This is a genomic window from Pseudomonas sp. PS02302 (genome assembly GCF_029959585.1).
Lineage (GTDB): Bacteria > Pseudomonadota > Gammaproteobacteria > Pseudomonadales > Pseudomonadaceae > Chryseomonas > Chryseomonas aestiva.
Genome location: NZ_JASCON010000003.1, coordinates 1 through 56,035, shown reverse-complemented (window position 1 = coordinate 56,035; position 56,035 = coordinate 1). Strand labels below are relative to the sequence as shown.

The 56,035-nt window shown below is 58.8% G+C and carries 54 protein-coding genes and 5 pseudogenes (1 of these 59 cut by a window edge); 31 read left to right on the top strand and 28 right to left on the bottom strand.

Annotated elements, in window-relative coordinates:
- Positions 1 to 2,928, top strand: partial view of a conjugal transfer protein TraG N-terminal domain-containing protein gene (locus QMX82_RS01945; RefSeq protein ID WP_064306987.1) — the 3' portion only. It extends 111 nt beyond the left edge of the window; the window shows 2,928 of its 3,039 coding nt (coding positions 112–3,039); its start codon lies off the left edge, out of view; the stop codon is at positions 2,926 to 2,928.
- 25 nt (positions 2,929 to 2,953) lie between these two features.
- Here the strand turns inward: QMX82_RS01945 and QMX82_RS01940 are convergent, their stop codons facing one another.
- The 3 genes from QMX82_RS01940 to QMX82_RS01930 all read right to left on the bottom strand — a co-directional run bounded on the left by QMX82_RS01940 (position 2,954) and on the right by QMX82_RS01930 (position 4,613).
- Positions 2,954 to 3,709: a hypothetical protein gene (locus QMX82_RS01940; protein ID WP_064306986.1), complete on the bottom strand. Its 756-nt coding sequence runs from the start codon at positions 3,707 to 3,709 to the stop codon at positions 2,954 to 2,956.
- 114 nt (positions 3,710 to 3,823) lie between these two features.
- On the bottom strand, positions 3,824 to 4,120 hold the full coding sequence (locus QMX82_RS01935) for a hypothetical protein (RefSeq protein ID WP_064306985.1): 297 nt from the start codon (positions 4,118 to 4,120) through the stop codon (positions 3,824 to 3,826).
- A gap of 343 nt (positions 4,121 to 4,463) precedes the next feature.
- Positions 4,464 to 4,613: a hypothetical protein gene (locus QMX82_RS01930; RefSeq protein WP_156522271.1), complete on the bottom strand. Its 150-nt coding sequence runs from the start codon at positions 4,611 to 4,613 to the stop codon at positions 4,464 to 4,466.
- Between the two features lie 473 nt (positions 4,614 to 5,086).
- Between QMX82_RS01930 and QMX82_RS01925 the strand changes: the two genes are divergently transcribed.
- Positions 5,087 to 5,350, top strand: coding sequence for a hypothetical protein (locus QMX82_RS01925; protein WP_064306983.1), 264 nt, complete (start codon positions 5,087 to 5,089; stop codon positions 5,348 to 5,350).
- Between the two features lie 9 nt (positions 5,351 to 5,359).
- Here QMX82_RS01925 and QMX82_RS01920 read toward each other — a convergent pair whose 3' ends face one another.
- The 3 genes and pseudogenes from QMX82_RS01920 to QMX82_RS25870 form a co-directional block, all read right to left on the bottom strand.
- On the bottom strand, positions 5,360 to 6,334 hold the full coding sequence (locus QMX82_RS01920) for a DNA replication terminus site-binding protein (RefSeq protein WP_064306982.1): 975 nt from the start codon (positions 6,332 to 6,334) through the stop codon (positions 5,360 to 5,362).
- Between the two features lie 365 nt (positions 6,335 to 6,699).
- A complete protein-coding gene (locus tag QMX82_RS25880; RefSeq protein ID WP_442969367.1) occupies positions 6,700 to 7,413 on the bottom strand; it encodes a methyl-accepting chemotaxis protein in 714 nt (237 codons plus the stop codon).
- 156 nt (positions 7,414 to 7,569) lie between these two features.
- Positions 7,570 to 7,743, bottom strand: a pseudogene (locus QMX82_RS25870) (HAMP domain-containing protein); the annotation flags it as partial.
- 1,053 nt (positions 7,744 to 8,796) lie between these two features.
- Between QMX82_RS25870 and QMX82_RS01910 the strand changes: the two are divergent.
- The 4 genes from QMX82_RS01910 (at position 8,797) to QMX82_RS01895 (ending at position 10,725) form a co-directional block, all read left to right on the top strand.
- Positions 8,797 to 9,027, top strand: a complete 231-nt coding sequence (locus QMX82_RS01910) for a hypothetical protein (RefSeq protein WP_064307025.1) — start codon at positions 8,797 to 8,799, stop codon at positions 9,025 to 9,027.
- Between the two features lie 27 nt (positions 9,028 to 9,054).
- On the top strand, positions 9,055 to 9,603 hold the full coding sequence (locus QMX82_RS01905) for a PBECR2 nuclease fold domain-containing protein (RefSeq protein WP_082900361.1): 549 nt from the start codon (positions 9,055 to 9,057) through the stop codon (positions 9,601 to 9,603).
- Positions 9,604 to 10,129: 526 nt separating this feature from the next.
- Positions 10,130 to 10,384, top strand: a complete 255-nt coding sequence (locus QMX82_RS01900) for a type II toxin-antitoxin system Phd/YefM family antitoxin (protein ID WP_064307026.1) — start codon at positions 10,130 to 10,132, stop codon at positions 10,382 to 10,384.
- Positions 10,381 to 10,725 carry a hypothetical protein gene (locus QMX82_RS01895; RefSeq protein WP_064307027.1) on the top strand — a complete coding sequence of 115 codons (345 nt, stop codon included), beginning with the start codon at positions 10,381 to 10,383 and terminating at the stop codon, positions 10,723 to 10,725. Before QMX82_RS01900 ends, QMX82_RS01895 begins: the two co-directional genes overlap by 4 nt.
- Before the next feature lie 274 nt (positions 10,726 to 10,999).
- On the opposite strand, the gene QMX82_RS01890 is transcribed toward QMX82_RS01895, so the two are convergent.
- The 3 genes from QMX82_RS01890 to QMX82_RS01880 all read right to left on the bottom strand — a co-directional run bounded on the left by QMX82_RS01890 (position 11,000) and on the right by QMX82_RS01880 (position 13,127).
- Positions 11,000 to 11,293, bottom strand: coding sequence for a hypothetical protein (locus QMX82_RS01890; protein WP_156522275.1), 294 nt, complete (start codon positions 11,291 to 11,293; stop codon positions 11,000 to 11,002).
- A 362-nt stretch (positions 11,294 to 11,655) separates the two neighbouring features.
- Positions 11,656 to 12,138 (bottom strand): hypothetical protein, encoded by a 483-nt coding sequence (locus tag QMX82_RS01885; RefSeq protein WP_064307029.1) that lies wholly within the window; start codon positions 12,136 to 12,138, stop codon positions 11,656 to 11,658.
- Positions 12,135 to 13,127 carry a DNA-binding protein gene (locus QMX82_RS01880; RefSeq protein WP_064307030.1) on the bottom strand — a complete coding sequence of 331 codons (993 nt, stop codon included), beginning with the start codon at positions 13,125 to 13,127 and terminating at the stop codon, positions 12,135 to 12,137. The genes QMX82_RS01885 and QMX82_RS01880 overlap by 4 nt, the downstream gene beginning before the upstream one ends.
- A gap of 382 nt (positions 13,128 to 13,509) precedes the next feature.
- On the opposite strand from QMX82_RS01880, the gene QMX82_RS01875 reads away from it, so the two are divergent.
- The gene (locus QMX82_RS01875) at positions 13,510 to 14,742 is read left to right on the top strand and encodes a tyrosine-type recombinase/integrase (RefSeq protein WP_064307047.1); all 1,233 of its coding nucleotides are present in this window, start codon (positions 13,510 to 13,512) and stop codon (positions 14,740 to 14,742) included.
- 274 nt (positions 14,743 to 15,016) lie between these two features.
- Here QMX82_RS01875 and QMX82_RS01870 read toward each other — a convergent pair whose 3' ends face one another.
- Genes QMX82_RS01870 through QMX82_RS01860 form a run of 3 tightly spaced genes read right to left on the bottom strand, consistent with a single transcriptional unit; the run spans position 15,017 to position 16,706 of the window.
- Complete coding sequence (locus QMX82_RS01870; protein ID WP_064307031.1) at positions 15,017 to 15,799, bottom strand: FlhC family transcriptional regulator; 783 nt, start codon at positions 15,797 to 15,799, stop codon at positions 15,017 to 15,019.
- Positions 15,800 to 15,837: 38 nt separating this feature from the next.
- Entirely contained in the window at positions 15,838 to 16,329 is a 492-nt protein-coding gene (locus QMX82_RS01865) for a hypothetical protein (RefSeq protein WP_064307032.1), read from the bottom strand.
- Positions 16,326 to 16,706 carry a lytic transglycosylase domain-containing protein gene (locus QMX82_RS01860; RefSeq protein WP_231893023.1) on the bottom strand — a complete coding sequence of 127 codons (381 nt, stop codon included), beginning with the start codon at positions 16,704 to 16,706 and terminating at the stop codon, positions 16,326 to 16,328. Before QMX82_RS01860 ends, QMX82_RS01865 begins: the two co-directional genes overlap by 4 nt.
- A gap of 600 nt (positions 16,707 to 17,306) precedes the next feature.
- On the opposite strand from QMX82_RS01860, the gene QMX82_RS01855 reads away from it, so the two are divergent.
- Positions 17,307 to 18,002 (top strand): LexA family transcriptional regulator, encoded by a 696-nt coding sequence (locus QMX82_RS01855; protein ID WP_064307033.1) that lies wholly within the window; start codon positions 17,307 to 17,309, stop codon positions 18,000 to 18,002.
- 578 nt (positions 18,003 to 18,580) lie between these two features.
- On the opposite strand, the gene QMX82_RS01850 is transcribed toward QMX82_RS01855, so the two are convergent.
- Positions 18,581 to 19,588 carry a ParM/StbA family protein gene (locus QMX82_RS01850; RefSeq protein ID WP_064307035.1) on the bottom strand — a complete coding sequence of 336 codons (1,008 nt, stop codon included), beginning with the start codon at positions 19,586 to 19,588 and terminating at the stop codon, positions 18,581 to 18,583.
- A 1,264-nt stretch (positions 19,589 to 20,852) separates the two neighbouring features.
- On the opposite strand from QMX82_RS01850, the gene mobI reads away from it, so the two are divergent.
- The 6 genes from mobI to QMX82_RS01820 all read left to right on the top strand — a co-directional run bounded on the left by mobI (position 20,853) and on the right by QMX82_RS01820 (position 27,965).
- Positions 20,853 to 21,326: a conjugative transfer protein MobI(A/C) gene (mobI, locus tag QMX82_RS01845; RefSeq protein ID WP_064307036.1), complete on the top strand. Its 474-nt coding sequence runs from the start codon at positions 20,853 to 20,855 to the stop codon at positions 21,324 to 21,326.
- 57 nt (positions 21,327 to 21,383) lie between these two features.
- Complete coding sequence (locus QMX82_RS01840) at positions 21,384 to 21,707, top strand: hypothetical protein (protein WP_231893024.1); 324 nt, start codon at positions 21,384 to 21,386, stop codon at positions 21,705 to 21,707.
- Between the two features lie 675 nt (positions 21,708 to 22,382).
- The gene (locus QMX82_RS01835; protein WP_064307038.1) at positions 22,383 to 22,835 is read left to right on the top strand and encodes a hypothetical protein; all 453 of its coding nucleotides are present in this window, start codon (positions 22,383 to 22,385) and stop codon (positions 22,833 to 22,835) included.
- Entirely contained in the window at positions 22,828 to 23,460 is a 633-nt protein-coding gene (gene imuA, locus QMX82_RS01830) for a translesion DNA synthesis-associated protein ImuA (RefSeq protein WP_064307039.1), read from the top strand. Before QMX82_RS01835 ends, imuA begins: the two co-directional genes overlap by 8 nt.
- A gap of 12 nt (positions 23,461 to 23,472) precedes the next feature.
- Positions 23,473 to 24,888: a Y-family DNA polymerase gene (locus QMX82_RS01825; RefSeq protein WP_074584868.1), complete on the top strand. Its 1,416-nt coding sequence runs from the start codon at positions 23,473 to 23,475 to the stop codon at positions 24,886 to 24,888.
- On the top strand, positions 24,885 to 27,965 hold the full coding sequence (locus QMX82_RS01820) for an error-prone DNA polymerase (RefSeq protein ID WP_074584917.1): 3,081 nt from the start codon (positions 24,885 to 24,887) through the stop codon (positions 27,963 to 27,965). Before QMX82_RS01825 ends, QMX82_RS01820 begins: the two co-directional genes overlap by 4 nt.
- A gap of 443 nt (positions 27,966 to 28,408) precedes the next feature.
- Here the strand turns inward: QMX82_RS01820 and QMX82_RS01815 are convergent, their stop codons facing one another.
- Together QMX82_RS01815 and QMX82_RS01810 are read right to left on the bottom strand one after the other, a co-directional pair.
- Positions 28,409 to 28,636, bottom strand: a complete 228-nt coding sequence (locus tag QMX82_RS01815) for a hypothetical protein (RefSeq protein ID WP_143008550.1) — start codon at positions 28,634 to 28,636, stop codon at positions 28,409 to 28,411.
- Positions 28,637 to 28,736: 100 nt separating this feature from the next.
- Positions 28,737 to 28,982 carry a hypothetical protein gene (locus QMX82_RS01810; RefSeq protein ID WP_143008549.1) on the bottom strand — a complete coding sequence of 82 codons (246 nt, stop codon included), beginning with the start codon at positions 28,980 to 28,982 and terminating at the stop codon, positions 28,737 to 28,739.
- A gap of 1,404 nt (positions 28,983 to 30,386) precedes the next feature.
- Here QMX82_RS01810 and QMX82_RS01805 point away from each other — a divergent pair.
- The 5 genes from QMX82_RS01805 (at position 30,387) to QMX82_RS01785 (ending at position 33,374) form a co-directional block, all read left to right on the top strand.
- Positions 30,387 to 31,181, top strand: a complete 795-nt coding sequence (locus QMX82_RS01805) for a PAS domain-containing protein (RefSeq protein WP_331712177.1) — start codon at positions 30,387 to 30,389, stop codon at positions 31,179 to 31,181.
- 15 nt (positions 31,182 to 31,196) lie between these two features.
- Positions 31,197 to 32,090, top strand: a complete 894-nt coding sequence (locus QMX82_RS01800; protein ID WP_064309078.1) for an ATP-binding protein — start codon at positions 31,197 to 31,199, stop codon at positions 32,088 to 32,090.
- Positions 32,087 to 32,464: a response regulator gene (locus tag QMX82_RS01795; RefSeq protein WP_064309077.1), complete on the top strand. Its 378-nt coding sequence runs from the start codon at positions 32,087 to 32,089 to the stop codon at positions 32,462 to 32,464. The genes QMX82_RS01800 and QMX82_RS01795 overlap by 4 nt, the downstream gene beginning before the upstream one ends.
- Positions 32,465 to 32,643: 179 nt before the next feature.
- Positions 32,644 to 33,012 carry a response regulator gene (locus QMX82_RS01790; RefSeq protein WP_064309076.1) on the top strand — a complete coding sequence of 123 codons (369 nt, stop codon included), beginning with the start codon at positions 32,644 to 32,646 and terminating at the stop codon, positions 33,010 to 33,012.
- Positions 33,013 to 33,104: 92 nt separating this feature from the next.
- Positions 33,105 to 33,374, top strand: coding sequence for a hypothetical protein (locus QMX82_RS01785; protein WP_064309075.1), 270 nt, complete (start codon positions 33,105 to 33,107; stop codon positions 33,372 to 33,374).
- A gap of 455 nt (positions 33,375 to 33,829) precedes the next feature.
- Here QMX82_RS01785 and QMX82_RS01780 read toward each other — a convergent pair whose 3' ends face one another.
- Together QMX82_RS01780 and QMX82_RS01775 are read right to left on the bottom strand one after the other, a co-directional pair.
- Positions 33,830 to 35,698, bottom strand: a complete 1,869-nt coding sequence (locus tag QMX82_RS01780; protein ID WP_173150398.1) for a sensor domain-containing diguanylate cyclase — start codon at positions 35,696 to 35,698, stop codon at positions 33,830 to 33,832.
- A 722-nt stretch (positions 35,699 to 36,420) separates the two neighbouring features.
- A pseudogene (locus tag QMX82_RS01775) lies at positions 36,421 to 37,319 on the bottom strand (chemotaxis protein CheB).
- Between the two features lie 224 nt (positions 37,320 to 37,543).
- Between QMX82_RS01775 and QMX82_RS01770 the strand changes: the two are divergent.
- A complete protein-coding gene (locus QMX82_RS01770) occupies positions 37,544 to 38,113 on the top strand; it encodes a hypothetical protein (RefSeq protein WP_173150402.1) in 570 nt (189 codons plus the stop codon).
- A gap of 58 nt (positions 38,114 to 38,171) precedes the next feature.
- Here QMX82_RS01770 and QMX82_RS25865 read toward each other — a convergent pair.
- Together QMX82_RS25865 and QMX82_RS25860 are read right to left on the bottom strand one after the other, a co-directional pair.
- A pseudogene (locus QMX82_RS25865) lies at positions 38,172 to 38,564 on the bottom strand (methyl-accepting chemotaxis protein); the annotation flags it as partial.
- A 147-nt stretch (positions 38,565 to 38,711) separates the two neighbouring features.
- Positions 38,712 to 39,395, bottom strand: a pseudogene (locus QMX82_RS25860) (PAS domain-containing protein); the annotation flags it as partial.
- Between the two features lie 448 nt (positions 39,396 to 39,843).
- On the opposite strand from QMX82_RS25860, the gene QMX82_RS01760 reads away from it, so the two are divergent.
- From QMX82_RS01760 to QMX82_RS01745, 4 genes are all read left to right on the top strand, one after another.
- Positions 39,844 to 40,104: a hypothetical protein gene (locus QMX82_RS01760; RefSeq protein ID WP_143008548.1), complete on the top strand. Its 261-nt coding sequence runs from the start codon at positions 39,844 to 39,846 to the stop codon at positions 40,102 to 40,104.
- Positions 40,105 to 40,148: 44 nt separating this feature from the next.
- Positions 40,149 to 41,774, top strand: coding sequence for a methyl-accepting chemotaxis protein (locus QMX82_RS01755; RefSeq protein ID WP_074584860.1), 1,626 nt, complete (start codon positions 40,149 to 40,151; stop codon positions 41,772 to 41,774).
- Between the two features lie 85 nt (positions 41,775 to 41,859).
- Positions 41,860 to 43,086 carry an HD-GYP domain-containing protein gene (locus QMX82_RS01750; protein ID WP_074584859.1) on the top strand — a complete coding sequence of 409 codons (1,227 nt, stop codon included), beginning with the start codon at positions 41,860 to 41,862 and terminating at the stop codon, positions 43,084 to 43,086.
- A 213-nt stretch (positions 43,087 to 43,299) separates the two neighbouring features.
- Complete coding sequence (locus tag QMX82_RS01745; RefSeq protein WP_074584858.1) at positions 43,300 to 44,001, top strand: SOS response-associated peptidase; 702 nt, start codon at positions 43,300 to 43,302, stop codon at positions 43,999 to 44,001.
- Positions 44,002 to 44,899: 898 nt separating this feature from the next.
- Here the strand turns inward: QMX82_RS01745 and QMX82_RS01740 are convergent.
- Complete coding sequence (locus tag QMX82_RS01740; RefSeq protein ID WP_074584857.1) at positions 44,900 to 45,661, bottom strand: ATP-binding protein; 762 nt, start codon at positions 45,659 to 45,661, stop codon at positions 44,900 to 44,902.
- Here QMX82_RS01740 and QMX82_RS25855 point away from each other — a divergent pair.
- Both QMX82_RS25855 and QMX82_RS01735 read left to right on the top strand, forming a co-directional pair.
- A pseudogene (locus tag QMX82_RS25855) lies at positions 45,593 to 45,826 on the top strand (PAS domain-containing protein); the annotation flags it as partial. The gene QMX82_RS01740 and the pseudogene QMX82_RS25855 overlap by 69 nt on opposite strands.
- Positions 45,812 to 46,417 carry a methyl-accepting chemotaxis protein gene (locus QMX82_RS01735; protein ID WP_256326439.1) on the top strand — a complete coding sequence of 202 codons (606 nt, stop codon included), beginning with the start codon at positions 45,812 to 45,814 and terminating at the stop codon, positions 46,415 to 46,417. The pseudogene QMX82_RS25855 and the gene QMX82_RS01735, both read left to right, overlap by 15 nt.
- Positions 46,418 to 46,419: 2 nt before the next feature.
- On the opposite strand, the gene QMX82_RS01730 is transcribed toward QMX82_RS01735, so the two are convergent.
- A complete protein-coding gene (locus QMX82_RS01730; protein ID WP_169886981.1) occupies positions 46,420 to 46,572 on the bottom strand; it encodes a hypothetical protein in 153 nt (50 codons plus the stop codon).
- A gap of 129 nt (positions 46,573 to 46,701) precedes the next feature.
- Between QMX82_RS01730 and QMX82_RS01725 the strand changes: the two genes are divergently transcribed.
- The gene (locus QMX82_RS01725; RefSeq protein ID WP_081347983.1) at positions 46,702 to 47,160 is read left to right on the top strand and encodes a hypothetical protein; all 459 of its coding nucleotides are present in this window, start codon (positions 46,702 to 46,704) and stop codon (positions 47,158 to 47,160) included.
- A 62-nt stretch (positions 47,161 to 47,222) separates the two neighbouring features.
- On the opposite strand, the gene QMX82_RS01720 is transcribed toward QMX82_RS01725, so the two are convergent.
- From QMX82_RS01720 to QMX82_RS01705, 4 genes are all read right to left on the bottom strand, one after another.
- Positions 47,223 to 48,389: a hypothetical protein gene (locus QMX82_RS01720; protein WP_074584855.1), complete on the bottom strand. Its 1,167-nt coding sequence runs from the start codon at positions 48,387 to 48,389 to the stop codon at positions 47,223 to 47,225.
- A 141-nt stretch (positions 48,390 to 48,530) separates the two neighbouring features.
- Positions 48,531 to 48,995 (bottom strand): hypothetical protein, encoded by a 465-nt coding sequence (locus QMX82_RS01715; RefSeq protein WP_074584854.1) that lies wholly within the window; start codon positions 48,993 to 48,995, stop codon positions 48,531 to 48,533.
- 126 nt (positions 48,996 to 49,121) lie between these two features.
- Positions 49,122 to 49,388 carry a hypothetical protein gene (locus QMX82_RS01710; protein ID WP_074584853.1) on the bottom strand — a complete coding sequence of 89 codons (267 nt, stop codon included), beginning with the start codon at positions 49,386 to 49,388 and terminating at the stop codon, positions 49,122 to 49,124.
- 171 nt (positions 49,389 to 49,559) lie between these two features.
- A complete protein-coding gene (locus tag QMX82_RS01705; protein ID WP_074584852.1) occupies positions 49,560 to 50,042 on the bottom strand; it encodes a hypothetical protein in 483 nt (160 codons plus the stop codon).
- A gap of 121 nt (positions 50,043 to 50,163) precedes the next feature.
- Here QMX82_RS01705 and QMX82_RS01700 point away from each other — a divergent pair, with 121 nt between their 5' ends.
- Positions 50,164 to 50,799: a hypothetical protein gene (locus QMX82_RS01700; protein ID WP_074584851.1), complete on the top strand. Its 636-nt coding sequence runs from the start codon at positions 50,164 to 50,166 to the stop codon at positions 50,797 to 50,799.
- A gap of 209 nt (positions 50,800 to 51,008) precedes the next feature.
- Positions 51,009 to 51,701, top strand: coding sequence for a thermonuclease family protein (locus QMX82_RS01695; protein ID WP_242455213.1), 693 nt, complete (start codon positions 51,009 to 51,011; stop codon positions 51,699 to 51,701).
- 7 nt (positions 51,702 to 51,708) lie between these two features.
- On the opposite strand, the gene QMX82_RS01690 is transcribed toward QMX82_RS01695, so the two are convergent.
- A complete protein-coding gene (locus tag QMX82_RS01690) occupies positions 51,709 to 52,260 on the bottom strand; it encodes a hypothetical protein (RefSeq protein ID WP_074584849.1) in 552 nt (183 codons plus the stop codon).
- An 11-nt stretch (positions 52,261 to 52,271) separates the two neighbouring features.
- Positions 52,272 to 52,505 carry a hypothetical protein gene (locus tag QMX82_RS01685; protein ID WP_074584915.1) on the bottom strand — a complete coding sequence of 78 codons (234 nt, stop codon included), beginning with the start codon at positions 52,503 to 52,505 and terminating at the stop codon, positions 52,272 to 52,274.
- A 228-nt stretch (positions 52,506 to 52,733) separates the two neighbouring features.
- Here QMX82_RS01685 and QMX82_RS01680 point away from each other — a divergent pair, with 228 nt between their 5' ends.
- Positions 52,734 to 52,922, top strand: a complete 189-nt coding sequence (locus QMX82_RS01680; RefSeq protein ID WP_074584848.1) for a hypothetical protein — start codon at positions 52,734 to 52,736, stop codon at positions 52,920 to 52,922.
- Positions 52,923 to 52,990: 68 nt separating this feature from the next.
- Here the strand turns inward: QMX82_RS01680 and QMX82_RS01675 are convergent, their stop codons facing one another.
- A complete protein-coding gene (locus tag QMX82_RS01675) occupies positions 52,991 to 53,230 on the bottom strand; it encodes a hypothetical protein (protein WP_074584847.1) in 240 nt (79 codons plus the stop codon).
- A 1,354-nt stretch (positions 53,231 to 54,584) separates the two neighbouring features.
- Here QMX82_RS01675 and QMX82_RS01670 point away from each other — a divergent pair.
- Complete coding sequence (locus QMX82_RS01670; RefSeq protein WP_256326430.1) at positions 54,585 to 55,685, top strand: DUF1173 family protein; 1,101 nt, start codon at positions 54,585 to 54,587, stop codon at positions 55,683 to 55,685.
- Positions 55,686 to 56,035 lie beyond the last annotated feature (350 nt).

Sequence of the window (56,035 nt, the reverse complement as noted above, 5' to 3'; positions counted from 1 at the left end):
CTGTTGATCGGCGCCCTCTTCCTTGGCTTCCAAGCGGTATTCAAGAACCAGGCTATCCCTTTCCAGCAGGTGGGCGTGGCCCTGATCCTGTACATGGCACTCTACGGCCCCACCGGCCGGGCGGTCGTGGAAGACGTTTATGACGGCACAGTCGTGGTCGTCGACAACGTGCCGATCGGACCGCTGTTCGTAGGGTCCGTGGTGTCCAACATCGGCTACAAGCTGACCAGGGAGATGGAGCAGGCCTTCTCCACGCCGGCCATGACGACCTACGGGTTCGCCGACCCCCTCACGACCTTGATGAAGGTGCGCGGCGCTACCCGCAATGTCCTGGCGATGCCGTCTGTGATGGGCGACACCCGCGCCGGGGGAGACTTCGTACGGTCGTGGATGACCTATATCAAGGAGTGCACCCTGGTTGGGGTAGGCCGTAACGTGGCGGCCTACGGGGCCCTGATGCGAAGCAACAACCCTGTTGATTCCATGAGATTCGACAGTCAGGTTTATGGGACAGAAATCTTCGAGGGCAACACCGGCGTCGGTACCTACTACAACTGCTCGGAAGCGCACACACATCTCAAGGCGCTCAGCGCTTCAACGCAGAGCGGCATCATGGACGATGTGGCAAAGCTGGCGTTCCAGAAGCCTGGCAAGACGGTCACCGGTGACGATGTCACCACCCGGGTGGACGATGCACTTCGCGGCTTGAATCTCCAAGTGGCAGACGCCCGTGCCTTCACCATGGCATCCGTGCTGCTTCCGATCTTCGAGCGCGCGCCAGCACAGAAGGCCCTTGAGGACCAGCAAGGTGCCTACGCCATCATGCTCAGCCAGGCTCAGGCGCAACAAGCCACCCAGTGGGCTGCAGAAGGCTCGATGTTCACGCGCTATGTCCGGCCATTCCTGACGTTCTTCGAAGGCCTCATCTACGCCATCACCCCCATGATGGCGTTCCTCCTGGTGATGGGTACCTTCGGGATGAATCTCATCACCAAGTACATCACCATGCTGTGCTGGATGATGCTGTGGCAACCCATGTTGGCCATCGTCAACCTCTATACCAACTGGTACACCGGCACGGTGATGGAGGGGCTGCTCGCGACCACCAGCAGTGTCACGGACGGCAATGCCCTTTCGTTCGAGATGATGAAGCAGATGATGCCTGCCCTGGACAGCGCGATCGGCGTTGCCGGCTTGATGGCATCCTCGGTACCAGTGATCAGCATGTTCCTAGTCACCGGTAGCGCGGTCGCGTTTACCAGTATGGCTCAGCGTCTCGGGGGCTCCGATCAGATCAACGAGAAGATCGTATCGCCTGACGTTGTTACACCGTCCGCGGGCCTGCAAACGACCCCTCATGCCACGAGCGACTACGATAAAGGCCTAAGGATCAATGGCTCCGAAAATCAGCGTGGAACCATTGATATCTCGCAAGGCCTCTCCAACACCATGCAGAGCCAACGGGCCCAGGCAGAGCAGTCGTCTGAGACCTTCAACAAGCAACTGATGAGTTCTTTCGCAAAGCAGTTCGAATCGGCGAAAACAATCGGCGAGCAGGCCGAGGTCGGAAGAGCGATGCAGAGCGCTTTCGGCTTGAGCCGCAATGCGGAATTCAATAGCGGGTACCAAGCGGCTAAAAGTAGCGGGCTATCAAGCAACCAGATTGACGCAGCAGTTGCTGCAACTACACTTTCTGCTAACGGAGCGCTGAAAGCGCCGATGGGGGCTGTCGGATCTGCTTCCGTGGGAGTTGGCGGCAGCACTGCCTCGAGCATCCAAACAAGTGACACGCAAAAGTTAGAAAGTGCGGTGAGTAGTCTGAAGTCTTCGGGACTCAGTGAAACAACAAAAAATGCTATCGATAAAACCGAAGGCTACAAGGTAGCAGAGAACTTCCAAAATTCGGAACGCCTCGGGGTATCTCAATCGGATCAGGAAAGTCTGTCCCGCTCTGCACAAAAAGCTATTTCCGATAATAAGCAATACTCTGAAACTGCTGCATATCAGAAGAGCGTCGGCATGTCCGAAAATATGGGCGTTGACTCTTGGGCAGGTCGTGCGATTCGCGAAGGCAAGGCTGATTCCTTGGTCAATGAGGCAATGAATAAATATCCTCAGGACTTCAAGGAGCAGCACGCACTCAACGCAAGTATGCTTGATCCCGAGCGCCGCGATGTCGGCGCGGCGTTGATCACGCTAGGTAAACACAATGACCTTGGTGTACTGGCCCGGCCTCCATTGAATCACGACGAATACAGCAACATTCGCCAGCTACAGCCACGGGAGTTCTCGGACATTCAGCGCCCCAACACCGAGGGCGTAGAGCGCGACACCGCTAATGCGGGTCACCAGGTGTCCAGCGGTGACTTCGCGCAGCGTCACAGCGCTGGTTATGCGAATGCGTCAGGCCCAGCAGCCACGAAAGCGGTCGGCGATGCCTGGAAGAGCCACGACCGTACGATTGAAGGCTCGGGCCAAGCCTATGCTCAGCGCGCGATGCACGACGAGCGCGCCGCTGCGGAAGGCAGGCTTCGGGATAAGTCCAGAGACGTCGATAACCGCGGCGAGTCCCTTACCAACATCGCCGGCTCGGCTATTGACCGTGCACGTGATTGGGCAGGCCTCAAGCCTCAATTTGAAGCGTACAAGGCGAGTGCGGAGAACCTGGGGCTGCAGGGCGCTCAACAAGACGTCTATGCGAGTGCAAAGCTGGGGCATCTGGACAATGCCGAAGTGAAGCAAAAGTGGGACGGGTATGTAAAAGAAAAGGGGATGGACAAAGAGCTGGCGGCGGGCATGTACGAAAACATCGTTCAGGCTGCTCGGTCCAATAACGGCAATGGCGCGCTAGGCGACGTTATGACGTTAAATCGTGCGGATGATATCGTGGATGACGTGAACCTTCGAGGGTTACAAAAAGGCCACTAAATAAAGCCCGCGTAAGCGGGCTTTATTATTCACCCTCGATAATGTCTTTTATGTGAACGTCTCGCAGATAATTCTCACCCATACGATACGGGTTGTAGATGCCGTCCTGCATCTTTTCAAGCTCCTCTATTGCTGACATGTCGTTCGTCTTCCGGTCACTACTGATTGAGTTACCGTGAGCCATCGCGTGTACTAGAGGCACAAGAGAGATTAAAAACTGCAATCCGCAATACTGGGCTGTCTTCCCAGTGAAGATAGCAGCAGCCGCTCCGGCGACAGTGAAGATAAGGAAAGCTGTAAGGTAAACTGAGTTCTTGGCTCGCCCGGCTATCCAAGCACCGATTAGCATTGCGGAGATTATTGCAATCGCCGCGCAAGATACGAGATCGGCGATTTCAGTTCTATCATCGTGAAGGTATACGATCCCGGTTCCCGATGCTAAAACAGGAAGGATGATCTGCAAGAAAAAGCTCAGTTTGGTCTTGTTTAGATTGCGATTGATCCCATAGAAGACGTGCGAAAAACGTGAGCCGCGCGGTTGCTGTACATCCACTGCAAGTTTATCGACCAAGTTTACGACGCACGCAGTTTGACGCTGGCTAAAGCTGTCAGCCGAGATCAGGTCCTGTATCGACGACACGGTCCGAGTTAGCTCCAACGAGACCCCTTTAAATCTCGTTAAATTGATCGACGCAAGGTCGATGCTATCTGGTGGTAGACCTAGATAGCCTTCGAGCAGGGCTTCCGCCCTACGCACTTCCCCGGCAATGATCGGATGCATGATGCACCTCCTGATTCGATAGACCTATGGTATCGCAGGTCCCAAAAACGCAAGGCTCGCTAAGCCGCCGTTCGCGCCGCTGATGCGCCCTTCCCTCCGTGTTCTGGGCCGCCGCTAAGGCGAGCCAGGCTCTGCGCCAGGCGCGGCTGCTTGATCACGTGCGAGAGGGTGCGCCTCGAAATGGCCGATAGCCACCCGGGCCGCCTCAGCGAAGCTCGTGATGGACTGCGCCACCCAGAGGAGGTGTGGCTCGGCCTCGTCATCCAGATAATCGACGGACACCGCATAGGCGCCGCCCCAGGCCGTAGAGTCCTGGATCTGGATGCGAGTTGATCTCCCGCAGATCTGAAGCACGAACTCGGGGTCGCTAGCATCGGTCCCGGCTCGTTTCTTGAAGCTGTAGCTGGTCATGTGATCGTCCGCTGGATGGGGAAACTGTGTGCTTCAGCAGAACGTATCTGACGCGGTGGAAATGCAACCCCGGCCGCGACGCTAGTCCCCCGTGCGAGCGCCTGGCTTGCCCTGGGCCACATAGGCGATGGCGCCGAGCCGATAGGTCGAGGTCGTAAGGAGCGCAGGTCGGGCGCTGTCCTGTGGCCGCTGGCTACCGGTGGGCAGGTAGAGGTTGTGCTCTGCCCAGACCTCAGCGCGCGCCACGATCGACGTTGCGCAGGGCCAAGGCCTTGCCGGCGAGCACGAACAACCGCAGGTGGGCCTTGATGATGGCGTCCCACTTTTCGCCGCGCTCACCGAACTAGAGCGTGCAGCGTGGATGTGGCGCCACGGCCTGGTGCTTGATCCTCACCAGGTCGTCTGCCAGGTTCGCGATGGCGCGCAGGTCCTGGTGCTTGGGCGTCTGCTCGATGGGCATCCTCTGGTGCAGCGCCCGCCTGCAGCTGCTCACTCCCGGTGGCCACCTGTACCCTCCGGTTGCTGGTGGCTTGGCCAGGCCAGGTGAACGAGATCCGTTGTGGCGCTCCATCGAAGGCGTGGAAGGTGTGCAGCGACGGCGCCCAGGGCGCTCTCGCATGACTCGAGCTCGTCGATGATGCGCCGCTCGGGTGCCTTGATGATCAACACGTCTTGCAGCGCGCTCGCCTGCCGGCGGAAGTAGCCCGGCTGGCGCATGACGGGGTCGGCGGCATAGCCATCAGACACACGTAGCCAGGCACACCGCTGCTTCAGCTGCTTTGTTCGATCGTCGGCTGGACGATGCGGTCGATGGGCAGCCAGATCCTCAGGGAGGATACGCTTCGCTAGCGGAGCGCTCGAGGGTCAAGCGGCGCCTTCAGAAACGTTCGGATATTCGATGGAAGCCTGTCTGCAGCAGAGCTATGCGCTGTCTCTGGTGTGTGGGAGCCGCAATAGGATGCCAGTGTGCTGACGAATCAAGAGATCAAATGGGCCGCGCTGCTCGTAGTGGTCGTGAGCGTTGCGAGGGCGCTGTTGCGAAAGCGGTGGCCTGATCAGGTGCGACGATGGGAGCACCTGGTCGATCTGTCGATCTTGGTGGCGGTGATCTTTTTGATGATGGCAGCCCTTACCAATCTAGGCAGGGAGCCGGGCCGACCGATGCCTGCAGGGCCGACCAGGATTGCCTCCGTGACGCTGACGGATATCTCGCTCGAGAGCCACAGCTGACCGCAGGCGCTAGGCCGGTGACTCGTAGGTGATGCCGCCGAGCCGATACGTCGAAGGCGTCTTGAGCGGTACGCGATCACCCTCCGCCACTTCCATCCGCTGGCCACCGGTGGGCAGGTAGAGGTTGCGCTCAGCCCAGACCTCCGCCCGTGCCTTCACATCGCCGCGCTGGCGGCCGCGGGCCGCACGATCGAAGTCGCGCAGCGCCGAGACCTTCGGCTCGGCCTCGCCGGCGAGCATAAACACCGGCAGATTGGCCTTGATGATGGCGTCCCACTTCTCTCCGCGCTCCCCGAACCAGAGAGTGCAGCGCGGGTGCGGAGCGACGACCTTGTGCTTGATCAGCACCTGGTCGTCAGAGAGGTTCGCGATCGTGCGCAGATCCTGGTACTCGGGCGTTTGCTCGAGCGGTATCCCTTGCTGCTGCGCCCTACTCTCGGCCTCCGCCTGCAGCTGCTCACGCACGGTGGCCACCGGTATCCGCTGGTTGCTGGTGGTGTGGCCAGCCCAGGTGAACGAGATCCGCCGCGGTGCGCCGTCGAAGGCGTGGATGGTGCGCTGCAGCTGCTTGGTGGTGACGCCGGCGCCCAGGGCGCGCCGCAGGAGCCGCGGCCGCATCTCGGGTGTGTAGCCCAGGGCGAGCCGAAGCGCCTCGATCTCGTCGGTGACCACCTGCTTACTCGCATTGATGGCCAACACCTGCGGCAGCACGCTGGCCTGCAGGCGGAAGTAGCCCGGCAGGCGCATGACGGTGCCGGCGGCTTGGCCAACGTCGCGCTGGTGGCTGGCCAAGGCCGCGGTGGCCAACGCGATCGCCGCCTGGCCGTCGATCTCCTGGACCTCTAGGACGTCGGGCGTCTTCTGCTCGTTCAGCAGCGGCACCTGCCACACGCGACCGTCGACCACCAACCCTGGCCAGGTCGAATTGAAGCTGGTCAGCTGCTCGACGAGCACCTGGTGCGCACGCTGGATCCCTTCGTACATGGTGGTGCCCTCCTCACGGGCGACGTTCCCAACTAAAGAAATATACCACCCCTATACAACGCAAGCCCCTATCCAACCTTTTCCCTTCCCACCCCACGGCGACCCTGACCCCTTTCCTTCCTTCTCTCCTTCTCTTCTTTCCTTCCCTTCCCCTTTCATCGCGCGCGGGGCGCGGGCGGTCAGTAAGTGAAGCTAGGCAGAGGAGATGCAGGGGGGCTGGAATGAGAGGTTTGTATAGGGGTGGTATATTTCTATAGCTGGATATGGTTAAACGTATGGCGATGAAGCCGGTAGCGAGCAGCACCTATCAAGTTTTGCTCGCATAGCCCTATCTCGTTGAGATGGGCTATGCGAATGAAAAGCCATCAGTCTCGGAGGCGGCTCGCTAGCCGGGAGAGATCTTGCGACACAACGTGGAGGCTTTCACTGGCGCTCTGGGTACGCTGCAGGTCCTCTTCATTGTGCTGGGCGACGGTGACGATCTCCGCCAGGTTGCGGGCGATGTCCTCGGCCACCGAGGTCTGCTCCTCGGCCGCTGTGGCGATCTGCCGGTTCATGTCGCGAATGGCTTCCACGGCCAGGGTGATGCTGCGCAACCGCTCGCCCGAAGCCACCACTTGATCGCGTCCGGCACTGCTTTCTGCGGCGCCCGCACGCACCGCTTCGGCCGCTTCGTGGGCGGCGCCCTGCAGCGTCGCGATCAACTGATGGATCTCACTGATGGAGCTGGCCGTGCGCACCGCTAGGCTACGCACCTCGTCGGCCACCACGGCAAAGCCACGCCCAGCGTCCCCTGCCCGCGCGGCCTCGATGGCGGCATTGAGCGCCAGCAGGTTGGTCTGATCGGCGATGCCGCGAATGACCTCCAGCACACTGCCGATACGCTCGCTGTCGTGTTCCAGGCGGGCGATGACGGCGGCGGTGCGGGTGATCTCGGCATGCATCCGCTCAATGGTGGCGATGGTCTGGGTCATGCTCACCTCGCCTTCCTGGGCCGCACGATCCGCGTCGTTGGCCGCCGTGGCGGCGCTGCCGGAGTGGCGGGCCACCTCTTCCGCCGTGGCGCTCATCTCGTGCATGGCGGTGGCCACCTGATCGGTACGCGAAAACTGGTCGCGGATACCCTCGCCGCTGCGTTGGGCGATGGTGCCCAATTCCTGGGTAGTGGCGTCGAGCGCCCCGGTGCCCTGGCGCAGCTGGCTAGCCAGATCGACGAAAAAGTCGCGCAGGCGATTGGCGGCGCGGGCCAGCCGACCCACCTCGTCGCGCCGCGACTCGGCCAGGGGCTGCCCCAAGCGACCCTCGCTGAGCTGGACCAGTTGCTCGGTGACCCGCGCCAGCGGACCGACGATGCGGCGGTTGACCAGCCAGGCGCTGAGCAGGGCGATCAGAGCGGCGAAGGCGAGCATGGCGCCGACCGCCAACAGCACGGTGCGCCGCGCCTCGGCACTCAGGGCCTCGGCCTGGCTGTTGGCGCGCGCGTTCAACTCGGTGACCAGACCGGACAGCTGCTCGGTGGTGGCCCGGTCGATGCCCTTGACCGCGGCATCGCCCTGGGCCGCGGCATAGTCCGCTGCGACATAGGCCGCCAGGCCCCGTCGATAGGCTTCGCCCATCTCCCGGTGGCTCTGGGCGAGCTGCTCTAGGCGCTGGCGCAATTCGGGTTCATCGGTCCCCCGGCGCAACTGTTCCAGTGCGGTCTGGACCCGCGCCTCCTCTTCCTGGAATTGCTTCCAGTAGCGCTCACGTAGATCGGCGGCACCGCCACGCAGCAGCACGTTCTTCCACTCCTGCACCTGGGACTTGAAGGCCAGGTTGGTGGCGTCCACCAGCCGCGCCTCTTCCAGCGGACCGGTGAGGAGTCTTTGATAGCCATCCAGTTGGCGGGACAGCAGGCCGAAACCGGCCAGGGCAAGTGCCAGCAACAAGACCAGGCCGCCGCCGATGAGCAGCAGCAATTGAGCACGCAGGGAACGAGAGGGATTCATGGAAAGGGTCCGAGAGGATGGCGCGGGTGTTCACTTGACGACATATTTGTCGCAGTAACTCTTAAATTATTTGAAAGTCCGACGATTGCCATACCCCTTCAGCCGCACGGTCGTTTTGTGGCTACCGAAGGTGTAATCCGTCCGACGATAGCCTTGGTGTCTGCCTCAGCCTCCAGGTCGACAGGGATCTGCAGCTGCGCCAGGCCCTGCTGGCCAGCCCAGGCAGTGCACCGGCGCCGGCTGCAGCTGGTGATCGAGGTCGACCAGGATCTGCGGCCGCACCAGGCTCTTCCGGCCAGCCCAGGGCTACGCAGCGGTGCCGACAGCGCCTGCTGATCGAGGTACGCAAGCTATAGCACGCAAATTTTTTTCTGCTGGAAGCCATTTTTGCTATCAAAAACGTTAAAATGCAATCAATAGCGCTTACTCAGACCAGCATCTATAAGCAGTATTGCTATCAGAAGGCAACGAATCATGGCACTGACTATTCGTAACGTAACCGATGAGCAAATCGAAGCCTTTTCTGCTCTGACCGGAGAGAAAACAGCCTCGAAAGCAATCATCCAAGCTGCAAACTTAGGGGTTCGTAACACCGCCCGGCTAGAGATCGCCAATCAGAAGATCGCCGAACTAGAGGCCCTGATCAGACGCATCGCCGGCCCGTGTGAAGCTATTGTCGAGGCAATCAATGGGCCAGCCGAATGATGCCATCACTGGAGTTTGGAGCTGGCAATGTCGGCTGAAACGCCCCGGGTGATGATCCGTGAGGCTTCAGGCCAGCAGACTTGGAAGGAGCATGAGCTACCTGACCTTCGCTCCCTTACCCGCGAGCTTAGGGCCCTAGCTCCTGCGCTGGTAGCACCAGCAGCAACCGTTGACGATGCGGTTGAGTGCATAGCGGCCCAATTTGGGTTTACAGGGGGAGTTACCTTTGTGGATGTGACTACGCCTGTAGGTGCTGTGCGGATTCTACGGGACAGCCTTCCACACATCGTCGAGAAGCGCGCGGACGCTAGGGAGAGGTATGTTCGCTATGCCCTAGATACCCTCACCGGGCCGTTCGAGGTCTGGAAGGTGCTCTATACCAACGATGACTATCGGCTGGCCTTCATTGGGGCATATGAGGCCAAGAATCAGATGCTTGTGGTCGTGACTGTGAAAGATGGGCTGTTGCTCTGGAACTTCATGCATGGCGACGCCAGGTCGATGAACAAGCATCGTCATGGTGAGCTCTTGTTCCGCCGATATGAAATCGAGAGCAAAGAAAAAGGGCAGCTATGAGCTGCCCTAAGAGTGTTTGCCTGATATTTGCATCCTCAGACTAGGATGAAGAGGTCTCACCTGACGCTGATACCGCAACTATCAACGAGGTTCCTACGCCAGCTATAGCCGCTGCGGGGCAGCTGGTTTCGCGCTCTTGTGAATCATATTACGCATCAATGACCCCTTCGTCAAACAGTCGTGATGGACGCCTTTGATTGCAATCTGGTCCCTAGATTATGACAGTCAACGCGAGAATGCATCATTGTACTACGCGGTCTAGGCACCGGAGGCATCTGGTGATCGAGGTTGAACAGGGTCTGCAGCTGCACCAGGTCCAGTCGGTCAGCCTGCGCCGCGCGGCTGGTGATTGAGGTCGACCAGGATCCGCATCTGCCGGCCGGCGTGCGGCTGCGCAGCGGTGCCGGAAATGCCTCCAGCCCTGACACAAGAACGCATCGCCGAAAGGATAGGACCGTATTTGGTTTTAATTTGGTCCGACAAACGATAGAGTGGGCCGCATTGCAGTGAACATTGGGATCTATCAATGCGAGTCGAAACGATCAGCTACCTGAAAAAGAATGCGGCCGATCTTGAGCTCACTGAGCCAATGATTGTTACCCAGAATGGCAAGCCGGCCTATGTGATCGAGGCCTATGCGGATCGTGTCCGCCGCGATGAGTCCATCGCCCTGGTCAAGCTGCTGGCGTTGGGATCCAAGGAGTACGAAGCCGGCGAGCACATGTCATCCGAGCAGCTGAAAGAAGGCCTGCAGCAGCGGTTCGGGGGCGATAGCAAATGACCGCCAGGGCTTTCCAGGTCCGGTTCAGCGCTTCGGCAAGGACCGGTGCGCTCGACCAGGTGCACCACCTCGCGAAATCGGTTTCTCGCCCCGAAGCACTCGCCAAGATGACCAGCGTCGTCGACGAGGTCGCCACCGAGCTCCGGAAGTCACCACTCGCTCACCCGATTGCCGCCGCCGGTGCCGAGTTTGGCATCGCCAGGTATCGCGAGATCGCCAAGTCTGGCTATCGAGCGGGATACCTGATCGACGAGGCGCGGCGCGAAGCCGTAGTGCTCGCCATCTTTCGCGATGGCCAGGACATCCGAGAGCTGCTGTATCGACACCTGCTGATCAGCTGAGCCAAGCCGCGCATAGTAGGGGGAGGTCAGCCACCCACCGCGCCCGTACGGTGCGATCGCTTCGACGCATCGCCTCGGGCGACGAGACCCTAATGAACCCGCGCATGGTGACAGCGAAGTGCGCGATCTTCGTCATCGGTGGGCCAGACGGTGGCATTGGCCTCGGGTCATCCGGTCTGGGGTACTGGTGACCGGCGGAAGGCCGATGCTTAGGCGCGAGAGGCTGTCACACGTGTCAGCGCTAAGCAGCCCGGGGCCGCCCCGCCACGCCCATTCAGCCGGCGAAGAAGCACATCCAGACTATGGCGACCCCTGCACCGCCGATGGCGAGGCGGCTGATAACCCGGGCGGACGCAGTATCGGTCGCTCGCGCCTCAAGCGCACATAGGCCAAGCAGCTCAGCTACGACGAAGCCATACCAGCCAGGATGCACTTCAACAACTGGTGCAGGGTCGAGGCCACGTGTGAGCCAACCGAATGTGCAGATGAACAGGACCAACAGCAGCAGGCCGAGCCACGGCCAGTTTCGGACGACGTAGCTCTCTCGTTTCATAGGTATGGGTTTCAATAGACCGCTCCATAGTGCAGACCCCAGGCATGTCTACCGGAGACGGGGTGAACACCGCATGCTTTGACGACCATTGTCGCTGCCAGTAGCGCTCGGATTTGAGCAGTTCATGCCTGGAAAGGGCGGAAACTCCGCGTGGAACGTGCCGAAGGAGCGCTCGTTGATGAACACTGGTTCGGCTTAGCCCCAAAGCCACAGGAAAGCGCCAACAACTGCCGATCCAGCTGTCATGGCCAGGGTGAAGTTATGACGCTGGATGAGCATAACCAGCGCCCAGCGAAGCGTACGTTTCGACGCCTCGCATAAATCGCGGTTGAGCTACTCTTCCGCAGCAGATGCTAGGTGCAGCTCGAGCGCGTGGATTACTCGCGTCCTGGCGCTACCAGCAGTCGCCCCGCCGTGCCCCGCAACATCGCTAGGCATGTCGGTACGTCCAGATGAACTTGCTTGGCGAGCACACGGATGCCCAGGGCACCCAAATGAAAGACCTTGTCCGGGGTGATCGGCACGTTGATCGATTGGCGTTGCTGGAGCAGGCGCAGGTAGAGCACACCGCGCTCAGGCTGGTTAACCAGGGTCAGCCCTTTGTCGCCGGCGGCGCCATGATTGCGCGCTTCGAACGTCGCCGTGATTCCCAGGACGCAACACATAAACGCCGGCATTTCGCGAGGCGTAATCTGGAGCGTCAGCTTCTCGGACCAGTCGAATTTTTCGCTGGATCCCTTGCGCCCGGCACCGTCCACCGCGAGCACGGTTTCCTGCGCCTGATTCAGCACCACCTCGAACTTCAGCGCGGCAGATCCGCCGTAAACGTGGAAGCCCTCGAATTGGTCGGCCACCCTCATTCCCCGGAAGCAGGGCTAGTTGCCCGGGGCGCCTTACCGGTGCCCCTGGGAGCCGGCTTCGCAACCGCTTTGGCAAGCTGGCGCTCCAACGCTGCGATTCGGGCACTGCTATCTTTCTGGACGCGCTCTAAATAGCGCTCTGCGGCTTCCCGGCCGGCGTCGGCCCGGGCGAGCTTGTCACCCAGGGCGCGATTCTCCACTCGCAGCTCTGTGAGGATCTCAAGATCCTGGGCGCGCGTACGCTCCATTTCCTGGATCTGCCCCGCGGCGCTATCAGCCTCAGAGCGAGCGATGGCAAGCCGATTGCGCATTTCACGGAGCTCGACCTGGGTATCAGCAAGACGCTCTTCAGCTGCGGAAGCAGAACGCTGATGCTCTGCGCTCGCCGCTTCTGCGGAAGCCTTCTGGGCGAACGCCAGGCTCAACTCGGCCTGACTCTCGGCGAGCTGGTCCCGAGCTTGTTGCGCCTGCCCTTCTGCCTCGGCAAGCCGCTCGGCGAGACTGGCGTTCTCCTCGGCCATAGCACTGAGCTGGCTGTCCTTCAGCTGAAGCTCGTTGGCCAACCCGTCTATCTGCTGCTGACTGCGCTCCTGATCGGCCTCGAGGCCTTCCAGCACGCCGCTGGCATCGTCTTGCTCAGCCTCCAGGCGGGCGATCTCCTGCCGCGCCTGCTCGAGCTCCAGCACAACCTCTTTGCGCGCCGCAGCCGCTACCAGGTCAAGGGCACCGGCCAGAGCGTCCTGCATTGCCTTGGTCTGCTTGGCGACTGCGGTTTCGATAATCGCCGTGGCTTCCTCCGGCAGCGGCCTGGTCGGAATGGCCCCACCCGGTACCCCAGTGTGGTGTCGCTGCCAGACGCTGAGGAGCGTTTCGGGGCGGCCTCCGCCGAGGGTAGTCCGTAGCGCCCAGCCATTGACCTTGCGCCCACCTGCCAGCAGCTGCTCGCCGGCGGCGATGACCTCTGCGTCTGTAAATTTGCGTTCAGCCATGGCCGCCTCCGGGTAATGGAAAACAGCATAGTAAAGCCAAACACAGCTAACAAACAATTAGGTTAGGTATATCTGGTTAGTTCCTAACGTTAGCTAACGTCTGCGAGGGTTTGTCGCTTTTGAGCGTCGGTAGCCCGTGAGAGATGCGCGGATCAACACTGGTCAGGAGCTGAACCTGGAATCGCGGCCGCCTCAGCCGTGTGGGGCTCTTTGTGGGCTCTGACCAATAGAAACAAGACAAATCTCAGCTATGGCGCGGGCTCCGTAGATCTAGTACGGGGATATAACTTCCCCGTACTGTATGACTCAGTTTTTAGAGGTTCGGATAGTTGCATACGCAGGATTGGGTGATAGCCTTCGGCGATCGATGTGGAGAGTTACCGTGGGCCAGTTGCTACCGAAGCAGGTGAAAGAGCTATCCGAACCAGGCGTCTACCAGGACGGCCGCGGCCTCATCCTGCGTGTGGCCAAGACCGGGGCCAAACGCTGGATCTTCAGATTTTCCTTCCGAGGTCAGCGGTATGACGTAGGGCTGGGTGGCTATCCGGCGGTCTCGTTGAAGCAGGCCCGGCTTGAAGCGGACAGGCGCCGACTGAAGATCGCGGAGGGGGCGCCTGAGTTACCGGGCCGGCGATCGCCTGCGGCTCAATCGCCGGCCGCGGGACCCGACCTCTTCGAGACCCTGGCCGGGCAGTACATCACCACCCACGGTGCTTCGTGGAGCCATGACCACCATCGTCAATGGGTCAGCTCCATGGAACGCTATGTCTTCCCGGTACTCGGTCGCCGGCCGGTCGCCGAGATCGATACCGACCTGGTGCTGCAGGTGCTCCGCCCGATCTGGGACAAGATCGAGGTCACCGCCGCGCGCATCCGCAACCGCATCGAGTCGGTGCTCGATGCCGCCCAGGCACTGGGGTTTCGCGAAGGCGCCAATCCGGCTCGGTGGCGTGGCCACCTCGACAAGCTGCTGCCGCGCCACGATCGCAATGTCACGCACCATCCAGCGGCGCCGGCGGAAAGCTGTCCATCCGTGCTGCATCGCCTGGATTCCCTGGACGGTCCAGCCGCCCGTGCGGCGGAGCTGCTGATCCTCACATCACTGCGCAATGCCGAGGTTCGCGAGGCACGGTGGGCGGAGTTCGACTTCGACGCAAGACGCTGGACCATCCCGGCGGAACGCATGAAGCGAGACAAGGAGCATATCGTGCCCCTGACGAACCGGATGCTGGAGGTGCTAGAGCAGCAGAAGGGTCAGCACGATACCTGGGTGTTCCCCAACGCCCGCGGTAAGAAACCACTGCCGGGCAACGCGATAGGCCGGGCGCTGCGGAAGATCAAGCTTGAGGGAGCGGTCCCGCACGGCTTCCGCTCGACGTTTCGTACCTGGGCAGCGGAGACCACCTCACACCCGAGGGAAATCTGCGAGAAGGCGCTGGCCCACAGGATTGGCTCCAAGACTGAGGCTGCCTACAACCGAGGCCCCCTACTCGAAAAGCGGCGCGCACTGATGAGCGACTGGGAGACATTCTTGGCGATGCCGGAGTTGCCAGGCTCGGAGGACGTTGCATCAGGCGTCCTGCAGGACGCCTGCAGGACGCCTAGCGTGATCTAGGAAGGCGGTGCGATCCCGTAGCGTGGGAGCTGGGACGCCTGCAGGACGCCTGCAGGACGTCTAGCGTGTTCTAGGAAGGCGGAGCGATTCCGTAGCGTGGGATCTGGAACGCCTGCAGGACGCCGGCGAAAAGGCGCCTGATCAGCCACGCGCCGCGCAAGACGCCTATGGGATGCATTATCTCGGCGGTGATTGATCGCGCCTGTGTGACCTGGAAACAAAAAGCCGGCGAAGGCGCCGGCTTTTGGGGAGTTGTGGCTACCGCCAGCGTGCTTTATGCCAGGCGTCTTTCAGCCACACCTCTGTTGCTACGTGTCAGTGCCCTTACAAGGGCGCTCCCCGTCGAGTAGCGCTTGGCGATTGCCTGCCTTGCAGGCTCGCCGTAGGCGTTGAGACGCCGCGTGGCAAGAAACTCTACGTTAGACAAGCCCAGCTCCTTGACGACCTCATGATCCGCCAACCCCCAACCGGCCAGGTCCTGAACACGAGCTGCCAGTTCCAACAGCTCGGCGACCGGACGCTCGGTGAGTACTGCGTCATTCACATCGCAATGGAAGCGATCGCGCTCAGCGACCGCACTGCAGAACGGGCAGGACGACCGATGACCCATGGAGCTCGACACCAGGTAAGGAAGGCGGCACCGGCGTGAGGAGCAGATACGGACCACGACCTCTTTGGAGCGGTACTCACGTGCGATCACCCAAGCGCGATCGATATGAAGCGCCTCGGTCGAAGTCGCCAGCGCTACCTCGCCTGCGGACCGGTATCCGGTGTAAACGCGATAGGCGGCCATGACTGCCTGGACATCGACATCAACGAACGGATTTTTTGCGGCCCGAAGGTACGCACACATGAACAATGTTGCTTCAACGACCTGGCCGGAGTTCGACAGCAGGCAGGCGCCACTTGGGAGGGGGCCGCTAGCCCCTTTGTACTCGACCCCAATCTGCTTACGCAGACGATTGACCTGCTTGGAGGTGTGATCGGTATGCACGGTGATGATGCTGCAGCGAAAGCCTGCCTGCACCATCTGCTGGGTCAAGGTTGCGTTGTCCATGTCTGCGGATCTCAAAGGGTGTTATCGGATTCCCAGGTTCAATAGCTGGGATTCATGACGCGAAGCAGTAGCTGAAGGGTGTCGCTGCGCTCACCGGCGGACTCACGCACCAGGCCGTCTCGTGCGGTGAATTTCACACGGCCCAGGGCGGCAATTTGGTTGCGCTGGCTGAAGGAGCTTTCTTTGAGCCAGCCGGCGTCTTTCTCGGATAGTCCCCAGAAGATTCGGCTCTCCAGCTCCGAGGTACGCAGATCCTCGCGGATCTCGCTAAGCACATTGGTTACGAGGCTGACGCTGTAGCTGTTCAACATGGCGCGGGGGGCACTTCCACCATCGCCGTGTACCAGGCTGATCTTGAAGACCGAAGCGGGCAGGCAGGCCAGCCGCTCAATGTCGGCTTCAGCTGCGGTGAGCAGCCACTTTCCGTCCTCAGTGCTGATATCGAAGAAGCGGTAGAGGGCGCTGTCCTTCGACTCGATCCACTCTTGAGCCGTCTCCAGCAAGCAACCCACTGGCGTCGCGGTGATCATCCCTGCTCTCCTTCCTGCTTGAGCAAAACGAGACGTCTCCACACGCGGAGGACGTCCTCTCCATAAGCCCTGGCGACACTGACCAGCTCTGGATTAGGGGTGTGATAACGCCCAATCAACAGCGCTAGGTCACCCCCTTGCTTTTGAAAACCGCAGAAGACTTTCGTGGCGGTCCGCACGTTGGTGCGTAGATCGAGCAGGTCCGCCGGGTCGCTGACCTCGCCCCCATTCCACCGTAGGCTGATCTGCATCGCTCCCACAGCAATTGCCCGGGTTCTGGGCAACGCTTCTCGGAGCAGTTTTTCTGCTTCTGCGCGAGTTCCCGGATGAAATCCCTTGCCGTCGATATTGAGAGCATAGGGATTGGGGGTGACCATCCGGCCCGCGTATTTTTTCGATTCAACCAGCGCAATTGCGTAAAGAAGCTCAGGTGACGGCCGACACCCTTGAGTCGAAGGCCTATCCCAGACAGTGCCAGTCAGGTCGAAGGCAGCTACCTGGCCGGGGACTGCACTGACAGCACAAAGCAGTGCTGCTGCTAGCCTCCCGAAAATAGCTCCAATATTCGCCACACCAGCCACCCTGCAAACTGCACCTCTAATGTGTGCATATTTTGTGCTCTGGTTCTCACTGTTTCAATAGAGCCATCTATCAATCGCCTCCTTAGGGGGCTAACTGGCCCCATTTCCGGGACGAACGGCGTGTACGCTTAAGGAACTCCTAATATTCGGTGATTTGCTTCACACAATAAGCGTTTTTGTTCGTCACCAGATTGACGGATAGCGCGGAGAGCGATGCCGTTTACGTTGATGGCGTCGTAAATTCGACACCATTCTGTGAGCATTTTCCCGTTCAGCTTTTGTACAGGGAATGGTGTAAATAAAATGCGCGTAAATGGCCGATAATTGGACCGATGTTCAGCGCACCACCAAGCCACGCGGGCGACCGCAATCGCCTCGTACAAGGAAGGGACCACCATGCACTACACACCCGAAGCCACTTCGCACGAAGCGTTCGTCACACGGGTTAAGGACCTCATGGATGCTAGAGGTCTGTCCGTTCAAAAGCTGGCCCTTGCTTTGAACGAAAACGAAGGGACTACGAAAAACATGCTCTACCGAGGTACGAGCTGTAACAGGGAGCGCCTTGTAGCGCTTGCCGGCGCGTTGGGAAGCACCGTCGAATACCTGGCGACAGGTGTTGGCGAGCCTGGCCAGACTTTGGAATCGGTCACCCTTATAGTCAGGTCGCTGCGCGAGCTGGCCTATGAGAAAGGCCTGCTTGGAGAGAAGCCTGACTTCGCCTCCGAAGGGACATTCCTTCGCACGTTTCCGCTGCCGCTTCAGTTGCTTCAGCGGTATGGCATCAGCCCGGGCAACGCCAGGGCTGCAAGAGTCGACACTGACGCCATGGAGCCATACATCAAGCCAGACGAGATCGTGGTCGTCGATATCGCAGACACCACGTTGACGGAAGGGAATTTCATCCTGACCCATCATGGGTCCGTCATTGTGCGCAGTGTCAGCCCAGTGAGTGATTTGATGAGCTTCAACGTCGCTAACGTCCGCTATTCCAGTATGACGTTTTCTCCTGAGGATCTTGCCAGCGGTGAGGCCAGAGTGCCCAAGGTCGTAGGTCGGGTGAGGTTCAAGATCTCTACGACGTCGCTTTGAGTAGGGCCTGATCCCTCTCGTCGGTCGGATCGCCTGGCGCGTGAAGGAAATGCGAGAACCTGAATGCGTGGCCAGGTCGTATTCGTTCAAGTTCCCGCACTGATCTCTCAACCAACTGCCCCCTAACCGGTTAGGTCGACGTTAAAGCTAGGACGCCTTCGGGGGCGCGGTGACACACTCGAGAGTTCTTCACCACGCTGCTGAAGGTCTGGTAGTGCGCCTGCCTCTCCAGTCTCCACTACTACCGCGACGGGGATCCTGCCGACCTCTTGAGAAGGCAATGGCGGCTTCGGCAGATCGTCGGCAGGTAGATCGCCTGGCGCTTCGCCGGCTCGCAAAGGGCCGGCGTCCAGCTTAGGCGCTATCAACCCGGGGGATGGGCTGGCAAAGCCCTCTACCGACATACCACGCTCGGCCATGAGTCCTAGGCTCGCCAACTCCAACAGGCGCTTCACCCGTTGCCGGCCCGGGAGCCTCAGCAGCTCGGCTTGAAGCATTGGAGCCGTACCGTCCCGAAATTTGACGTTCAGTCTCAGCGCAAGATCGTCCGGCGCATCGCTCATCTCCTAGCTCCCTTATCAGTGATTGAGCCAATACCCGAAGGCGTTGGAGATAACCGGCTCACTCGCGGCGAGAATCTTCGACAAGGGGAAGATCTCCTTCGCCGCGGCGCTATAGCAGGTGCCGCCGCCGCCACCGATCAAAACGAAGTCGATCGCCTCGCCATCGAGGAAGCGCATCTGCTGCTTCATGTTCGATAGCGCCTTGGGCACAACAGTCATGACCGCCTGATCCACGAATGGCTGCAGGTCCACCTTGCTGCCATAGAGCTGGATGTATGGCTTGCCCCGCTGCAAGGCAATCTCGATTTTGTCGCGACCAGGGCCCGGTCCGCCAAACTCTTGGGCGATCAAGAGATTGATAGCCTCAAGCAGAGCGCTCATTGCCTCCATGGACGAATCGCTGGAATCTCGAACGATATCCCCGCGGCGGAAGACCACCCAATCAACCGAGAAGAACCCTGGGTCCAGGACTAGGATTACGCCCTCATCAAGGTCGTCCGGGCTTTCGTAGGTGCTGTAGATATAGTTGAGGGTCCCAACCGGCTGCGGCAACACAGTGACCTTCTGGACAGTGATCTCACGCTGCGGCGCCACCTGGTGAACGCCCGTCAGCTGTGCGGTCAGCCGCTCGACCAGCTGCGAATTGCGCATCTGGCTGACCGGAAGGCCGGTGATGAGGTGGTCGATCTCCGTTCGACCGTCCCGGCACGCATCGCTGATCGACGCGTTGAACAGCGCTCGGTAGCTCTTCGAGGCGGGATAGTCTGCATGCAATTCCCGCGTGACCCCGGCTCGGCCGGCGCTTAGAAACGCCGCCCAGGGTTCGCCATCGAGAGTGACATAGTGCTCCCCCTCCTTGAGTACCGCGTTGCCATTGAGGCTTCCTAACGGCGCTGCCTGGGCAGGGGAGATGAATTGGCGTGGCAAGGTCTCGTCGGCATAGCCTTCGACCCGCTTGACGTTGGAGTAACCGATATCGAGGCCCACTACGTACGGAGCGGCGTTCTGGGATTTCTTACTCATGCGTGCACTCGCTTGAAAGGGTTCGCAACGCGTCACGTCCCGCAATGGTCAGCCAGGCGTCCTGGAGGACGCCTGGCGCAAGCACGCCCATGCAACAGCGCTGCCGTTCGTGCTTGAGGCGTCCTACAGGACGCCTGGCAGGGCATTTGCCAATCCCTACCCGCCTCTCAGGCGTCCTGTAGGACGCCTGCCGGTCAATTCGGGAGCACCTTGCTTCGCCCTCCTCTCCGTAGGCGTCCTGCAGGACGCCTACGGAGCACGTCGACCATTGCGGTGGGCAACGAGGCGTCCTACAGGACGCCTAGGACAAGAGTGCCTATCGCCTCTCTCTTTCTCTCTCCAATTCACGCCCTCGAAGGGCGCGAATTCGCTGAAGCCATGCGGCCTGGGAGTGCTTGAATGGTGTCACCTAGTACTGGCAAGGCATCCGTATGAGTTGTTGTTCGGGAATCGACTTTAACGCCATGAAATCTGCCAATAATTATTGACAACACATACGGATGAATTGCCTTTTTTGTGGCTCCGCGGGAGACCTTCACTTATCCATAATTAATGACAATACAAACGGATGAAGTGGTTTCTTGACTCTCGCTTCACAAGCGATATTTCTGCCCTATAAAGCCCGCGCGTAAGGGGGACCCAATACCAAAAATCTTTCGTCACTGATTAACATTGTCAATAGTAATTACAACCTTGGCGATTCCGTTCAAAATCGGCTCCAGGGCGCCCTTTGGGAACAGAGATACCGGTCATTTTCCCATAATTATTGACAATCTGAACGGATGTATTGGTCTGCCGAGCCTTATTGACCATGCATACGGATGTGTTGGGTTGATCGTTTACGCCCGTTCCGAGACGGTTTTCCCAATAGTTAATGACAATACAAACGGATGTATTGAGTTTGGGGATAGACGCCATTGGCTAACAGATTTTCCATTATTAATGGCAATACAAACGGGTGAGTTGGCATCGTAGCACAGGGGTATCTGACAACGGTCTAGCGCGAAACTGGTCAAGTCACCCTTTCCGGTGACGATCATACCCAAGGTTCACCGCCTCATTTCCCAATATTTAATGACAATACAAACGGATATATGGTTTTTCTCGCCGGAGCGTCCCATTTAGGACAGGGAAATGCATATTTAATGACAACCTATACGCGTTTATTGGTTTCTATGGAAAACGTAGATTTTTGACCCTGTTTTCACCCTCGTTCGCTAATGACAACCCGAACGGTCTCCTTGTAAATAGATAGGATATGACAATGACCCCTGCAATCGACCCCCAAGTCAGCAACGGCCCAATTTCACGTCTTTATGGGCTGGCTTTGACTTCACTGGACGAGGCGCACGAAGCCCTACGCGAAGAAGCGCTGCGGCTGAGGGATGAGTACTTCGAGGATGCCAAGGCAAGAGCCGATGGGAAGATCATCTATCGACTGATCGACGTGCGTGGCAATGGCAAAGGATCTGTGTCCATCGTCTGGTGCAAAGTCTTTTTCATAAAAGGTAGCAATGGCGCGAAGAAGCATGCGCGTACCCCCATCGCCAAGGGGTTGGGCTACACCTATGCGGCCACCCCAGTCACCATCGGAATGGATGCGTGGTTCGTCGAGCTATTCCATCTGTATGAGCCCAAGCTGGCCATGATCAGAGAACAGCTCCTAAACCTCGGCAAGGTGCGAAAACTGCTGCTGATGCAGCAGCGCAAGGTGAACGCCAATCCGCCGGTTGCTTAGTTGCGTTTCCAGAAGTACCGGTACGGTGATCCTTTTCCAGACAGCAAGGACCGGTTTATGAAACGTCCACCAGAAATGGATCACCCCGTCATCGTCGATCGTGTCGACCTGGACATGTGGGCCGACCTCTACTTTCAAGCCTATTGCGGCCAGCCGAACGCGGTGGCGCTATCAGACTTTCTCAAGCAGCCCTACGCCTACCTGCACGAGGCCGGCCTCCTACAGGTAGATCAGCAAGAGCCGGAGTATCCAGTCTTGCTGCCGGTCCGCACGGGCATCGCCCGGCAGATCCAGGATGAGTGGGCAGCGGAGCAAGAGACGAAGCTGGCGCGCAGCTCGGCGAGGCGGCATCTCACACTCATACGCGGTTCGATGCGCTGACACCGTGGTCGCCAGGAGGGTAACTGGAAAGGGGCCGGCAGCTTGCTGCCGGTAGCGGGACCCCGGCGCCTGCCCATGTTAAAGGTTCAACTCTGCCGGGCTGTACGATCGACGACCGGCATCGGGTGTGAATTACCATCCAGTCAGCAGCCGCGAGTGCCATCCTCTCTCTCTCAGAGTTGGGGGAAGACAGATGGCGGTACGGTCCGTAGCGCAAACAACGGTGGGCACTGGCCTCGTGGCGGTGGCATTTGCCATTGTCTGCGAAGGTGCCCGATGGCTTCATGCAGCCAGAAATGGACTGCTGCCTGCTGACCTCCCTGCGCCGTTTGATTCGGACCCTGTGATCGCCCTTCTCACCGCAGCCAGTTCCATCGCGACGCTGCTACCTGGCTGCATACTCATTGCTCGCCACACCGGTTAGCTGAAACCAGGCACCGGCGTGCGATCACCTTCCTGCACGAAAGAATCTTTCGCTTCGTCTTCCCTGCCGTCTGTCGGTGTCAAGCTTGCTGGATCGTTCCTCCCTGATTACTGTCTATTTATACAGTAACTCTAAAGGAGGCCATTCCATGTCCATTTCTCCCCGTATCCCTCGTCTCTGTCACCGCTGTCCCGATCGCTCTGTTGAGTACCAGAAGGTCATGGCTTCAGGGATTGAGCAGGTGGGCCGCTATGGACATGCTTGGTGATGAGCAGGACAGCTTCGAACAGCAGCAGTCCCTGTTTCGCCCCACGGAGCTGACGTACTGCCGCAACCTCGTGGATCTGCTGACCGAGGAGCTCGATCAGGTACGTCAGTGCCTGGGGCAATCCCAGCGTGCTAATCGTATTTTAGTCGCTGAGCGGGACGTCCTGACGGCGGAGGTACAGCGGCACCGACTGCGCTACGTCCAGTTCGTACAGGAAGAGAATCAACGCCACGTGCCCCGGGGTGACCGGCTCATTCCGGACGACCGCAACGATCCCCTCTCGCGTGCCCAGCGTCATATCCTGGGGCTGGAGTCGATGAACTCCGTCCTGCATGCAGACCTCTTCAAACTGCGTGCGCAGCTGCAGTTCCTGCTCACCGAGCGCGGCAGCACGCCGACGGCACAGGTGGTGCAGACGGGGGTGCAGCATGGATAACGCGGCCACCAATGTCGTGGCGCTCGACTCTCTGCTCGACAGTCGCCGTGTGTGGCGCGGGCAAAGTCCGCATGTGGACGACGCCAGCACCCAGCCAACCGGGCACTCCGCGCTCGACGGCCAACTGCCCCTCGGCGGGTGGCCTGATGCTGCCCTGACCGAAATCCTGAGCGCCCGGCCGGGCCTGGGTGAGCTGACGCTCGTCTGGCCGACGCTGGCGCGCCTGACCGCCGCCGGCGAACGCGTGGTGCTGATCGCCCCTCCCTACTTGCTCTACCCACACGCCTGGCTACAGGCCGGCGTCGACCTTGGCCGGCTGAGCGTCATCCATGTCCAGGGCAAAGACGTGCTGTGGGCGGCAGAACAGTGCCTGCGCTCCGGCAGTTGCGGCGCGGTGCTCTGCTGGCCCAGCAAGGCGGATGATCGCGCGTTGCGCCGGCTGCAGGTGGCCGCCGAAACCGGGCAGACCCTCGCCTTTGCGTTCCGCCACCAGCGTGAGGCGGTCAATGCATCCCCCGCGGCGCTGCGCCTGGTGCTCGACGGCTCGCCTCAGCAGTTGCGAGTGCTCAAGTGCCGCGGCGGCAATCCCCCTGTCGCCGCGCTGGCGCATCGAGTGTGGCATTGAAGGACGACCGCAATGAAATGGGCCTGCATCTACTTCACCCAGTTCGCATTGGACGGTGTGCTGCGTAACTGTCCTGATCCGGACGAACCCCTGGTACTGCTCCACGGGCCTATCCAGCGCAGGATCATCAAGGCGGCGAACCCGGCGGCCTTGTCGCTTGGGCTCCGGCCTGAGATGACCTATACCGCGGCTCAAGCGATCTGCCCGCAGTTTGCGACGGTCGAGTACGACGAGGGGGCACTACGGCGCCAGCACGAGCTGCTCGCCGCCTGGGCCTATGGGTTCAGCTCTCAGGTCAGCTTGCACTTCGACGACGCCCTGGTGCTTGAGGTGCAGTCGAGCCTGCCGCTCTTCGGCCCGTGGCCCCGATTCGAAGCGCGCCTGCGCCAAGAGCTCACGGCGCTGGGGTTCAGCCACCGGATCACCCTGGCGCCCAACCCGGTCGCTGCCCGGGTGCTGGCCAACGCCGGCGACAGCCTCAACGTGCGGGAAGACGCCGGCCTGGCCAGCGCCATGCGCACGCTGCCAGTAGCGCTGCTTGGCTTCGAGCCTGAGATCGTCCAGGCCTTGAGCCGCATGGGGCTTCGGCAGCTCAGCCAGGTGCTGGCGCTGCCTCGGGCGCAGCTCGCCCGGCGCTTTCAACTGAGTCTGCTGAACCACCTCGATCAGATGCTGGGCAGCAAGGTCCTGCCCCTGGAGTTTTTCCTGCCGCCGACCACCTTCAGGCTGCGGATCGAGCTCAATTTCGAAGTCGAGTCGACCCAGGCCCTGCTGTTCCCGCTGCGTCGCCTGACCTCGGACCTGGCCACCTACCTGGCCGGCCGGGACATGGGCGCCCAGCGCTTCACCCTGCGCCTGGAGCATAGGGAGGCGCCGACCACGGAGGTGGTGGTTGGCTTACTCGCCCCGGAGCGTGATCCTGCGCTGCTGTTCGAATTTGCCCGGGGCCGCCTGGAGCCCACCCAGGTGGTGGAGCCGGTACTCGCGATTGGCCTGGTTGCCGACGAGTTGCCCTCCTTCGTCCCTCAGCACCGCGGCCTCTTCGATGAGCGTCCGCAACAGACGGTGAGCTGGGAGCAGCTGCGCGAGCGGCTGCGTTCACGCTTAGGCGACGACGCGGTCTATGCGGTAGGCGCCCAGGGCGATCACCGACCTGAGCGGGCCTGGCGGCGCGACACGCCTTCCCTAGCACTTCAGGCGCTGGGACCGAATCGGCGACCAGGTTGGTTGCTGCCGGCGCCGGAGCCCCTGGATATCGATCAGTCACGGGTCCTAAGCGGGCCAGAGCGGATCGAGAGCGGGTGGTGGGACGGTGAGGATGCCCGGCGGGATTACTACGTCCTCGAGCTCAGCGACGGACGCACGGCGTGGGCCTTCCAGTCGCCGGCCGAAGGGCCGGGCTGGTGGGTGCAGGGGTGGTTCGCGTGACACCCGGCTATGCCGAGCTCCACTGCCTGTCGAACTTCAGCTTCCAGCGCGGTGCCTCCAGCGTCGACCAGCTCTTCGAGCGGGCCAAGGCCATGGGCTATGAGGCGCTGGCCATCACTGACGAGTGCACTCTCGCCGGCATCGTGCGGGCCTGGCAGGCGTCGGAGAAGCACGACGTCCGCTTGATTGTGGGCGCTGAGTTCCAGGTCGCCCAGGGGCCAAAGCTGGTGCTGCTGGTGCAAGACCTGCAGGGCTACCAACAACTGTGCCGGCTGATCACCCTCGCCCGCCGGCGCGCAGACAAAGGCAGCTACCGGCTACTGCGCGAGGACCTCGACCAGGTCGCTGGCCTTGTCGCACTCTGGGTACCGGAGCGGGGCGCGGAGGCGGAGGCGGAGGCGGTGCGCTGGTTGCTGCAGGTGTTCCCCGGTCGGCTGTGGATCGCCGCCGAGCTCCACTTCGATCAGGACGACCAGGTGCGGCTGCGGCAGCTGCAGGGGCTGGGTGTGGCCTTGGGCGTAGCGCTGGTGGCCACCGGCGACGTGCACATGCACTGCCGCGGGCGGCGGGCCCTGCAGGACACGATTACCGCGATCCGCCATCACGTCCCGGTGGCCGAGGCTGGCCAACTACTTTTCCCGAATGGGGAGCGTCACCTGCGCACACGTGAGGCATTGGGGCGCTGCTACCCGCCAGAGCTGCTGGAGGAGACCCTCCGCATTGCCGAGCGCTGCACCTTCAGCCTGGCCGAGCTCCGCTACCAATACCCGAGCGAAGTGGTACCGGAGGGTCATACGGCCACCAGCTGGCTGCGGGTTCTCACTGAGGAAGGTTGCGCCTGGCGTTGGCCGGAGGGACTGTCGGATCGCCTGCGCGCTCAGATCCAGAAGGAGCTTCAGCTGATCGCCGACAAGGCATACGAGAGTTACTTTCTGACCGTGCACGACATTGTCCGCTTCGCACGGCAGCAGGGGATCCTCTGCCAAGGGCGCGGCTCGGCCGCTAACTCTGCAGTCTGTTTCGCCCTGGGCATCACTGAGCTGGACCCGACCCGGATCAACCTGCTGTTCGAGCGCTTCATCAGCCACGAGCGCGACGAGCCGCCGGACATCGATGTGGACTTCGAGCATGACCGCCGGGAAGAAGTCATCCAGTACATTTTCCGCCGCTACGGCCGGCAGCGCGCCGCGCTCACCGCGGTGGTATCCACCTATCACGCCGCTGGCGCCGTCCGGGACGTGGCCAAGGCCCTAGGCCTACCTCCGGACCAGATCACCGCGCTGGCGGACTGCTGCGGCCGCTGGACGGACAACCTGCCGCCACCCGAGCGATTGCGCGAATCGGGCTTCGACCCTGATAGTCCCCTGCTCCATCGGATCCTGGTGCTCACCGGCGAGCTGATCGGGTTCCCACGTCACCTCTCCCAGCACCCGGGCGGTTTCGTCATCGCCGATCAGACCCTGGATACGCTAGTGCCTGTGGAGAACGCTGCCATGGAAGGACGCACCGTCATCCAGTGGGACAAGGACGACCTAGATGCGATGGGCCTGCTCAAGGTCGACATCCTCGCCCTGGGCATGCTCAGCGCCCTGCGCCGGTGCTTCGACCTGGTCAAAAGCTATCGGGGTGAAGAACTGACCCTGGCCACCGTTCCCCAAGAGGACAAGCCGACCTACGCCATGATCAGCCGCGCCGATACGCTCGGGGTGTTCCAGATCGAGTCACGCGCGCAGATGGCCATGCTGCCGCGGCTGAAGCCGCAGACCTTTTACGACCTGGTGATCGAGGTGGCCATCGTCCGCCCAGGCCCCATCCAGGGTGGCATGGTCCACCCGTACCTGCGCCGGCGGACCGGCCAGGAGGAGATCAGCTACCCGCCGGAACTCGAGCGCGTCTTCGGCCGAACGCTGGGTGTCCCATTGTTCCAGGAGCAGGTGATGGAGCTCGCCATCCTTGCCGCCGACTACACCCCGGGCGAAGCCGATCAGCTGCGCCGCAGCATGGCGGCCTGGAAGCGACACGGGGGCCTTGAGCCGCACCGGGAGCAGCTCACCTCGCGCATGCTCGCCAACGGCTATACCGCGGAATACGCCGCGGATATTTTCCGGCAGATCGAGGGGTTCGGCAGCTACGGCTTTCCCGAGTCCCACGCGGCTAGCTTCGCCCTGCTCACCTACGCCAGCTGCTGGCTCAAATGCCATGAGCCGGCGGCCTTTGCCGCGGCGCTGATCAACTCCTACCCCATGGGCTTCTACAGTCCCGACCAGATCCTGCAAGACGCCCGACGACATCGCCTGCAGACTCTGCCGGTAGACGTGACTTGTAGCGACTGGGATTGCAGCCTTGAGGATGTCGCAGGTAGCTCACAGCCGGCCATCCGGATGGGGCTACGCATGGTACGAGGCTTGGCCGAGAAAGCCGGGCGCGCGGTTGAGCAGGCCCGCCGGCAGCGGCCGTTCAGCGATGTCACCGATCTATGCCTGCGCGCCGGCCTCGATGCCAAGGCCCGGGAGTGCCTGGCGGATGCAGGGGCGTTGAAGGGGCTGGCCGGACATCGCTTCCAGGCGCGCTGGGCAATGGCCGCGATTGAGCCGCAGCTACCCCTTTTCGCCGAGGGCGCTGTGGTTGAGGAGGAGATCCAGGAGCTGGTCGCGCCGACCGTGGGCGAGGACCTCTATTCGGACTATGCATCATTGGGTACCACCCTGGGTCCGCACCCGATCTCACTGCTCCGGCCAGCATTGTCAGGGCGGCGGTTGATGAGCTCGAAGGACCTGAAGGCGCGGCGCCATGGTCAGCCCGCGCGGATCGCCGGCTTGGTGGTCGGTCGGCAGCGCCCCGGCACCGCCAGTGGCGTGACCTTCGTAACGCTGGAGGACGAGTTTGGGATGGTCAACGTGGTGGTTTGGCGAACCCTGGCGGAGCGCCAACGGCGGGAGTTGGTGGCGTCTCAGCTGATGCGTGTAGATGGCACCATAGAGACGCGAGACGGAGTACTGCATGTAGTGGCGGGTAGGCTGGAAGATATCAGCGAGCTGTTACAGGGGCTGGATACGCGCAGCCGGGATTTTCACTGATCAGCCAACCCCAATTATCTTTAAGTCGAATACCTACTTATTTGCTGATCCGGTTGCCTCTTGATGATGCCAAGTTACCAAGCAACCTGCCGTCTAGGCCAACCGCTAAGGCCGTGCTAGTGCCCGCGCTAAGGCATCGATGCCCAATGCAGCGAAAGATGACTAAAAGGACGTAGCGCCAAGATGCAGGCTCAGACCTCGTCAGGGCCGGCTGCCCCACAAAGCCTGATGACCATACGTCCGCACACTCCTAAGCGCCTACTCTGACCCATACCCTTAGGGGACACCGTCCCCTGAGGCAGTTGCCTGCCAATGCGTTGGAGACAACCACGAAGAAGATCCAAACGCTCGATAGCACCTGCCTGATTCACGTTCAAGAAGACGCTGCAAGGCTAAAGATTGCGCAATTACCCTTAGCCCTATCCTTATTCAAAGAGAAGAATTCAACTCTCGGCCCAATCGAGTACCGCCTGATCATATGACATTAGCGCACCGTTATGCAGCCGATACTCCTCAGCTGCTCTCCGGCAATTAGCCTTCAACTGTTCGATAGTAATGCCATGCACCTCAGCAACATGATGGGCAATTTTTGCGCCTCCGCCATCACGTACCGCGAGATATTGCATATAATATGGGGGAGCATCTTCAAATCGATCTTTACTCTTCGCCATACTGCCCACTCCGCGACTGGCTTACAAAGAGATAACTTTAGCACCACAAAATATACGCATTCCCGAATGTTAATGTGCTCAACCTAAAACACGTCAATCTTTAATCGCTTCCTGCCGCTTGATTATCATCATCTTCTAGCTCTAGCAGAAAGCGAAATGCTTTACATACGGTAATTTGGTTTTGCTTATTTTCGGTGAGGCACAAACTAAGCATACTCCAAAGCTCTTGAGATTCTAATCGGTCTTTACACTCTTCAATTTGGCGCAGCAAACAGTCAATGTGATCTTGCTGCCTGGCGTAGCGCTCGAGAAGATCTAAGCCGTGCAGACGATTTTCCTGGTTCATCCTTGCCCCTCCTCTTTGAGGCAAATTTCAGCGGCGAGGCAGTAATGCGCGCCGGCTGTCGGCATAGATCAGAACGTTCCCCCAAAAACTATAGCTTAGCCTAGGCTCATAGCAGCGATAGGTTCGTAGGGAATCTGTCGATCTGAGGTAGATGCAATGAAGGGCTTAGGCAACGTACTAGAAGCACTTGATCCCCCGGTAAAGCATTTCGCAGAGTGGCGCACTGAAGGCTTGTTGCTGACTTTGCTTGACCCTGGTGTACCGGCCAAGGTCAGCCGTTTGATCTCAAAAAAACGTTAGCTGACGCGGGGACCCTCAATGTAATTATCCTCTATGCGGTCAATGAGCTTCGTCTAAAGGGATCGCACGTCCCGTTAGAGCCTGGCACATTGCTCATTCCTCAACCCTAGGCGCCAACTGCCACTTTTCAAAGGCAAGCTCGCATCTGTAGCACATCCAGGAGCTCTGAGAGGCAAAATGAAGGTTCCGTTTAGCCTTAAGACTTAATCCTTTTAGTTGATTTACGGTGAAGTTGACTAATACTTCGAGAATTTTGGCTTAATGCTTTAGGCCAAATTGAATCTTAGCGCCCCTAAAACGCTAGTGCTCTACTCCAGATATCCAGTATTAGCAACGCAAGGGCCCGTCTGCCAAGACTGACCAATGTGAACAAATGCGGATTGCTTCACAGCATTTGCACACGAACACTGTGCTCGATCTTAGCTGCAATTTTCCGCCGCAACGATTTTTTGGGCGTATTGTCAACTAAACTCCAGCCCTTCGCTTCGAGATTTCCTATGTCGAAAATCACCGCGTTCGTTGGGGGCGTGCTGTTCTGCATAGTGGTAGGCTCTATCGTAATAATTCTGGTTTCAGTCCTGCTTTTTGATTTTTGGTGATCTGGCGCACTAGATGGAAATAACCAACGGATCGAAGCGAACGTTGGTAGACCGTTACGCCTCTGTTAGAGCACTCTGAATTCCCGCTACGGATGACCCAAATGCAAGACGTTGTAAACCCCCTAATTAAGGCGCTTATCCCTTACACCTGCCACGCCGTATGCCGCAGTGCAGACCAGTCAGTTCTGCTAACTGTAGCGGATCCCGACCGGACGGCCAGCATCACGAAGGTCATACCCATTGCGAGCCTGCGCTGCAAAACAGCATTTTCAGCTATCGTTAAAGACCTACAGCGGGATATGGAATACGCCGTTGGAATGATGAGCCCAGAGTGCTTAGCAGACCTACGTATCCGAGGCGCACGCATCGTGCGCTTTGATACATAAAAATCGTCACTATTATCAGTAACCGACCACCTGCAGCTTAACCCCATTGGAAATTCTTACCAATTTAAGATGGGGTCGCCTTTCGATTAGTTAGTGATAAACACCATATTAATATCTAAATCTTACCTATATATCATTGGCGTTATCAACCGTACCGAAGTAGCCGGGCTCTTGGCCTTAGAGACAAGTTTGATCCGCTCGGCCAATCCCTGCACCGCATCTTCACCGTTGAAGACCGTGAAATGGGCGTGCCTGAGCGTGAGATAGGCCAGGCCATCAGTCAGGGCCGCGCGGACGATGATCGCTGGCACCTGCGCGCCGATGGCCAACAGTTCTGGGCCAGCGGCGTAGTGATGCCGATTTGGGAAAATGGCCAGTTCGCGGGCGTGATCAAGATCATCCGCGACCTCACCGAGCGGGTAGAAGCCGAAAGCCGGCGGCACCGCCAAACCGAACAACTGGCCGAGCAGTTCCAGCAGCTCGCGGAAACTATTCCTCAAATGGTCTGGATCTCGGACCTCGAAGGCAATGACCTTTACTTCAACCCGCGCTGGGAAGCCTTTTCTGGGCTGACCTCTGAGCAACTCAACCACCACGGCTGGAATCGTCTGATCGATGGCGCCACCCGCGCCCACGTCACGGGCGAGCGGGCTGACGCGCTGGCCCGTCGAGGTGACTGGGAAGCGACCTTTCAGATGCGTCACCGCGACGGTAGTTACCACTGGTGTCTATGCCGGGCCCTGCCGATCCGCGACGCCGAGGGCGAGATCATTCGCTGGTTTTCCTCCTGCACCGACGTCGACGCCATGCTTCTCCAATCCCAGGCTTTTGAGAAAGACGCGATTGACCAGCGCGCTGTGAACGTCCGCCAGGACGCAGCCATCGCCCAATCGAATCAGGATCTCAGCAACTAACGCCATGAACGCGGCATGGCGGAAGACAAGGTACGCCAGCTACAGAAGATGGAAGCAGTCGGCCAGCTCACGGGCGGGGTCGCCCACGACTTCAACAACATGCTCACCGTCATCATGAGCGGCCTGAACATGCTGATGGCCAAGCTGGCGCGCGGCGACCACAACATCCAGCGCTACGCCGACCTGGCCCTTGAAGGTACCAATCGCGCAGCCGAGCTCACCCATCGTCTGCTCGCCTTCTCCCGCCAGCAGCCGCTCGTGCCGGAGGTCATTAACCTCAACCGTCTGGTCAGCGGCCTGTCAGAATTGCTGCAGCGAACGCTAGGCGGCAGCTATCAGCTGGAAATCATCCGTCATGCCGGCCTCTGTTTCACCCAGGCGGACATCAGTAGCCTCGAACAGGCCGTGGTCAATCTCTGCGTCAATGCGCGGGATGCCATGGAGGAAGGCGGCGCCATCACCGTGGAGACCGGCAACGTCTACCTGGATGATCATTACGCGCTAGAGGAAGGCGTGCCGGCCGGCGAATACGTGATGGTAGCCGTCAGTGACACCGGCACCGGTATCGACGCCGAGACGCTCATGAGAGTATTCGAGCCCTACTTCACCACCAAGCCCGTCGGCCGCGGCACCGGCCGGGGGTTGTCCCAGGTCTACGGCTTCGTCGCCCAGTCCTATGGCCATCTCAAGATGTATAGCGAGGTCGGCTATGCAACGCCATCGTTCACAACGGCAGCCTGGACCGAGGCATGTTCTTGCTACCTAAGCCGTTCACACTGCGCAACCTCGCAATCAAGGTGCGCCAAGTGCTTGATACATAACCTTTCGTCTATTGGTAACAACTTAAGCCAAACGCATGGCTCAAACACGTATGATCCCCTGCTGCTCTTTAGACACGTACCCAAATGACCTATTCACACCCGCACATCCTCGTTGTTGAAGACGAGCCGCTGGTTCGCCAGCTGATCTGCGACATCCTTGCAGATCTGGGCGCGGTGGTTACCGAGTGTGATCGGGCCGACTCTGGATTCGAGTACCTGGAAAGCCATGCGTCGGAGGTGACGATGGTTATCTCTGACATCCTTATGCCGGGCCGCCTAGACGGCTATCAGCTGGCACACCTCGTGTTTCTGCGTTGGCCTGAGCTGCCAGTCTTGCTGACTTCAGGCTTTTCTGGCGCTCAAACTCACCAACTACCGGCCAACACTAGCTTCTTGGGCAAACCATGGTCTTACCAGCAGATCGAAGATGCGGTTAGGGCACGGCTCCCGGCCTGTTTCTAAATTCTCTTTGCTAAAGGTAATGACACCAAGCTAAGGGTCCCGCTGGGCACTGCAACCCAATACACGGCGAACGAAAAATTTCGCCTTGTCGCTGTGTATCGCTCTTTTGTCTGCCTACTTATCCACAACCCTAGGCAGGCCTGATAGAGTGGCCGCTCCTATCTGAAGGCCTATCCTAATTGATCAACCTGAACTCCTTCCGCGTTGCCGTGGTAGAAGATGATGCTTTGCTGTGCCAGATTTTAGAGGACGTGCTGCGGGAGCGCGGCGCTGAATGTAAGGCCTTTCCCAATGCCGATGACGCCTTGGTTGACATTCTCAACTCGGGCAAACCCGACCTCCTGATCACCGACCATTTGGTACCCGGCCAACTGACAGGTGCCGATCTTGCGCAGCTGCTGACCAGCCGCTGGCCTTCTCTTCCGATCATCATCACGACGGGCTACGGCTACGACATTCAGAAGGATCTACCGCCCAATGTTGTCTATCTGCAGAAGCCATGGCTCAGTGAGACCTTGGAAAACGCGATAGCTGACGTGCTCCGATAATGTGCGGGGAGCTACCGCCCAGCGCATCAAAGAGATGAACCGGTAGCGCCTGCGCTATCTTTAGCCGTTGAAGTCTCCACACGTCTAGCTTCATGCCTACCCTTCCCTTCCAGTTCGACCCTCTCGCCACCTACGACGTCTTGCCACATGAACCCGGCATTGCCGGTACCAGCCGGTTGATCGCCGGATATCTATTCGTCTCCCGCAACGGGATACTGGATACGGTGCGAGCAATGGGCGAGATGCGGGAGCAAGTCCTCTATCTGATCAATACAACCATCGCCATTGGCCATCTGCAGACCGATCAGTTGGTACTGGAGCGTACGGGCGCCATTTTCACGTTGTCACTTCGCAACGACTGACCATCGAAGGGTTAGCATCAAAGCGTGCCCTGCCCCCCCTAAGTGGCTGAACTGCTGGCGATAGAGTGTGGTGAAAAGCTCATTCAGCTTCCGCAAATCCTCACCTGGCAGCGCTGAGGCATCGCGCAGGGCCATCAGGTAGGACTCAAGCCGTTTGTGATGCAGGTCTAACGTCTGCAAGTTGTGCGCGCGCTCTAGATCAATAGCGTAGGACGTCAGTGAGAAGAAAATCGCAAGGTTAGGCAAAGGCGGAAGAGCTATAGGCATCTGTCAGAAGCATAGGTAGCGTGTCATCGATAAGGCCCATTCGATGTCCTTATGACTCTCGCCAGCTGTCATAAAACGAAGCCGCTCATCCGCTGGCAACGCCGCAGCGTCTCCAGCCCGACAAGCAGCTCCTCCAGATAGGAGTTTGATGCAAGGGGCGCCGATGGCTCTGGCGCTCGCTTTGCACCCTACCCGGGTGTAGTCGGGAAAATTCTGCCTTTTCCAGCACGCTTCGCCGTGTACATCCAGCTATCGGCTTCCCGTATCAGCTCGGTCGAACTCTTATCGGATTTCGGCGAATAAAGCGCAATCCCTATGCTGGCATGCACGCTGGCTGTACCTCCATGGAGCGCAACCGGTTCAGCGATGCTCGCTAGTAACTTGGACGCAACCGCTCTTGCGTCGACCAGCCCCTGCGGAACACCCTCCAGCACAACAGTAAATTCATCGCCTGCCAAACGTGCGACAACGTCGCAGGCGCGGGTACCGTCGCGCAAACGGTTCGCGATGATGCGTAACAGTTCGTCCCCCGCCTCGTGCCCGAGGGTGTCATTGACGTTTTTAAAACCATCCAAATCGATGAATACCAGCGCCAATGGCGATTGGTTGCGGTCTGCGCGCGTCAACGCCGACGGAAGCAGGTCGTCAAGCGCACGTCGATTTGGCAGGCCGGTGAGCGCATCGTGCCTGGCCTCATGTTCGCGCCGCGCCTCTAAAGCCTTGCGCTCCGAAATATCGTGTAGAAATGCGCTGAACTGTGTGTGCTCACCGATCTTTAGAGCGCGAATCCGAACCTCCACTACCAGCGCTGTTCCGTCTTTGCGTACCGCTGGCAACTCCAAGCGCTGGTTGAGCACTCTTGCCTCACTGGTCGAAAGATAGCGTGCCATTCCCTGACGATGCGCTTCTCGCATTTCCGCGGGTATGATTAGCTGGTGCAAGGTGTTCCCGATTGCCTCACTAGCTGCCCAGCTAAACGTCTCTTCCGCCACCTTGTTCCAAGCGGTTACTCGACCCACCTGATCCATGCCGATGTATGCGTCGTTGGCGTTCTCGATAACTGAGGCCAGCTCTGCCTCGCGGTCGCGCACCTGCTGCTCCGTGCGCTGCTGACGCTCAATCACTGCGTATAGTGCGCTATTAGCTTCCGATAGCTGCTGTGTACGGGCCCGCACCCGCACCTCTAACTCATGGTGAACAGTTGCTAGCGCCGCCTCTGCCGCTTTGTTCGCCTGGATGTCAGTGCTGACGACGATGTAGTACTCAAGCTCGCCTGCGGCAGTATTTTTTCGGCTGATACTCTCGCTGACCCAGATCGACTCGCCGTTTTTATGCAGATAACGCTTTTCCGCTTTGGACGTCGTGGCGTAGCACGCGCCTTGATCTGCTGTCGGCTCAGACGCAACGTCGTCCGGATGGGTCAGCTGATGCATGGTCATCTGGCGTAGCTCATCACGGCTATACCCCACCAGCTGGCACAGCGCGTCATTCGTACTCAGCCAAACGCCATCTTTGGCCAGCAGACCTATGCCAACCGAAGCGTGCTCGAAGACTGCACGAAAGCGCGCGTCGCTCGCCGTAAGCATCGCATCAGCGCGATCAAGCTCAGATCTTGCAAGTAGAACGGTCTCGCGCAGTTGAATTTCACGCGTGACTAAGCTCGCCAGGTCCTGCAGGACTATCAGCTCGGCCTCTGTAAGTATGCGGGGTTTGGAATCCATTGCACATAGCGTACCTAAGGCCAACCCGCCTGACGTGCGAATGGGTACGCCCGCATAGAAGCGAACGTGCGGGTGATTTCTCACCAAGGAGCTAAGGGCAAATCGCTCATCGCGCTCGGCATCAGGCACGACCAATGGAGCAGAGTCGATGATTGCGTGTGCGCAGAACGCCACGTCGCGATCGGTCTCGATCAGGTCCATGCCGACTCTGGATTTGAACCATTGCCGATGCTCATCGACGAGTGAGAACAGCGCGATTGGTGTCGAAAGGCTATGCGCAAGAAGGCGTGTGATACGGTCGAAAACCGGTTCCGGATCGGTATCCAGCAGCTTCATCGCTCGCAACAAGGCAAGCCGCTCATACTCATCTGGGGGGACATTTACGCCTGTGGATTCGACGGAGCAGTCTGTCACCAACAACCTCCCTAGTGAATTTTTAGAGTAGTCATACTATAAAGCAGCAACGACTGGCACGTTTAGCGCCTCGACCCTCAGCGGGCGTGAGGTAACGACCGCCTGCGGTCCGAGGGATGTGAATGGATTACTGGCTGGCTGCGACGCCTTACTGAGCACTACGCGTTGTCGCTAGCGCCAAGGCTATTCATGTATTTATCCGACTAGGTTGCCTGACTTCCAGGGGAAAGCGATGCCGATTTCTGCCAGTCAACGAGCCCGGCTCTCCGCGTCACTCGCACGCTACATTGCAGATTTGGAGGACGCCCGAGACGTATGCGAGCTGGAGCTACATTTTCATCGTGCAGGCGCTTACATCGCGGCGGTTCGAGACGTGGAAGGCGTCTGTGTAGAGCAAACCAACGGACTGCTAGTCGTTATCGATCTTATCTACCAACACGGGCTTTCCAGGCTTGAGGAAACTCCGATCCTTGACGTCCCGCAGAGCTAGCGCACCTTCTACTATCGCGCTAGTTAGCCTGCCGCCTGGTAGGGGAAGATTCGCGTCATGTATCAGAAAGGGCTGCGGTCTAGAGCCAAAAATAAGAGTCATCCAGGCGCCGCAGATGCGGGTTGAGGGGCGAACATCGGCTTTAAGAAAGGTACTAATTGGTTTGGTAAGGAAAGTGCAACTTCGTTATCAACGCTTGCAAGGCTGCCTTATGCTGCTCGACCCCTTTCATTGCAAGCTCATACTCCTCGACTGCTTGGCTTCGTCTGGCCGCCTCGCTGCTTCGCGCAAAGTTTTCAAGCAATAGCTGTTTTTCGTGCAATGCCCGAATCGCTACCCATAGGGCTTCTTCAATAGACTCGTCCTGCGCACTGAGCAAGGAAGCAGAGGTATAGGCATGTCCGGTATGACACCGGAAACGCAACGGACTGGATCCAAGCTTAAACAGCGTGCCTCCGCACTCTGGGCAGGTCATCCCCGAGACCTTGCCGATGCCATCGAGCGCGGCGCCGCCTCCTGCACTTGGGTCATAGGTCAGCTTGTTTTCCGTAACAAATGGCTCAGTAAGGCTACTTTTGTTAAGTGCGGAATCATCCGCTCGCCTATCCTGGAGTGCGTGCACGATGGCCTTACTCAACTCGCCCAGGGGCAGGCAGAAATCGACCGTCACATAACGAAGCGCACTCTCGGGCATCGACGGCGCGTCAGCTGTCACAGGATCCTGTACAAATGCGAGCCCACCATAGGCCTTGATCGCTTGCAATCCAACCACGCCGTCATCGAGCTCACCCGTCAAATCACCCCTGCAGCGCCTCGTCTGTAGCTGATGGCAGCAGACCGAAACATTGGATCGATAGCGGGGCAGGTGTAGTTTTCCTTAGCGCTTCGGACCAGCTGCATCGTTCCCGACTGTAGCAAAAGATGGTGATCTGGCGACGCAACATACACGTGGTTCTTATTTATCGGTTGGTCGGTCTCGGCGAACCTCACAGGAAGATGTGTATAGGATGCCAAACTTTCCGGTAGCGAGCTGACGTGATTGCCAATGTCCATGGTTGTAAAAACTGCGGCGTCAAAGGTCGCTTGGCAGCTGCCTAAGCACTTGGCTTAGCGCAGCCAGGATGCCTGTGGACGTGCCTATCAGCACGACCCGTTCAACTGGCGTTTATGTGGAATAGGGCTTACTGCAATAAAATGTAGCGTAATAACAGTTATTCCAAGAGGGCTAGCGTATTATAGAATAGAGTGTCAATAGCCCTTTTGCACGGACGACCATCGTGATCGAATCAGCTCTGTTAAGTATTAAAGTAGAGCTTGTAACTACCGATACAGAAACGCTTTTTTATCAGGCATTGGATCGCGATGAAACAAATGCGCTAGTAGAGTTCTTCCTTAAGATCAATATAGCTACCCTTCTCCCGCTGGTCGGCGATCCACGAAAAGCTTTAGCTACAAAAGATGGAATAGATAAGATTTTATGGGCTATAAGCAAGGGAATTGGTAGGGACATCTATAGCCCCACAGAGCTAGACAATTTAAAGATCTTAAAAGATACTGCTTATGCCACTCCCGACTCGGCAAATCATGATGAGTCTCCAGAAACTCTAGCTAGACTACTTGGCGAGGCTGGATTGACCTATCAAAAGGCTGCAATGTTGCTGGGCATTTCTGAACAATTGATGCAAGCCTATATGTTAGATACTACCTGCCCTGGCGCTCTGCCGGCACCTTACCCCGTACAATTTGCGCTTGAATGTTTAGCCAAAAAAAGATACGTTGAGAAGTTGAAGCTAGAGCTTAACGATTATGTTGCGGCGAGCACTTCTCGTGAGAACCTATCTCTATAGATGGATAAAAATAAGGCCCTAGAATTAGCGCCTTACATGCAAGTATTACCTAGTTAACTCACTGGAGTTGGTTGGCGAACTTGCCGACTGCGCCCACGACCTTTTGTGCACCGTCTTGAATTTCGATAATAACCTGCCCAGCTTGCCCCGCGAGTGAAAGTCCATGCTCTGCTTGCAGTTGACCTGCCTCAATCAATTTTACTGCATTTTCCGCAAGATTCTGATTTTGCTTTACGACGCTGACAATCTCTTCTGTAGCCTTTGTGGTACGCGAAGCCAGTTGCCTGACTTCATCAGCAACCACCGCAAAGCCACGGCCCTGTTCACCGGCGCGTGCGGCCTCGATGGCGGCATTCAGTGCTAAAAGATTAGTCTGCTCTGCAATACCGCTAATTGTCTTGACGATACTTCCTATTGCCTGCGACTGCTTATCCAACGCCTCGATTCCGACGACCGCGTCTCTCATCTGATGAGAAAGGCTGGTCATCACTTCGACCGTTTCCTGAGCAACTGATGCACCCAGTCGTGCTGTTTGATCAGTATGTAGCGAGGTCTCATAAGCAAGCCTTGCGGCTTCTGAAACGCATCGTTCGCGTTCCACCTGTTTTGTTATGACTGATGCGAATTTTACGATCTTGTAAAGATTTCCTTGGCCGTCAAATACTGGATTGTAGGAGGCCTCCAACCAAACTTCGCGACCACAGGCATCAATTCGCTTGAATCGGCCAGTAAAGAATTGACCTTGACGCAGGCGCTCCCAAAAGTCTGCATACGCTTGAGCGTGAACCTCTTGGGAATGGCAAAACATACGATGATGCTGCCCCTTGATCGCAGCAAGACGATAACCCATAGAGTCCAGGAAGCGCTCGTTTGCGTTAAGGACTTCACCCTTTAAATTGAATTCAATCACTGCAGTAGACAGTGTCAGTGCTTTGAGGAGTCCTTCATGCTCGCGCGACGCTTCAATCGTTCGAGTAAGATTATTACAATAGAAAAGATAGCCTTTTAACTTTCCGCAATCTTCAGTAAGAGGCTGCATGATACCGCGCAACCATATTTCCTTTTCGTCTTTTCCCGAGAGTCGCACTGCGCCGCTGTAATGTTCTCCTTTGGAGAGACACTGGATCAAACGCTTACTCATTTCTTCGTTTTTTACATGATCTGGCATCAATTCAGCGAACAGACGTCCTATCACCTCATGAGCAGGGATACCTACTTCCTGTTCAAAATTGGCATTTACACGCTTGATCCGTGCCTCGGGTGTAAGCTCAATGCCTATCATGTCCTCATCCAAACCCTGCTTTAAGCGATCAAACGAGGCTAAGCGCTCAAGGGCAGCTGCTAACTCGGCCTTCAGGTGTTTGTTAAACATATTTAGCTCGCCTTGTTCAAAGAAGTTGTTAGCCTATCTATAGGCCACTTAGGTACTAGGCAAAGGCTGCTAATAGCAGAAGCAGATCCGCTACTGCTCTGCCTTAGAAGACGCGCTTTCTTCATAAGTAGCGGGCCTAGATAGGAAAAGGAGTTTATTACGCTAATCGACCGAAGCGGCGATCCTTGAAGGGGAAATCTGCCCAGCGGTCTATAACGAAGGATGAATGGCAACCGCCCAAATTTCATTGCCAAGAAATGCCGAGTAAAATTATCCTACAATCATTTATTGAATATAATTTTTTTTTGAAAACTATCAGGTAGCAATACGGCGCCTCTGGCTTCACATGAGAGCTACTATGAACCATTTCCCAGATATCCCAGATCATCCAAGTCGGGAATACCTGCTGTCGATCCATAGGCAGCTTACCGCTAGCTTGGATCAGCTGCGAACCTTAAAGCTCGATGATCCCGCTCTACAAATCACATTGGCAGTTTTCGAAGCGCAGGCCAGACAAGCCCATGAGCTGATTGCTGAAATCGCCGTGAGGCTGGCAACGGATTCTCTTGGTGGGGTAGAGCTTGCTGATAAACGGACGATACGTGACCTAAAGCCTTGATCGACGTTGCCGATTAGCTGGTAATTTCCAATAGGTACCACGTCATGAACCTGCGTTCCTTCGGTGTAGCAACACGAAGCCTGCTCTGTTTCGGCCTCTTGGCGGTCCTAGTAGCTGCGCTAGGCCTGTTCAGTCTCTATCAGCTTGGTCAGCTTCGCGATCAAGAAGAAATCGTTGAGAGCAATAGCGTCCCCAGTATCATCGAAGCCAATCAACTGGCGTTGCAGATAGCCCAAACGCGTATTGAGGTCCTTCGCCTTCTTGCGATGCCAGACGCCGCCACCGTTGCTACGACGCGCAAGAAAATCGAAGCGTTTGGTGCCGAGGTACGCGTAGGCTTTGATCGATATCAAAAGCTCGTGAGCTCAGAACGCGAGCAGCAAATCTTTGACGTTTTGCGAAAAGTTCATCACGACTATATGCAATACACCCTTCAGCTTGCCGAATTGATCGCAGCAGGCCGACTGGATGATGGACGTGCCTTGGTGCAGGCTGCCATGGCGCAGCTAGGCGCCAAGATGAATGAAGGCACTGAAGCCTTACGCCAGATCAACAAAGATGCGGTCGATTCGGCAATGCAGGTGTCGACCCGGACCTATCACCGCGCAACGTCGGTCACCTGGCTGGTCATTGCATTGACGTTTGGCATAACCCTACTGCTTGCCTGGCGGTTGACGTTGAGCTTGGTACGTCCTCTTGCCCAGGCAGTCGCCGCTGCCAAGACTATTGCTAGCGGTGATCTCACCCAAGCACTCGATACCCGAGGTCGGGATGAAGCGGCGCAACTGTTGCAGGCCATGCACCAGATGCAGGGAAGCTTACGTGACACCTTTGAACACATGGGGCATTCGGCTACTCAGCTTGCTTCGGCCGCGGAAGAAATGACCGCGGTTATGCGGGAAAGCACCCATGGGCTACACCAGCAAAACAACGAAATTGAAATGGCCGCCACTGCCGTCACGGAGATGAGTCAGGCGGTGGAAGAGGTCGCCGGCAACGCTACCGCTACCTCGTCTGAGACACGTCGGGCTGCCGGTTCCGCTCGCCAAGGTCAGACCTTGCTCGTAGATACCTTGGACGCCATAACGGTCCTGGCTGGAAACGTCGTCAATGCCAGCGACAATGCGCGTCAGCTGGCTGATCAAACGCGCAACATTACTCAGGTGCTTGATGTTATCCGCTCCGTTGCCGATCAAACGAATCTACTGGCCCTCAACGCTGCCATCGAGGCTGCCAGAGCGGGCGATGCGGGCCGTGGTTTTGCCGTAGTGGCCGATGAGGTCCGGGCGCTCGCGCATCGGACCGGCGAATCCACACGCGAGATCGAGGGCATGATCGGCACCATTCAACAGGGTACAAGTCAGACCGTCGAAGCCTTGCTGATGAGCGCTAAGCAGGCTGATCAGACGCTTGGACAGGCACAGTCTGCCAGTGCTGCTTTGACAGCCATTGCTCAATCGATCTCAGACATTGACGAGCGCAACCTAGTGATTGCTAGTGCTGCCGAAGAACAGGCCCAGGTGGCAAGGGAAGTCGACCGTAACCTGGTACGCATCCGCGACCTTTCGGTGCAATCAGCCGCAGGTGCCGAACAAACACGAGCAGCGAGTCAGCAGCTTTCGGTACTGGCAACCGAGCTCGACAGCCAGATTCGGCGGTTTACCCTTTAAAGCGTGTACTACCAAGCAGGAAGTCAGCGAAAGGTGTTGACGTGAAATACTCCCCAAATTTTTTATATAATCTAAACACGCAAGAATGCTAAAGAAAATTGGCCGTGATGACGTTCAGCTTGGCATGTTTATCCAGAAATTTGAGGGAAGCTGGGTCGACCATCCGTTCTGGAGGACCGGCTTTCTATTGGAGCAAAACACCGACCTGCAACGTATTCAAGAAAGTGCCGTGCAGGCAGTATGGATTGATACAGCTCGAGGGATTGGCTGCATTGATACTATTGATGCTAAGCTAATTGTTCAGCCCATTCCCTATGTATTAGAATCGGGCACGGTCACTAATATCGAAGTTTCTAACATAATTAGCTGTGACCAGGAGTTGGCGCGAGCTGCTAAAGTCCTTACTGACGTAAAAAAGGAAGTCACACGGCTATTTAATGATGCTCGGCTGGGCAAGGCCATTTCAATGGGTGACGCGGATGCGGTCGTTGAGCAAGTGTCAGGATCAGTTCTCCGCCACCCTACCACATTAATAAGCTTGGCACGCTTGCGCTCTGCAGATGAATACACATTTGTTCATTCGGTATCTGTCTGCGCATTGATGACAGCTGTCGCACGTCAATTAAATCTAACGGCCGGAGAGGTACGGGCAGCGGGCACTGCAGGGTTACTTCATGATGTAGGCAAAATGCTTGTGCCTCTGAAAATACTTAATAAACCTGGCAAGCTGACTGACGAAGAATTTTTGATTATGAAAAGTCATGCTAAGCAAGGAGTTGCACTGCTGCAGCAATGGCAGGCATCGGCAGAGAGTATTGATGTTTGCTTGCATCATCATGAAAAGTTTGACGGAAGCGGCTATCCAGATAAACTTACAGGTAACGAAATTAGCCTACTGTCACGAATCGCAGCCGTATGCGATGTCTATGATGCTATTTCATCCGCACGACCTTATAAGCAAGCTTGGAGTCCTGCAGAGTCGATTCGGAAGATGGCTGAGTGGAAAGGTCATTTCGATCCTAACGTTTTTCAAGCTTTTATAAAGACATTAGGTATTTATCCAATAGGCTCATTGGTACGATTAAATAACGATCAACTAGCTGTTGTAGTCGACCAGCATCCCGACAATCTATTAACGCCTAAGATACGGATCTTTTTCTCCGCTCGGTCCCGTATACCGTTACCACAACGATTGCTGGATTTAGCACGTGCACCAGGTGGTGAAAAGATCATCTGCCGTGAAAAGGCCGAAAATTGGGGGTTTCGGAACCTTGATAAATTATGGCAGCAAGAACAAGAGAGAAGTAAATAGGTAGGAGTTGAATAGATCTACGCTTGCACTCAGAGTTAAATTCTGCCTCCGGGAAATTCTGCTACAGGCACATCGTGAGCTTTGCAAAATAAATAAGTAGATAAAATCGATAAGCCTGACCCGCATAACCATATAACTGAAAGTAATATAATTATTTCAAGTACGAAATTTTGATATTGCGCCTGCCTTCATCTTCCAGTATCGGAGTCAAAAATGTGTAGCCGATTCGTGCAGTCGCGGGGTATAAGCGAGTATCTGAAAATCCTAGGTCTTGACATGACCAGTTTGAAGATTCCAGCAGGCCTCTGCACTTCAAAGCGCTACAATATATCTCCAGGTGATCGAGTAGGCATCTTGACTGTAGAAGAAGGTGTCGCAAAAATGGAGGCCCTGACGTGGGGCGTGCGGCCTTTTTGGGTTCGTGAAAAGAACTGGCCTTCTACAATTACTGCCAGAATGGAAACCGCAGCCTCGAGCAAAATATTTGGTGAGATTTGGAAAAATGGACGTGCAGTGATTCTTGCAGATGGATGGTACGCTTGCTGCAAAGGTCGAAAGGCTAGACAGCATTACTATTTCAACCTACAATCCGAGAAGCCGTTATTTATTGCTGCAATTGGCTATTTGAGAGAAAGAGCCTTGAAGCCATACGACGGCGATGGCTTTGTAATCGTTACCACAGAGTCTAAAGGCAGTATGGCTGATATTCATGACCGCTCCCCCTTAATACTTTCTGCAGAATTAGTTCGGGAATGGATGGATCCTGACACTTCCGAAGAGCGTCTTGTGGAAATCATTCAAGAATGTCTGGCTCAACCAGATGTTTTTAAATGGCATCCCGTCAGTAACGTAGTTAATAGCGTCAAGCACGATGGGCAAGATCTAGTGAAGCCTAAAAGCGAAGATCTCGATTAAGGCTAAAATTGGATCATGTAGTGACTGACTCACCACACCTCAGCACTTACTTCAAGGCTGGCTTACACAAGAAGCGACTTAGGCATTTCTCTAAGTGGTAGGCATATGGTAAAGGTGCCGTCCCTAGCGAAAGTCATAAAAAGCTTCTGTGAGATGGGGCCTGGCCCAAGCCTGGCTATCGATTTGGAGGAACGGGCCAGAAATAGTCGGGCACGAGCTTTACTAAAAGTCCAGCACAACAGAGAGCAGCACAATACCCGTAATTATGATGATAGCCAAGAGGATCAAAACAGCGAGCTGGGACTCTTTGTCGGACATTTTCTCTGTAACCGCTGGTTGGGTCGCCCGTATTCGAGTAGAGAATTCCTCATCACTTCTACCCTTCAATTCTCCGAGCTGATCAAGGTGATAGGTTAGGCTTGGAAGGATGGACCAGTCCAACTCTAACCTATCACCGTTTGGGACGAAATAGATAGAGGAACACGATTGAGGTTAGCCCAGGCTTAAAAAGCATTCCACCTGACTTACTATTTGCTCCACGGCTTATCCTAGTGATGACTAGATCGTCTAATCCGATAATTACAAGGCCGCGGTAGTATTCAACGGGCTTAGGGCTACTCGAACCACCTCACGCGCTGATGTTCGACCTCCATATGGGTTGGGATAGTCGGGACAGGCTAACGTTCGAGAATCAGTCAAAAAGAGGTCGCTAGTCCCACTTCCGATCCCTCATCACCGGTAGCAATGATCATCGCGACCGGCTAGAGCTATGAGATCCAGACCGGCCCATCTCACGTGGTCTATTTTTAGGAGCCACGGAAGGCACAAACGCCGAAGGCAGCGATAGCCCGCCCGTTGCCTGAAGTACCGTGCTGTCCGGCTTAGGGGCTATGCCCCCTCAACCGCCCAACAGCCTGTCGACTCGAGCAGCGAAGGCGTCTACCGAATAGGGCTTTGTCAGCACCTCTATGTCAGTTCTGAGCTGCCCTTCGTCCTGAGAGGCCGTATCAGCGAAGCCGGTGACAAAGAACACCTTGGGCTCCGGGCGCACCTCCCGAGCGGCCTTGGCCAACTGCCGACCATTCATGAGACCCGGCAGGCCCACATCCATGATCAGTAGATCAATCCGGCCATCAGAGTTCAAGATCTCCAGCCCGCCCGCGCTTCCTGACGCCTCAAGCGTGGTGTAGCCCAGGTCGCCAAGGATCTCGGTGGTCAGCATCTGCAGCACCGGCTCATCCTCCACGACCAGCACCACCTCCCCGCGCCCCTTCGTTTCCGGCTCCGCTGCTGTCTCACCGGGGCAATCACCTGACGGGGCATGCTCGTTGCGCCGCGGCATGTACAAGCACATCGTGGTGCCTTCACCCAGGGTCGAATCGACCTTGATCCAGCCGCCGGACTGCTCGGCGAAACCGTAGATCATCGACAGGCCCAGGCCGGTACCCTCCCTGACCGGCTTGGTCGTGAAGAACGGATCGAAGATGCGACTCAAGAACTCGGGGGCTATGCCACTCCCCGTGTCGATCACGCAGAGGGACAGGTAATCTCCCGGCTCCAGGTCCAAACTCTCCGCAACCTGTTCGGCGAGGTGTTGACCGCCAACGAGCGCTTCCTGCAGGGCATAGGCTATTCGCTGGGGCAGATCGTCGGTAAGCACCACCGGATGTTCTGCAGCCGTGAAGAAGCCGAGTCGGCCGACTATCGCGCCTTCTGCGAGCGGCTCAACCGCGGCGACTACGTGGCCAGTCGCTTCAAGCGCATCGACAGCCATGGTCGTACCGTCTGGCTGGAGGCTTCCTACAACCCGGTGCTCAACACCCGCGGCGAGCTGTACAAGGTCATCAAGTTCGCCACCGTCATCACCAAGCAGGTGGAACAGGAACTGGCGGTGGCCGAGGCCGCGCGGGTCGCCTTCGACATCTCCCAGACCACCGACGAAAGTGCCCGCCAGGGCGCGGCGGTGGTGCAGGACACGGTCGCGGTGATGACCCGCATCGCCGACGAGATCCAGGTCGCCGCCAATGGCATCGAGGACCTCGGCAAGCAGTCGCTGGTGATCAGCGCCATCGTCAAGACCATCAGCGGCATCGCCGAGCAGACCAATCTGCTGGCGCTCAACGCCGCCATCGAAGCCGCCCGGGCCGGCGAGCAGGGGCGGGGCTTCGCGGTGGTGGCGGACGAGGTCCGGCAACTGGCCGGGCGCACCAGCAAGGCCACCGAAGAGATCGTCGGCGTGGTGCAGCAGAACCAGCAACTGGCGCAGACAGCGGTCAGCAACATGGCGGCCAGCCGGCAGCAGGCGGAGCAGGGGCTGCACCTAGCCAGCAACGCCGGGGTGCGCATCACCGAGATCCAGGAAGGCGCCCGCCAGGTGGTGGGCGCGGTCAGCCTGTTCGCTCGCCGGCTGAGTTAAGGCTAGGCGTCCCAGCCTGGGGCGCTGTACCACGCATAACAGGCCGCATCCAGTTCCAGCCAGCGGCCCTGGTGGATGACCATCCGCGTCGCCACCTCCGGGCTGGCCAGACCGATGGCCACCAGCAGGCTGCGGATCAGGGCGCCGTTGGCCACCAGCAGGGTGGGACCCTGGAGTTCCTCCAGCAGGGGCGCACCCGTTCGGCGGCATCGGCCTCGCTTTCACCAGCGGGTACCCGAAAGGTGTAGGGCTCGGCGACGCACCGGGCGTGCTGCGCCTTTAGCCTGACCAAGCCGCGCTACCAATACCCAGCGAGGTGGTACCGGAGGCATACGCCGCCACCTGGCTGTGTACTCACTGAGGAGGGCTGCGCCTGGCGCTGGCCGGAGGATCTGCCAGACCACCTGCGTACTCAGATCGAGATAGAGCTGCAGCTGATCGTCGATAAAGCATACGAGAGTTACTTCCTAACCGTGCACGGCTTCGTCCGCGTCGCACTGCAGCTGGGAATCCTCTGCCAGGGGTGCGGCTCGGCCGTTAACTCGGCGGTCTGTTTCGCCCTGCGTATCACTGAGCTGGATCCGATCCGGATCAACCTGCTGTTCGAGCGCTTCATCAGCCACGAGCGAGATGAGCCTCCGGACATCAATGTGGACTTCGAGCATAACCGCCGGGAATCGGAGGCCGACTACCCGCGTGAGCTGGGTAGATACCAACTGCATAGCGATCCTGCGCATTACTGACGTTTGATACGGTGGCAGCAGGCGCTCTTGTACTTATGGGTCGACGCTGGGCGTCCTTCGCTTCAGGCGTCGTTCCTATCACCTATCAACCACTCAGCCATAGCACTGTCTTCCAGCGCATACTCGCCGCGGTTAGCCTTCCAGATCAGCTCTCGCTCACGCAGCACTTCGAGGGCCTTCTGCACATTGGGCTTTGTGGCATTCGGCGCTGCCTGCGCCTCCTCAAGCTTTCGGTTGATCGCTTCGCGCGTCTCTGACGAGAACGGTGCGAAAGACTGCTTGCGCAAGGCCCGCTCGGCGATCACCTCCAGGACAGCACGCTGTAGAGCTGACAGGTCGTTGCAGGCGCTTTCGTAGTCGTTCCAGACGCCCTGCTGATGGTTCAGCGCGCCCTCACGCAGCAGCTCGCCCAGGTTGCCGGCCTCGCCCAGGATCACACGCGTGTCAGAGAGAAGCGCTGTCAGCATTTCCGGCCTGCGGCCGACTAACTCGAAGGCGTACTCCACGTCCTCGATCGCGAACTGGTTGTGCGCGGCGAGACTGCCGTTCCACAGCTCGGTGACAAACTCGACATAGTCACGGCTAAGACGAGGAAATTCGGAGACCCGGGCACCGTAGAAGGGTTGGCCGTTCTTGAGCACCAGGTTGGCCAGCTTATCTCGGCTGGAGCCAGTGAAGACCATCCGGACGCCGTCTTCCTCCTCGCCGCTATTGAGCTGGTCGCGGGCAGCCTTGAGGGCGAACATGGCTGCCACGCCTGCCTCGCTGTTGAGTGCATGCTGAGCTTCGTCGATGATCAGCACGATCATGCGACCTGATACGGTGCGCAGCACTTCCAGTGCCTTCGCCAGGGTAGTACCGGCGGGCAGCTGCGGCCGGGTGAAGTCCCAGCTCAGGGTGCGCAGGAGGTTGAGCTTTTCAATGCCGGCCTTCTTGGCCACCTTGCTCAAGCCAGACTCGTATTCGGCCAAGGCCTCGCCGATGGCGCCCGCGATCAGGTCGGCGGGATCGTTCTGCTTGTCCGCCCACAGGTCGACATAGACAGCGAGCCAACCACGGGCTTCGCAGGCAGGAATAAGGTCGTTCTTGAGGAAGGTGCTTTTGCCGGTGCGCCGCGGCGCCGCGAGGAAGAGCCCTGAGCTATGATCGTGGAAGGTCTCGCCTGCCAGCTCTCTAACCAATGACTCCGCCAGAGCGGTGCGTTTGAAGAGTGGACGTCTCGCGGCCATGGCCAGTATCCCGGAGTATCTGCGTTCGGATACAGTATACCGATGAAGATACTTAAGCTATACCGGCCGGCGCTCATCGCCGCTTGGAGGGTTGCGACAGTAGCGCGACGCCTGCGCACACTGGCGCGGCGCCCGATAGATCTACTGGCCGTAAGTGTTCTCGTATTCGCCCGACCACTTCCATTCGCGTGGTGCTGCTGGTTCTTGGTAGTTGGCGGCCAGCACGTCTGCAAGGTGCGATGGGGTGCAGGGCGTGTCGTACGTTGGCGCAGTTATCCAGCGCTCCAAAGCGCCCTGTAGCTCGGCAAACTCATCAGCACCGATGCCGTCGAAATCCCCAGGCCGGAAGATGTTGCCGTCGACGGCCGTTGGGCTGAGGTCTGCGGACAGGAACATTGCCAGAGCACCACCCACCGGCGCAACGAACAGGGACTCACTGTCGACTTTGGCAATGGTGTCGGCCGGCGCCGCTGCGAGGATCGACGCCATCTGGTTCCAAATCACAAGCAGCTGTTGGAAGACCGGGTCTTCGGCTCTAGAGCAATAGCGGTGGACGCACAGCTGTAGCGGCAGAGCCGGAGTCGAGGAGGTATTGAGGGTCTGCATGGGGAAGCTCCGTCAGCATCGTTGAGTGATGCTGACCAACGTCCCATAGGTCTTCAGATACGCAAGCCGCGAGGGGCTCAGCAGCTGGCGCACCGGGGTAGCCTGACTCGCCTACTGCGACCGCTTTCAGATCCCGTCGAATCCTGCGATCCCGGATCTGAACGGCTTCCACTCTTCCTCTGGCGCGCCGAGCTTGCAGATAGCCACGGTGACCTTCTGGCCAATGGCTGGATCCGGCGGTTTGACGGCGAGATGGCGGTAGGGGGTGTAGTCGGGCACCCACATACTGGAGCTCTGGCTCCGGTGGTATTCCCAGATACCGTACGCGTTGACGGTGCTCACCGAGCGCTCCAGGTTGATTACTCGACCACTTTCCAGATGGATCACCAGCATTGCGCACGCCTCACGAGTTGAGGCGCGATGATACCGCGCGGTGCTGGCATGGCCTGCAGCAGGTCGTCAGGTGACGCAGAGTACGACTACAGATTACGGCTCGCCGGGCGTTGGTGTACCGCACCGCCCGGCGCTGGCAGGTATCTATCACGCAGCAGACGTGGCAGACGACTACAGATTCTGGCCGGCGGGACAGGCGTAGGAAATGAACTCGCCGCCCACCCATTCCTTGCCCATCTCGCCCGGTACCAGCGGGATACCCAGCGTCGCAAAGACCGGCCGAGCACCGGCACATTCCTGGACGTATAGGACGGTGTACGCATAACCCTTGGCATCTGCAATTTCCGCCAGCTCGTTGATGGACACGAAGTGGTCCGACTGGAACGAGTAGTCGAGGCAGGACCACCCATGGCCATGGATGACTCGCGGCCGAGCGCCGGGCGCGGCGAACCGCTTGAAGGCGGTGGCCAAGGTGTCGTCCCGGGCAACCCTGTCCTTGAAGTCGAGGTAGCACAGGAGCGAACAATTCCCGTACCAGAGCGCCTTGATCTGGAAGCCCTGGCGCCAGTTGACCCAGCCTACCTGGCTGGTGATCTGCGGGCTCCACTTCGGAAGTTGTTCCACCGCGGCTTTGAGCTGTTCAACCGGTACCATGTTCGTGTCTCCATCAGGTGATGGCCTACCCTCTCACCGATCCGGAAAACGCAAGGCCCGTCGTGGTCCGCCTGGTGGCATGCCGCTAGACTGGCATGTGCTGCAGATCCCGTGAGTTGCGATGAAGATCTGGACGGACGAGATGCTTGCCTTGCTGGGCACCGAGAGCGATACCGCCCTGGGCGACCGGTGGGGTATGTCGCGCATGACCGTGGCGCGCAAGCGGCAGTCGCTGGCCATCGCGCCCTACGACCTGAAGCAGGGCGGCTTCCAGCGCGAGACGTTGTTCCGGTGGAGCCCGGAGAACCTCGCCCTCCTTGGACAGGAACCCGATGCGACCGTCGCCAGGCGGCTCGGCATCAGCCGGCGCGCGGTCTACCTGATGCGCCTGCGCCAGGGCCTGGCCCCGGCGAAGCGGGCACCGCGGGTGCACAGTCTGCCCCCGGAGGCCGTGCCGCTACTGGGCAAGTTGCGAGACGCCGAGCTGGCTCACCGGTTCGGGATTCCTGACGATCTGGTGTACCGCGAACGCAAACGGCGCGGCATTCCAAAGCTGCAGGTCGAACAGCCACTGAGCGAGGCGCTACTGGCTGAGCTGGGCACCGATAGCGACCGGGCAATTGGCCTGAGGCACGGCCTGCACTACAGCAAGGTGAGGGAGCTGCGCCTGAAGCGCCAGATTCCTGCGTATAAGCGCCCCAATCGCAAGAAGATGGCCGCCGGCGGTAACGCCATTGACGGTGGCCACGGCCGCTAGCCCACCGCCGCTCATAGCCACCTTCCGCTCCTCTGTCTGCTTCTCCCCCGCATAGGGCCTGCCAGTCATCCTTGCCGCCGCTACACTCCCGCGTCGGCGTCACCGGCAGTACGGAAACGCGGCAGCGCCCGCCCGGTGATACCGGCCCTCACCCTCTTACAACGGATCTGAGACCTCATATGCTTCGGCAGCTAGCAGTAGCCCTTGCGTTGACCCTCCCTACCCTCTCCTTCGCCGAAACGATCGACTGCCGCGTAGTGGGCGTGCACGACGGCGACACCCTGACGTGCCTCACTAGCGCCAAGCAGCAGATCAAGGTCCGGCTTGCGGAAATCGATACCCCGGAGAGCAAACAGCCCTACGGCAACCGCGCCCAACAATCCTTGGCGGGCATGGTCTTTTCGAAGGATGTTCGCCGGGACGTCCAGGACACTGACCGATACGGCCGCCGGGTGGCCCGCGTGTACCAGGGCAATACGGACGTGAATGCCGAGCAGGTGCGCCAGGGCGCCGCGTGGGTCTATCGCCAATACCTGAAGGATCGATCGCTGCTGGACCTGGAAGCGCAGGCCAAGGCGCAGAAGCGTGGCCTGTGGGCGCTACCGGAGGCGGAGCGGGTACCGCCGTGGGAGTGGCGCCGCGCCGCGCGTGATCAGCGACAAGATGCGCAAGCTGGAGAGGGCGAGCCGCCGGCGGCAGTACCGCCGAAGCGACCCGCGTCCTTCTCTCAATTTGGCGGTTCGGATGGCACCAGCACCGCGGGATCCTTCAGCTGCACACCACTGAAGGCCTGCAGGCAGATGACGAGCTGTGCGGAGGCGAAGTATCAGCTGCAGCACTGTGGCAACGGCCGGATCGATGGCGACCACGACGGGGTGCCGTGCGAAGCCATCTGCCGGTAGTTGGTGACTAGCGGGCCCGGATGGGGCCTTCTGCCGGATGCTTCGCGGTATGGGCCGCGATCAGCTGGTCGAGGAGGGCGACGACGTCCGGACGGCTGAGCAGCTCACGCCCCACGACCGCTGCCGGTTTGAAGACGCGGCCGGCCTTGCGGGTGTTCCAATCGCCGATCACCACGTGGATGCCCTGCACCTGGCCTACCGGGGGAAGCATGCCCCAGGTCTTGGTGTGGCTGGCGTAGGTGAGCAGGGCGCCAGCGAGTTCCTCGTGCAGCGCCAGGCGCGCCGCGTGATCCTTCGCCGCCTCGTAGCCGGTCAGGGCGTATTGCAGCACGTCCCACGCCTGGATGCCCTTTGGCAGCGGCAGTCCGCCGCGCTGGCATGCGGCGCGGTAGCCCTCGACCGAGAGCTGCGTGACCAACCGGGCGCCGTGCTCCGGATTGACCGAGTAGATCCAGACCGGCACCGTGTTGGTGGGGTTGCCCTGCACCACAGCGTTCCAGTCCGCCTGCTGGGTGGCCGTTTCGAAGCGCTTTCTCTCCGCTTTCTTGATGTCGTCCATTGCCAGGCCTCCTACTCGTCCAGTCCAGTAACACCGGCGCCTTTCCACAGCCGCTCAGCGACCTGGCGGATCAGCACGAGATCGTCCTGTGTGCTTGCCGAGTCGGGTAGATGACCGATGAACGCCAGCTGCGCGATTTCGCGGCAGAAGTCCGGCCGCGAATAACCTGACGCGAGCAGGCCCTGGTAGGCCGTTTTGCCAAGCAGCCGCTCGGCCGCGGCGTCGAAGTGTTTCTGGGTAGCCATGTTCCGAATGCCTCGCGAGTTGTGGGAGATCCGTTCCACGCTATCGAGCATTTGAAAAATGCAACTCGGTACCGGCTGCGGCTCGATGCTAGCCGCGCAGGTCGCCGGCTGCTGCTCCCAGCTACTCACAAATTGAGCTTGAGCACGTTCCCCTTGACGAGGCGCCCCAGCTACATATCCTGCGGCCGCTATTGAGCTCCCTCCTATGAACCAACGAAAGGCAAAGCTATGGCTACCTACATCCTGACCCGAAACGGCTACCCTCCCATCTATCGAGAGGCAGATGGCGCTCCACGTGACTTGCTGGAAATTGCCGAGAGGAACGCCGACCTACGTGCTCAGGTGTTCGTTCAGGACGACTGCCTGACGAAGGAAATCTATCCCGGCTGGCGCAAAAAATATCTCTGGAAGGACTGATTCAGGCCGTTGGTACCCAACACCGATTGACGGTGCTGGTCGAGCACTCCACAGCTCCGGGATCATGCTCACTCGGAGGATTCCAACAGTCGGGACAAGCTGTCGGGTTCTATCCCCCATCCCTCCCCCAGCGTGAAAGTCGGGCGACCGTGAAACCGGTCAGCTTTGCCCATGCTGACACTCATGGCTTCACCGGTGACTCCATGGAAATCGCTAGAGTCGTCATAGTCGATGGAAATCTCCGCGTCGTATCGCTGGAGGAGGTCTCGTAACTCGGTGAGGAATGCGATCCGTGTGGTGTGATCCATCAGTTCGACTCCTGATGGCGTGCGCAGGAAGCGACGAAATGATGGGTGTAACTGAGCAGCGCGCTCCGCGCAGACGCGTCACACAGGTGCAAGTGCTCGTTGGCCACCTTGAACCGGCCCAAGTAATCTAGTCCCTCGAGATCTGCGGCGGCAATCTGCTCTCCGTCAACCAAGGCGGCAACCGCACGCTCCCGCTCCGCGAACAGTTCCTGTAGGACTTTGGGGTGCCTGTTCATCTTGCGCTCGCTCAATACTGATGGAATTGCCTCCTAGGCTAGCGGCCTTCTGGAAAACGCAAACACCGGGCACCTTATCGCTTGTCAGGGACCGCACATCGAAGGAGGGCCAGGTCTGGGCGCCAGCTGCGTTTACCCTGGCACCAGTAGCAGAGTGACACCGCCGGGGCCGCCCTGGATGCAAAGGAAAAAGGACTTTTGAACATGGCAATGAGTGCTGAGCCTGATGATGCGCCTGACTGGCTGGTGCAGAAGCCGCGTAGGGCGCGGCCGGTCGCTTTAGTCGTGTGCCTTGCCGTCGGCGGCCTCGCGACATTCGCTGCCCTGGAGCTGGCCAGCCGGGCGCTGCCAGGTCCATCGACATCCGTAGCTACTGACCGCCCCGCCCTTCGCGCCGAGGCTGCAGCTCATCCTGCCCCAGAGCCGGTCGATACCGTCCGCGGCACGGTCCGCCGCGTTACGCCTTCACCCGTGGAAGGAAATGCGTCAGCCGCGGCGACCCCACCCTCGAACGTCCAGCCGCCGGCAGTGGCGGTCGGCAAGCAGACCGTCTTCAACGACCGAAACTTCACGCCACGAGGGGCCGATAACGTAGTGAGCTTCAGCGAAGCCCCTCGAAGCCTGGCGCCAGAAGAGGCGCCCCCGCAGCCGACGAAGGTCACGGTGGTGCGCCAGACGCCAAGCATGAAGGACCGCGCCTGCTGGCCGTACAAGGCTGGCAGCCTGGAGCATCGCAACTGCCGATCCGCGGTCGGGCTTCAGTACCGGGACTAGCGTCACTGTTGGTCGCCAGCGAGAACTGAGGAGTTCACGCCCAAGGCGAGGTCAATCCGGCGTTTGCCTAGGCCGCTGCCGTGCTGTACTGACAGGGATCTCTCCCTCAGCGCGGCTGGCCGGCGACACTCGCTATCGGGCCGCGGTGAGGAGATAGCTACCACCTTGGCTTGGAGGCCTACGCCTATGCTCTACAACCGCTATCGGATCACCCTGGGCGGGAAGTCATACTCCCCTGAGTTCCAAACGGATCCTCAGTACGCCGCGGCCTGGAAGCGCGTCCTGGAACGCGCCTACGGCCGGGAACACGGTCTGTGCGGATGCCCTGGAGCGGCGAGCGAAAGGTGACGATCAAGCTGCGCGAAGGATCGGACGGCTACCACCTAGCCCGCTACCCTCACAGCGGCCCGGAGCATGCCAATGACTGTCGCTTCTATGCAGCAGCGCCGCAGCGCTCTGGTCTGCAGGGCTATGCCGTCGGCGTGGTGGAAGAAACCGCCGACGGGGGTATGAAGGTGAGGCTCGCCCGGGGCGTACGGCAGCAAACGCCTGGGGAAGCTGCGGATGCGACCCCCTCCCCGCCGGCCGCCCCGGGCGTGAAGAAGCCGGCCATGACGCTTCTGGGCCTGCTGCATCTTCTCTGGTCGGAAAGCCGGCTCACCACCTGGTACCCGGCAATGGCGGGAAAGCGTAATGGGGAGCTGATTTCTCACCTGCTTCACGAATGCGCCGGGCGGGTGTCGGTAGCCCCTCGCATCAAGCTCGACCAGGTGTTGCTGCTGGCCGCTCAGAAAGAGAAGCGGCGCGAGGCGGCCAACCGCGAGATCGCGACGAACGCGGCCTCACGCAACTGGCGGCTGGTCGTCGTCAGTCCCCTGGCCAGGTACGACGAGGAGCGCCACAGCGGCTCGCCGGAGAGATTGCCAGTGACTGGGCCATTCGGGATGCCAACGCTCTACCTGCCCCCTGCCGTATGGGAAACCGCCTCTCGCCGATTCGGACGGGAGCTGGGCGCCTGGCGCAGGGGAAGCCGGGTGATCGCTATCGCTCAAATCGCGCAGCGCCCGGCCAAAGCCCACCAGGCGGATGTGCTCGAGGTGGCGCTGATGCAGGTGAGCGAGCAGTGGATCCCGCTTGATTCAGACCTGGAAGGCAAGGTCGAGCAGAAGCTGCGGGATGAGAGGCGCAAGTTCGACAAGCCGCTGCGTTACGACGCCGACGAATGCGCCGTCTTCCCAGACTTCTGGCTGCTGGACATGCAGCAGGACTTCGCGCTCGAGGTCTTCGGCATGGCCACACCGCAGTACCTGGAACGGCGCGGCACGAAAGAACAGTGGTGCTGCAGCGAGTATGGCAAGACGGGCTCGTGGCGCTGGGACGCGACCCAGGACCCTCGGGGAGAACACATACCGGCGTTCCCCGCGGCATACGTGTCTTCCAGATAGGTCAACGCGAAACCGGGCTAGCAGCGCAAACGTCCGGGCTCACTGTCGGTTTCCGAAATTGCTGCGAAATTCTGGAAACAATTGAACGGAAATTAGCCAATGACAGCAATCGACCCAAAGCTGACGGTTTCGGCAGGTTGTTTATGGCCAGAAGTGCCCTTCGCGCTTTCATTAACCTGGATCACGGTAAGTTAGCGTAAGCCAAGTGGTATTGTGGTCAGCCTTGTTGGCGCTGATGGAAAATTGACCCACCCTGCCGATTGAAATTTGACCCAGGGCGGATTGCTGATTTTGTTACCAGCAACTGTGGATAAGTCTACCAGCGCAGCTGCTGTTGCCCCCACTCCTTC

Bases quoted from the DNA above. Each gene is read 5' to 3' on its own strand.
- QMX82_RS01860 (WP_231893023.1), bottom strand. From the start codon at position 16,706: ATGGTCACCCCCAATCCCTATGCTCTCAATATCGACGGCAAGGGATTT.
- QMX82_RS01910 (WP_064307025.1), top strand. From the start codon at position 8,797: ATGGCACTGACTATTCGTAACGTAACCGATGAGCAAATCGAAGCCTTT.
- QMX82_RS25880 (WP_442969367.1), bottom strand. From the start codon at position 7,413: ATGCACGAGATGAGCGCCACGGCGGAAGAGGTGGCCCGCCACTCCGGC.
- QMX82_RS01810 (WP_143008549.1), bottom strand. From the start codon at position 28,982: ATGAACCAGGAAAATCGTCTGCACGGCTTAGATCTTCTCGAGCGCTAC.
- QMX82_RS01935 (WP_064306985.1), bottom strand. From the start codon at position 4,120: ATGACCAGCTACAGCTTCAAGAAACGAGCCGGGACCGATGCTAGCGAC.
- QMX82_RS01835 (WP_064307038.1), top strand. From the start codon at position 22,383: ATGGACATGCTTGGTGATGAGCAGGACAGCTTCGAACAGCAGCAGTCC.
- imuA (WP_064307039.1), top strand. From the start codon at position 22,828: ATGGATAACGCGGCCACCAATGTCGTGGCGCTCGACTCTCTGCTCGAC.
- QMX82_RS01855 (WP_064307033.1), top strand. From the start codon at position 17,307: ATGCACTACACACCCGAAGCCACTTCGCACGAAGCGTTCGTCACACGG.
- QMX82_RS01870 (WP_064307031.1), bottom strand. From the start codon at position 15,799: ATGGACAACGCAACCTTGACCCAGCAGATGGTGCAGGCAGGCTTTCGC.
- QMX82_RS01865 (WP_064307032.1), bottom strand. From the start codon at position 16,329: ATGATCACCGCGACGCCAGTGGGTTGCTTGCTGGAGACGGCTCAAGAG.
- QMX82_RS01905 (WP_082900361.1), top strand. From the start codon at position 9,055: ATGTCGGCTGAAACGCCCCGGGTGATGATCCGTGAGGCTTCAGGCCAG.
- QMX82_RS01690 (WP_074584849.1), bottom strand. From the start codon at position 52,260: ATGGACGACATCAAGAAAGCGGAGAGAAAGCGCTTCGAAACGGCCACC.
- QMX82_RS01880 (WP_064307030.1), bottom strand. From the start codon at position 13,127: ATGGCTGAACGCAAATTTACAGACGCAGAGGTCATCGCCGCCGGCGAG.
- QMX82_RS01705 (WP_074584852.1), bottom strand. From the start codon at position 50,042: ATGGTACCGGTTGAACAGCTCAAAGCCGCGGTGGAACAACTTCCGAAG.
- QMX82_RS01885 (WP_064307029.1), bottom strand. From the start codon at position 12,138: ATGAGGGTGGCCGACCAATTCGAGGGCTTCCACGTTTACGGCGGATCT.
- QMX82_RS01920 (WP_064306982.1), bottom strand. From the start codon at position 6,334: ATGTACGAAGGGATCCAGCGTGCGCACCAGGTGCTCGTCGAGCAGCTG.
- QMX82_RS01800 (WP_064309078.1), top strand. From the start codon at position 31,197: ATGGCGGAAGACAAGGTACGCCAGCTACAGAAGATGGAAGCAGTCGGC.
- QMX82_RS01745 (WP_074584858.1), top strand. From the start codon at position 43,300: ATGTGTAGCCGATTCGTGCAGTCGCGGGGTATAAGCGAGTATCTGAAA.
- QMX82_RS01780 (WP_173150398.1), bottom strand. From the start codon at position 35,698: ATGAAGCTGCTGGATACCGATCCGGAACCGGTTTTCGACCGTATCACA.
- QMX82_RS01795 (WP_064309077.1), top strand. From the start codon at position 32,087: ATGACCTATTCACACCCGCACATCCTCGTTGTTGAAGACGAGCCGCTG.
- QMX82_RS01940 (WP_064306986.1), bottom strand. From the start codon at position 3,709: ATGCATCCGATCATTGCCGGGGAAGTGCGTAGGGCGGAAGCCCTGCTC.
- QMX82_RS01685 (WP_074584915.1), bottom strand. From the start codon at position 52,505: ATGGCTACCCAGAAACACTTCGACGCCGCGGCCGAGCGGCTGCTTGGC.
- QMX82_RS01750 (WP_074584859.1), top strand. From the start codon at position 41,860: ATGCTAAAGAAAATTGGCCGTGATGACGTTCAGCTTGGCATGTTTATC.
- QMX82_RS01785 (WP_064309075.1), top strand. From the start codon at position 33,105: ATGCCTACCCTTCCCTTCCAGTTCGACCCTCTCGCCACCTACGACGTC.
- QMX82_RS01900 (WP_064307026.1), top strand. From the start codon at position 10,130: ATGCGAGTCGAAACGATCAGCTACCTGAAAAAGAATGCGGCCGATCTT.
- QMX82_RS01815 (WP_143008550.1), bottom strand. From the start codon at position 28,636: ATGGCGAAGAGTAAAGATCGATTTGAAGATGCTCCCCCATATTATATG.
- QMX82_RS01700 (WP_074584851.1), top strand. From the start codon at position 50,164: ATGAAGATCTGGACGGACGAGATGCTTGCCTTGCTGGGCACCGAGAGC.
- mobI (WP_064307036.1), top strand. From the start codon at position 20,853: ATGACCCCTGCAATCGACCCCCAAGTCAGCAACGGCCCAATTTCACGT.
- QMX82_RS01720 (WP_074584855.1), bottom strand. From the start codon at position 48,389: ATGGCCGCGAGACGTCCACTCTTCAAACGCACCGCTCTGGCGGAGTCA.
- QMX82_RS01850 (WP_064307035.1), bottom strand. From the start codon at position 19,588: ATGAGTAAGAAATCCCAGAACGCCGCTCCGTACGTAGTGGGCCTCGAT.
- QMX82_RS01710 (WP_074584853.1), bottom strand. From the start codon at position 49,388: ATGCTGGTGATCCATCTGGAAAGTGGTCGAGTAATCAACCTGGAGCGC.
- QMX82_RS01895 (WP_064307027.1), top strand. From the start codon at position 10,381: ATGACCGCCAGGGCTTTCCAGGTCCGGTTCAGCGCTTCGGCAAGGACC.
- QMX82_RS01840 (WP_231893024.1), top strand. From the start codon at position 21,384: ATGAAACGTCCACCAGAAATGGATCACCCCGTCATCGTCGATCGTGTC.
- QMX82_RS01760 (WP_143008548.1), top strand. From the start codon at position 39,844: ATGAACCATTTCCCAGATATCCCAGATCATCCAAGTCGGGAATACCTG.
- QMX82_RS01675 (WP_074584847.1), bottom strand. From the start codon at position 53,230: ATGGATCACACCACACGGATCGCATTCCTCACCGAGTTACGAGACCTC.
- QMX82_RS01755 (WP_074584860.1), top strand. From the start codon at position 40,149: ATGAACCTGCGTTCCTTCGGTGTAGCAACACGAAGCCTGCTCTGTTTC.
- QMX82_RS01680 (WP_074584848.1), top strand. From the start codon at position 52,734: ATGGCTACCTACATCCTGACCCGAAACGGCTACCCTCCCATCTATCGA.
- QMX82_RS01825 (WP_074584868.1), top strand. From the start codon at position 23,473: ATGAAATGGGCCTGCATCTACTTCACCCAGTTCGCATTGGACGGTGTG.
- QMX82_RS01715 (WP_074584854.1), bottom strand. From the start codon at position 48,995: ATGCAGACCCTCAATACCTCCTCGACTCCGGCTCTGCCGCTACAGCTG.